Source organism: Clostridium neuense, from assembly GCF_045310695.1.
Lineage (GTDB): Bacteria > Bacillota > Clostridia > Clostridiales > Clostridiaceae > Clostridium_S > Clostridium_S neuense.
On record NZ_JBJIAA010000024.1, the window covers coordinates 1 to 57,671 of the forward strand.

The window sequence follows — 57,671 nt, forward strand, 5'->3', positions numbered from 1 at the left end:
CAACAATGTGAGGAGTTATCAAAAAAAATTGCATAAAAAGTTCGACCTTTTGTGTCTAAAATATTGACATTGATCCATACCTCTTTGAATGATCTAGCGCCATTATCAATAGCTTTCTTAATATATCCTCTTGTAACGTTTAAACAACCACATATAATTTCTTTCATATCTATTTTTATTCCTCCTAAGTAATTTTTTTTAGATTATAGAAATAATTATAACTTTAATTGTGAGGAATACTACCATGTGTACATTACTTTTTGTCAACTGTTAGTTGCACTTGATATAGAAAGTTGTATGAATAATTTTTCTCCACTTCTCTACGAAGAATGCACTTTAAACAATATAATTTAATATCCATGTATAGTACAAAATTCACACCTAAAATTCCGTAGGTACGGAGGGATTTTTTCCTTGCACTACCGTGAGAGCGAAGTAACAATACTGAAGGAACGATTTAAAAAAGTCCTAATAAATCTTGGCTCAAAAATTGTAAAATAATTAGATATTTCAATTGTCTGAGCATTTTTTCAGCGAGTTATTGAAATATCTTAGTATTTTACAATTTTTGAACCTTAGATTTATAGGACTTTTTTAACGTGACGAAGCATTGTTACTTCGCTAGCTGTTTAGTTTCTCCCATTCTTCATACAATTTATCAATATTACTTTGAGTTTCGGATATTTTATTATTTACCTCAATACTTTTTTCAGGGTTAGAGTAAACTTCCTCGAGACACAGCTCACTTTGAAGTTTTTCAAGCTCTTCTTCAAGAGAAGCAATTCTGTCTTCTATATTTTTTATCTTTAACTTTTTTTGTTTCTCAAGCTTTTCTTCTTCTCTTTTTTTCTTCTTTTCAGCATGTATTTGAGTTTTTGTTTTTCCATCAGAAACTTCATCTTCGTACTGAAATCTTGTTGGATTCTTTTTCTTTTCTATATAGTAAGTATAGTTTCCTAAATACTGCTTAACACCATTTTCTTCTAATTCATACATTTTAGAAACGACTTTGTTTAGGAAGTATCTATCATGTGAAATTACAAGAATTGTTCCATCGTAGCTTAAGAGAGCATCTTCCAGTGCCTCACGTGATACTATGTCAAGATGATTTGTAGGCTCATCTAAAAGCAAAAAGTTATTTTTAGAAAGCATTAATTTAAGAAGATTTATTCTGCACTTTTCTCCGCCGCTTAATTTAGATATAACTTTAAAAACATCATCGCCTGTAAATAAGAATGCAGCAAGAGCATTTCTAACTTCAGTAGTAGTAAGTTCAGGAAAATCGTCCCATACCTCATCGATTATAGTTTTATCATCATTCAAATTGGATTGCTCTTGGTCGTAGTAACCTATGAATACATTTTTACCTAAAACCTTAATACCAGAATCACTTTTGACTTTATCCATTAAAATTTTAAAAAATGTAGTTTTGCCTCTTCCGTTTTCACCTATTAATGCTGTTTTTTCTCCACTTTTTATATCCATACAAAGGTTTTGAAATAAGATATGATCGCCGAAACTTTTAGATAGATTTTCAACGTGTAAAACATCTTTACCGCTTTTTATTAAAGTTTCAAAGCTTATTCTAGTAACACCTGTTTCCTTATCAGGTGGTTTTATTCTTTCAATTTTATCAAGTGCTTTCTGACGGCTTTCGGCAGCTTTTATACTTTTTTCCCTATTAAAGGAACGATAACGTTCTATTATAGCTTCTTGCCTCTTTATTTCGGATTGCTGAATTTCAAAGGCTTTTAACTTGATCTCATAGTCCTTCTTTTTAAGTTCAAGTGCTTTAGTATAGTTTCCGTTATAGCAGTTTATGTGTCCATTAATAAGCTCAAAAGTTTTATCAGTTATAGCATCTAGAAAATATCTGTCATGAGATATTATTAGTATAGTCCCCTTATATGTATGAAGATAATCCTCAAGCCATTCTATTGCATCAAGGTCAAGATGATTGGTTGGCTCATCAAGGAATAGGATTTCTGGTTTTTTAAGAAGAAGTTTACATAAGGCTACTCTTGTTTTTTGTCCACCGCTTAGTATTGAGATTGGTTTTCTTGAATCCTCATCAGAAAAGCCAAGACCTTTTAGAACTTTTGATATTTCACCTTTATAAGAATATCCGCCTCTTGTATTGTAAAGTTCTGTATAGTTTGTGTAATCCTTTATGATTTTAGCATGATAATCTTCCTTTAAAGGGTCATATGGCTCACTCATTTTTTGCTCTAAGTCTTTTAGCTTGTTTTCTATAGAGATAAGCTCGCTAAAAACCGAACATAACTCTTCAAAAATTGTATTTGAAGCTTTAAGGTCTAGATGCTGAGACAGATATCCAAGCTGCTTATTTTTATCAATAAACAAATCTCCAGAATCGTATTCTAGACCGCTTGTAATTATTTTAAATAAGGTTGATTTTCCAGCACCATTAGGACCGATTATTCCAATTCTTTCACCTTCATTAATAGAGAAGGTTATATTTTCTAAAATAACATCTATTCCATAGCTTTTGTGAATATCTTTACAGCTTAATACTATCATAATTATCACCGCGCTTTATCTTTAATCCTTTACCAATAAATATTAAAGCATAAAAATATAAGTTGTCAAATAAATTTCCATATATGTTAGTGATGAATAAAGTAAATGGAAAAAATAAATAGTGTAAAATCCAAATTATGTGGTAGAATATATTGTGAGTATATCATTTTAGTAGTGATGTATTGCTTATATACCTTAATTAATTTAATGTATAGCTAAGGCTTTGGAGTAGTATGTCTAGGTGAGGGGTGCATTGCGTGGAAAAGAAAAAAAATATATCAATGGCTGTAATAAGGCGTCTTCCTAAATATCATAGGTATTTAAATGAACTTGTGAAGAATGATGTTGATAGGATTTCATCGAAGGAATTAAGTGAAAAAATAGGATTCACGGCTTCACAAATACGCCAAGACCTTAATTGTTTTGGAGACTTTGGACAACAAGGGTATGGCTATAATGTAAAAGAACTTTGCAAAGAGATAGATATAATTTTAGGTCTTACAAAGGAATATAATACTATAATTATAGGTGCAGGTAATATTGGTCAAGCAATTGCAAACTATATAAATTTTGAAAAATTAGGTTTTTCGCTAAAAGGAATTTTTGATATAAATCCTAAACTCTTAGGATTAAAAATACATGACATTGAAATACAAGATATAGATAATGTAGATGATTTTCTAAAAAATAACAATGTCAATATTGCAATTATTTGTGTGCCTAGAAAGAGTGCACAAAAGGTAGCTGAAATTATTATAAAAAATAATGTAAAAGGAATATGGAATTTTGCACCTGTAGATTTAGTTACTCCTGAGGACGTAATTGTGGAAAATGTTCATTTAAGTGATAGTTTGCTTACTTTGAGTTGCTTATTAAAGGATAAAATATGATATTTTTTTTAATTATTTCATATTTCAATATAAATATTATTGAAATATGAAATAATTAATTATATAATTAGAAATGAAGCTTAAGGCTTCTAAAATTTTGGATTCCTTTGTTAGAATATTAACAAAGAATAGAAAGATTTAGGGAGGATAAGTCATGGAATTAAAAAATATCATCCTTGAAAAGGAAGGTAAAATAGCTATAGTTACTATAAGCAGACCTAAAGCACTAAATGCACTTAACAGTGAAACTTTGACTGAACTTGATTACGTTTTAGATCAGATTGAAGATGACAATGAAGTGCTTGCAGTTATTTTAACAGGCGCAGGTGAAAAATCATTTGTAGCTGGAGCAGATATTTCCGAAATGAAAGACAAGAATGTAATAGAAGGAAGAAAATTTGGAATACTAGGAAATAAAGTATTTAGAAGATTAGAACTTTTAGAAAAACCTGTAATAGCAGCTGTTAATGGTTTTGCATTAGGCGGCGGCTGTGAAATTTCAATGGCTTGTGATATAAGAATTGCTTCAACTAAAGCTCTTTTTGGTCAACCAGAAGTTGGTCTTGGAATAACACCTGGATTTGGTGGAACTCAAAGACTTACAAGACTTGTAGGAATGGGAATGGCTAAACAACTTATATTTACTGCTAAAAATATAAAAGCAGATGAAGCTTTAAGAATTGGACTTGTAAATAAGGTAGTAGAACCTGAAGAATTAATGGATACAGCAAAAAAACTTGCAAATACAATTGCAAATAATGCTCCAATAGCTGTTAAGTTAAGTAAGCAGGCTATTAATAGAGGAATTCAATGTGACATCGATACTGCTTTGTCATTTGAATCAGAAGCATTTGGAGAATGTTTTTCAACAGAAGACCAAAAAGATGCAATGACTGCTTTTGTTGAGAAGAGAAAACCAGAAGGTTTCAAAAATAGATAGGAGGTAAGTTTATATGAATTTTGCATTGACAAAAGAACAAGAATTAGTAAAACAGATGGTTAGAGAATTTGCTAAAAATGATGTTGAACCAATAGCAGCAGAAATTGATGAGACAGAAAGATTCCCAATGGAAAATGTTAAGAAAATGGGTAAATATGGAATGATGGGAATCCCATTTAAAAAAGAATATGGTGGAGCAGGTGGGGATGTACTTTCATACATAATCGCTGTTGAAGAATTATCAAAGGTTTGTGGTACAACAGGAGTTATTCTTTCAGCACATACATCACTTTGTGCTTCATTAATAAATGAATATGGTACTGAAGAACAAAAACAAAAGTATTTAGTACCACTTGCAAAAGGTGAAAAAATAGGAGCTTATGGATTAACTGAACCTAACGCAGGAACTGATTCTGCAAGTCAACAAACTACAGCAGTTCTTGAAGGGGATCATTATGTATTAAATGGTTCAAAAATATTCATAACAAATGGTGGAGTTGCTGATGTATTCTGTGTATTTGCTATGACAGATAGAAGCAAAGGAGCCAAAGGAATATCTGGATTTATATTAGAAAAAGGATTCAAAGGTTTCTCAATAGGAAAAGTAGAAAATAAAATGGGTATTAGAGCATCTTCAACTACAGAACTTATATTTGAAGACTGCATAGTTCCAAAGGAAAACCTTATAGGAAAAGAAGGAAAAGGATTTGGAATTGCCATGAAGACTCTTGATGGAGGAAGAATTGGTATAGCAGCACAGGCTCTTGGAATTGCTGAAGGAGCATTTGAAGTAACAAGAGACTACATGAAAGAAAGAAAACAATTTGGAAGAAGCCTTGACAGATTCCAGGGATTAGCTTGGGCTATGGCTGATATTAAGACAAAAATTGAAGCAACTAAATTCTTAGTGTACAGAGCAGCTTGGTGTAAAGATCAAGGACTACCATATAATGAAGAAGCAGCTATGGCAAAACTTTATGCTGCTGATGTTGCTATGGAAGCAACTACAAAATGTGTTCAGCTCTTCGGTGGATATGGATACACTAAAGATTATCCAGTTGAAAGAATGATGAGAGATGCTAAGATAACAGAAATATATGAGGGAACAACTCAGGTTCAAAAATTAGTTATTTCAAATCATATTTTTAGATAAAAGGAGGAAATTCTAAATGAATATAGTTGTTTGTTTAAAACAAGTTCCAGATACAACTGAAGTTAAAATAGATCCAGTAAAAGGAACACTTATAAGAGAAGGAGTTCCATCAATCATAAATCCAGATGATAAAAATGCATTAGAAGAAGCATTAGCATTAAAAGAAAGCGTTGGTGCGCATGTAACTATAGTATCAATGGGACCACCACAAGCTAAAAATGCTTTAGTAGAAGCTTTAGCTATGGGTGCAGATGAAGCAATACTTGTATCAAGCAGAGCTTTTGGAGGAGCTGATACTCTTGCAACATCACATACTCTTGCAGCTGCTATTAAAAAATTAGATTATGATGTAGTATTTGCTGGAAGACAGGCAATAGATGGAGATACTGCACAGGTTGGACCAGAAATTGCAGAACATCTTGGAATACCTCAAGTAACTTATGTAGAAAAAGTTGAAGTTAGCGGAGATGCTTTAAAGGTAAGAAAAGCTTGGGAAGATGGATATGAAGATGTAGAAGTTAAAACTCCAGTTCTTTTAACTGCAATAAAAGAATTAAATGTACCAAGATATATGGATGTAAGAAATATATTTGGAGTATTTGATAAGGAAATAAAAGTTTGGGATGAAAATGCTATAGATATTGACCAAAGTCTTTTAGGACTTAAGGGTTCACCAACAAAGGTTAAAAAATCTGTAACTAAAGAAGCAAAAGGACAGGGAGAAATTGTTGATAAACCTGTTAAAGAAGCAGCATCATATGTAGTTTCAAAATTAAAAGAGAAGCACTATATTTAATGTGTAGGAGGGAAGCTTTATGAATATAGCAGATTATAAAGGCGTATGGGTCTTTGCTGAACAAAGAGACGGAAAATTACAGAAAGTATCTTTAGAATTACTGGGAAAAGGTAAAGAAATAGCTAAAAAACTTGGTGTTGAATTAACAGCAGTATTATTAGGATATAATACAGATAAAATGTCAGAAGAGCTTTTAGCTCACGGAGCAGATAAAGTTTTAGCTGCTGACAGCAAGCTTTTAGAGCATTTTACTACAGATGCATATGCAAAAGTTATATGTGATTTAGTAAATGAAAGAAAACCTGAAATATTATTTGTAGGTGCAACTTTCATAGGAAGAGATTTAGGACCTAGAATGGCAGCAAGACTTTCAACAGGATTAACTGCTGATTGTACTGCACTTGATACAGATTCTGAGACTAAAAACTTACTTGCAACAAGACCTGCTTTTGGTGGTAACCTTATGGCTACAATCGAATGTGCAGAGAGAAGACCACAAATGGCAACTGTAAGACCAGGAGTTTTTGAAAAATTGCCTGAAGATAAAGCAAATGTTTCTTCAAGCAAAATCGAAAAAATTTCTATTGATTTAAAAGAAGACGATATTAGGACAAAAGTTCTAAATGTTGTAAAACTTGCAAAAGATACTGTTGATATAGGAGAAGCTAAGGTGTTAGTAGCTGGAGGAAGAGGAGTTGGAAGCAAAGAAAACTTTGCAAAGCTTCAAGAACTTGCTGATGTACTTGGTGGAACTATAGCAGCTTCAAGAGCAGCAATTGAAAAAGAATGGGTAGATAAAGACCTTCAAGTTGGTCAGACAGGTAAGACAGTAAGACCACAACTTTATATTGCATGTGGTATATCAGGAGCTATTCAGCATTTAGCAGGAATGCAGGATTCAGATTACATAATTGCTATAAATAAAGATGCAGAAGCACCAATAATGAAAGTTGCAGATTTAGCAATTGTAGGAGACTTAAATAAAGTTATACCTGAATTAATTGCTCAAATTAAAGCAGCTAACAACTAATAGGGTGAAATTACCGCGAAACTTAAACTAGTTATGTTTCAAAATATTATTTTTAAGAAATTATGAGCATATATAGTTTGAAGTTGAGCTGGTTTCGCTACAATTTATTATCTGGCAATAAAATAGAATTAAACTTATGCATTTTGAAAATAATATATTTATTTAGTTATTTTTAAGGTGTATAAGTTAAATTATATTGAAATGAAATAGGAGGCTAGTGTAATGAAAAAAGTATGTGTTATAGGTGCAGGTACAATGGGAGCAGGAATTGCTCAAGCATTTGCAGCTAAAGGATTAGAAGTAGTTATAAGAGATATTAAAGATGAATTTGTTGAAAGAGGATTAGCTACTATAGATAAAAATCTTTCAAGATTAGTTAAAAAAGGAAAATTGGACGAAGCTGGTAAAGCTGAAATATTAAAGAGAGTTACAGGAACAGTTGACCTTAATATGGCAGCTGATTGTGATCTTGTAGTTGAAGCAGCAGTTGAAAGAATGGATATAAAGAAACAAATATTTGCTGACTTAGATAATATATGCAAACCAGAAACTATACTTGCATCAAATACATCATCTCTTTCTATAACAGAAGTAGCATCAGCAACTAAGAGACCTGATAAGGTTATAGGAATGCATTTCTTTAATCCAGCTCCTGTTATGAAGCTTGTTGAAGTAATAAGAGGAATTGCCACTTCACAGGAAACTTTTGATGCTGTAAAAGAATGTGCTGTTGCTATAGGAAAAGATCCTGTAGAAGTTGCAGAAGCACCAGGATTTGTTGTAAATAGAATATTAATTCCAATGATTAACGAAGCAGTTGGAATATATGCAGAAGGAATAGCTTCTGTAGAAGATATAGATAAAGCTATGAAGCTTGGAGCAAATCATCCAATGGGACCATTAGAATTAGGAGATTTTATAGGTCTTGACATATGTCTTGCTATAATGAATGTTTTATATTCAGAAACAGGAGATTCTAAATATAGACCACATACATTATTAAAGAAATATGTAAGAGCTGGATGGCTTGGAAGAAAAACTGGAAAAGGTTTTTACGATTATTCAAAATAATAACATCCAAAATCCTCATTTAAGTATGGGGATTTTTTTATATGATAAAATATATACATAGGAGGCGTTTATGAATGGATTACAGTAAAATTAAAAATATTGATGATGGAATTTTAATAACAAATGTAAAAAATTTTGAGCTTAGCCACATATTTGATTGCGGTCAGTGTTTTAGATGGAATAGGAGATCAAATGGTAATTATGTGGGTGTTGCTTTTGGAAAGGTTATAGAAGTAGAAAAAAGAGAAAATGATGTATTAATATATAATACAAATGAAGATGAATTTAGAAATGTATGGTGCGAATATTTTGATTTAAATAGGGATTATGGAGAAATAAAAGAAGAACTTAGCAAGGATACTTTATTAAAGAAATCTGTTGATTTTGGATATGGAATAAGAATTTTAAATCAAGAAAAGCTTGAAATGCTTATATCTTTTATAATTTCTGCTAATAATAGAATTCCTATGATTAAAAGGGCTATAGAAAATATAAGTAAAAAGTGGGGGGAAAAGATTATATATAAGGATGAAGTTTTCTATTCTTTTCCGACAGTTGAAAAACTTCATTCTGGAAGTGAGAAGGACTTTGAAGAATGTAGTACTGGATTTAGAGCAAAATATTTAAAAGATACTATTGATAAAGTATATAATGGTGAGGTTGACTTAAACTTTATAGCTTCTCTTGATGATGATGGATGCCATAAAGAACTTCAAAAACTAATGGGAGTAGGACCTAAAGTTGCAGACTGCATAATGTTATTTTCAATGAAAAAATATTCAGCTTTTCCAGTAGATGTTTGGGTTAAAAAAGCTATGATGAAATTTTATGTAGCTCCAGATGTATCACTTAAGAAGATACGAGATTTTGGAAGAAATAGGTTTGGAAATCTATCAGGTTTTGCACAGCAGTATTTATTTTATTATGCTAGGGAAAACAAAATACAGGTATAATATATAATTTTTTTAGTAAGTCACTATTTATTTCTATAAAATCTCGATACTTTTACGAATTTTATGAGAAATAAATAGATGATCTACTTAAAAATTTAAATAAATTTATGTTAACAATTGCCATTAGCATTTACGCTTTCACAAAACCTTTGATATAATAGTATCTGTTATTAAATATTAACCTTGGAAGTGAATTTAATGAGTTTAAAAGGCTTTTTTAATATCATATCTAATAAAATAAAGATTATATATCAAAAGATTATAAAATATAAAGTACAGATTGGTGGAATAATGCTTCTTGCTTTTTTTGCATACTGTGCTTACGTATATTACTCAAAATATTTTTATATGATGAAAGATACTGAAAAGGTAAAAAGATTCATATTGTCATATGGAAAGTACAGCATGCTTGCTTTTTTGGTTATGCAAATAGCACAGGTAATTGTCTTTTTTATACCAGGTGAAATAGTTCAAATTGCAGGCGGGTATGTTTTTGGTACATTTTATGGAAGCATGATATCTGTTGCTGGAATAACAATAGGAAGTGCTGGAGCTTTTTTTCTTTCAAATTTTTTGGGAAAACCTTTTATAGAAAAAATTACAGCTCAAAATAATGCATCTAAATTTAGAAAATTTTTAAAAAGTGATAATGCAGCAGCTGCAATATTTTTTATTTATCTTATACCAGGACTTCCGAAGGACATATTAGCATATTTGTGTGGAGCGTCTGGAGTTAGTGGGAAAAAATTTATGATATATTCAACTCTTGGAAGGCTCCCAGGTATATTTATTTCAGCTTATTTTGGGAATAAGCTGACTGAGGGTAACATTCTCCCTCTTGTAGTAATTGCTGCTATAATGACTATTTTATTTATAATAGGAACTATAAAGGGAGAAAAAATATTGAAAAATATTATAAAAAAAAGATCGCGAAAAGATAGTTGAAATGTTACTTCCCTTTTATATAAAATAATATACCTGCAAGCAATGAAAAAAATAAAATTACAGCAGCACAGTGCATAAAATAGTTTTCAGGAAGTATTAGTATAACGGGATCATATTGCGGATCAAAAATCCAATAATCATTTTTAAATATAATTTTGTGAAATGAATCAAATAATTCACTAAAACCAAAAAATGAAATAAATAATGAAAAAATAGATATTATAATAAGTTGTTTTCCACTGCTTTTTAGACAAAAAAGAACATAATTTTTTTTTGATATAAGGGAAACTAGTATGAATAATATTATAGAAGATATAAATATATATTCACTATATGTTATTGTATTTTTTACATCCTCGAAATGCCTTTTGCCATTTAAAGAAAAAGGTATAGTTGGAAGTTTAAATACTTCTTTTCTAGGATTTTGTATATAATTTATTATGTAATTGTAATTTGTTTTGAGAGAAATGGAATTTAAATATTCAGTGTCCGGGGTATATTTTTCAATATGTAGGTTATACTCTTCTATTATGTTTAAATTTAGTGCATCATAATAGTAAATTGGTTTTAAGTTCATTGTTATTTTTGTAAAAAACAAAATAGTTATGAAGGTCAATAATAGTGAAAAAAATGCTTTAGTTAAAGGCAATATTATTTTCAAATTATTCACCGCTTTCATAAGAGTTTGTATTAAAAATTATTGACAAATGGAAAAATTTTTATTCAATTTGCTATTGATAGCTAAAAAGAGAAAATTAACAAAAAAAAGATTTAATCAATGATAATTTGCTATAATGGCTAACATTAACCAAATAGCATGTCATACTGTATTTGCCAATATATCCACTATTAATTATTATAATAATTGTGTTAGCACTCAATATTAATGAGTGCTAATAAAAATTATAAAGTTAATAAAATTTTTAATATAATTTTTAAGGAGGGACTTAAAAATGAAAGTTAGACCACTTGGAGACAGAGTTGTAATTAAGAGATTAGAAGCAGAGGAGACTACTAAAAGCGGAATAGTATTACCTGGTGCAGCTAAGGAAAAGCCACAGCTTGCAGCAGTAATAGCAGTTGGTCCTGGCGGAATCGTTGAAGGAAAAGAAGTAAAAATGGATGTAAAAGTAGGAGATAAAGTATTTTTCTCAAAATACAGCGGTACTGAAGTAAAAATTGATGGTGAAGAATTATTAATTGTAAAACAAGACGATATTTTAGGAATAGTAGAAGACTAATTCAATTTAAACTATTTATAAATTCGGGAGGGATTTTAAAATGGCAAAGCAAATATTATACGGAGAAGACGCAAGAAGAGCTATGCAAAAAGGTGTAGATAAACTTGCTAATACAGTAAAAGTTACTCTTGGACCAAAAGGAAGAAATGTTGTTTTAGATAAAAAATTTGGAGCACCTCTTATAACAAATGATGGTGTAAGTATTGCAAGAGAAATAGAACTTGAAGATCCATATGAAAACATGGGAGCACAACTTGTAAAAGAAGTTGCTACTAAAACAAATGATGTAGCTGGAGATGGTACTACTACAGCAACACTTCTTGCACAAGCAATAATAAGAGAAGGTTTAAAGAATGTTACAGCTGGAGCTAATCCAATGCTTATAAGAAATGGAATTAGAAAAGCTGTTGCTTTAACAGTTGAAGAATTAAAGAAAATATCAAAACCTATAAATGGTAAAGAAGACATAGCAAGAGTTGCTTCAATATCAGCTGCTGATCCTGAAATAGGGAAATTAATTGCTGATGCAATGGAAAAGGTAGGCAACGAAGGTGTTATAACTGTTGAAGAATCAAAAACAATGGGAACTGAACTTGATGTTGTTGAAGGAATGCAGTTTGATAGAGGATATTTAAGTCCATACATGGTAACAGACAGCGAAAAAATGGAAGCTGCACTTGATGATCCATATATACTTATTACAGATAAGAAAATATCAAATATACAAGAAGTTCTTCCAATACTTGAGCAAATAGTTCAGCAAGGAAAGAAACTTTTAATAATTGCTGATGATGTTGAAGGAGAAGCTTTAGCAACATTAGTTGTTAATAAATTAAGAGGAACATTTACTTGCGTTGCTGTAAAAGCACCAGGCTTTGGTGATAGAAGAAAAGAAATGTTAAGAGATATAGCTATTCTTACAGGTGGAGAAGTAATATCAGAAGAACTTGGAAAAGATTTAAAAGATGTTACTCTTGATATGCTTGGTAGAGCTGAGAGTGTTAAGATAACAAAAGAAAACACTACAGTTGTAAACGGAAAAGGCGACAAGAATGAAATACATGATAGAGTTGCTCAAATAAGAGCTCAAATAGAAGAAACAACTTCAGATTTTGATAGAGAAAAACTTCAAGAAAGACTCGCAAAACTTGCTGGTGGAGTTGCAGTTATCAAAGTTGGAGCAGCTTCAGAAACTGAACTTAAAGAAAGAAAACTTAGAATCGAAGATGCTCTTGCAGCTACAAAGGCAGCTGTTGAAGAAGGCATAATCGCTGGTGGTGGTACTGCTTATATAGATGTGCTTCCAGAAGTAAAGAAATTGACTGATGAAGAACAAGATGCTCAACTTGGTATAAACATAGTAATTAGAGCTCTTGAAGAACCAGTAAGACAGATAGCTGCAAATGCAGGACTTGAAGGTTCAGTTATAATTGAAAAAATCATGAACAGTGAAAAGGGAATTGGTTTTGATGCTTTACGTGAAAAATATGTTGATATGATAAAGGTTGGAATTGTTGATCCTACAAAGGTTACAAGATCAGCACTTCAGAATGCAGCTTCAGTTGCTTCTACATTCCTTACAACTGAATGTGCAGTAGCTGATATTCCTGAAAAGGAGAAAGCAGCACCAGGAGTTCCAGGAGCACCTGGAATGGGAATGGACGGAATGTACTAAAATAAAAAATCAAGAGAGTTTTTAGCTCTCTTGATTTTTTTATTTTAATTTTTCAATTATAAAACTGCTCTTTTTTATAAGTTTATTTTTCTTTTTTATTTTTGATACATATAATGCAAGATTGCTAGTTGTTCCTAATTTTTTTATGTTGCCATAAACTCCAGCAATAGATATTGAGGTCAAATTAAAGATATCCTTATTTCCTTTCCTATCGAAAGCTATTATATATTTATTTTTTTTATCAACTTCATTAAAGAAGTTAATTACTTTTTCATCAAATTTGCTTATGATAAGCTTACTTAAGTTTTCACAATTATTATAGGAGGTTTCAATAACACATACAAAATCATCTCCTCCTATATGTCCTGTAAAGCTATTTATAGGGAACAAAGAATCAATAGTATCTTTTATAAGGTTTGCTGTAAATAAGAGTATTTTATCACCATTTTCAAAGCCGTAAGTATCATTATAAACTTTGAAATTATCTAAATCAAAATATAATATTCCATAATCACTATTTGATATTAATGTTTTACCTATAGTTCTTTCAATAACAGCATTACCAGGAAGACCAGTAAGAGGATTCATTTCCTTTGCACATTCCTTTTCTATAGCTATTGTAAACTCAAGTAATTTTTTTATTGTTACGATGCCGTAATACTTTCCTTCTTTAGTTACTATAACATAGTCGTATATTTTATCATCTGATCTTTCCATTGCTAGCTTTGCGGCTTTATTTACATCAGTATTGTAGTCAACTATAAGTGCATTTGTATCCATTATTAAGGAGACGGGTCGCTTTGAAAATATTACGATTCCATATTGCGTTGCAAGCATTGAATCTAGAGTGTGCTTCATAACAAGACCTACAGGAATATCATTTTTTACAATACAGGCACCGTTAACTTTATGAGTTGAAAAATAATTTTTTATGGTAGAACTTAAAACCTCACTTTTAAAACAAGTGTATTTTTGAGCAATATCACCTATTCTATTTATAGATGCATAAATGTAATTTGTTTTTAATTCATTGTATTTTGCGATAAGGTTTTTTACATCAAAGGGGATTTCTAAGAAATTGTTAGATGGCTTTTTTAGAAAGAAACCTTGACCTGCATCAACTCCTAAATCAATTAAGGCTTTTAATTCTTCCTTAGTCTCTATTCCTTCTACGATTAAGCTTATTTTTGTTGACTTTGCAAAGGAAACAAAAGCTTTTATTAAAGATTGCTTAAATGAATCTGAATCTATATTTCGTATAAGATCTATATCAAGTTTTATATAATTTGGTTTTGTTTCAGAGATCGTTTTTAACCCAGAATAACCTGAACCAGTGTCATCTATAGCTATCTTATATCCTTGGTTTGTGTAATTATTTAATATACTAGTGAAGTTTTTGTAATCAAGTATAGCTGTTTTTTCTGTTATTTCAAATATTATAGTTTCTGGTGATATGTTATTTTCTAATAGAAATTCTTTTGTTAATCCTTTTTTAAAATTTTTATCCTTAATTATTTTAGGATCTACATTTAAAAAAAGTAATTTACCATTGGGCATATTTTTAGAGCGTTCAATAGCTTTAATTCTACATGCAAGTTCAAGCTCCCAGGTTCTTTTGTAAATTTCTGCTGCTTCAAATAATTTTTCTGGCATATACAGGGGAGAGTCTTCTGGTCCCCTACTTAAGGCTTCATATCCTATTATATCTCCTGTGCTAAGTGATACAATAGGCTGAAATACGGTGTTTATACTTTGCGTTTTTATTATTTTTTCTAGTTCGCTTAGGGTGCTCATTTTCTCATCTCCAATTTTAATTAAATACTTTAAAATTACAACATTTTTATTGAGCACATATAAATTTTGAGTTAAATCTAAGTAAAATGTTTGAGTGGGAATTATAGTAAAAAGAAATTTTTTAATCAAAAATGTGTCGATAATGATTGACAAAATGCAAATTTATGAATAAAATAGAGAATAAAATATATTATAAAAATAGTTAATAAGACTCATATATACCCTGAATATGGCAGGGAGTATCTACCAGAAACCGTTAATTTCTGACTATGAGTGATTAGAGCGTGTTATTTTACATTAAAGCATGCTAATTTTCACTCCTAAAGAAAATTAGTATGCTTATCTTCTATATGAACAAACTAAATTTAGTTGAAAATTTTATTTTTGAAAGGAAGTTATATATAAATGGGAAGAATTATAAAACAAGCTTATACTTTTGACGACGTGTTACTAGTTCCAAACAAATCTGAAGTTTTACCAAAAGAAGTTGATTTAAGAACTAATTTAACTAAAAAAATAAAGCTCAATATCCCCCTAATGAGTGCTGGAATGGATACTGTTACAGAATCAAAAATGGCTATAGCAATGGCAAGAGAAGGTGGAATAGGAATAATTCATAAGAACATGACCATTGAAGAACAAGCAAGCGAAGTTGATAGAGTGAAGAGACAGGAAAATGGAGTTATAACAAATCCGTTTTCATTGGCAGCAGATAATTCTATTCAAGATGCACTTGATGTAATGAGCAAATATAGAATATCTGGAGTTCCTATAACAGATAAAGCAGGAAAACTTGTTGGAATCATAACAAACAGAGACATAGTATTTGAAGAAGATTTTACTAAAAAAATAAGCGAGCTTATGACAAGTGAAAATTTAATTACAGCTAAAGAAGGTACAACACTTGAAGAGGCAAAAAATCTTTTAAAAGAGCATAAAATAGAAAAACTTCCTTTGGTAGATGATGAATTTAAGTTAAAAGGACTTATCACAATAAAAGATATTGAAAAAGTCAGAATATTCCCTAATGCAGCAAAAGATGAACATGGAAGACTTTTATGTGGTGCGGCAGTTGGAGTAACAAATAATATGATGGATAGAGTTAAAGCTTTAGTTGAAGCAAGCGTTGATGTTATAGTACTTGATACAGCACATGGACATTCACAAGGAGTTTTAGAGGCTGTTAAAAAGATAAAAGCAGCATACCCAGACTTACAAGTTATTGCAGGAAATGTTGCAACAGGAGAAGCTGTAAAAGATCTTATAGAAGCAGGAGCAGATTGTGTTAAGGTTGGAATAGGACCTGGATCAATATGCACTACTAGAGTTGTAGCAGGTGTTGGAGTACCTCAGCTTACAGCAGTTATGGACGCTGTTGAAGTTGCTGATAAATACGGAATTCCAATAATTGCAGATGGTGGAATCAAATACTCTGGAGATATAGTAAAAGCTCTTGCAGCTGGTGCCAAAGTGACAATGATGGGTTCAATGTTTGCAGGCTGCGAAGAAGCTCCAGGAGAAATTGAAATATATCAAGGAAGAAGTTACAAGGTATACAGAGGAATGGGTTCTCTTGCAGCTATGAAATGCGGTAGTAAAGACAGGTACTTCCAGGAAGGAAACAAAAAGCTTGTTCCAGAAGGTGTTGAAGGAAGAGTCCCATTTAAAGGTTCTGTACTTGACACAGTGTTCCAGCTTTTAGGAGGAATAAGATCTGGAATGGGATACCTTGGTTCAAGAACTTTACCTGAACTTGCAGAAAAGGCTACTTTCGTAGTTCAAAGTTCAGCAGGACTTAGAGAAAGTCATCCACATGATATCTCTATAACTAAAGAAGCACCAAATTATAGCGTTAACCAATAATAAATTATTTTAAAATGTAGGAGGTAGCAAGGTGGAAAGACAGATGGTACTAGTTATTGACTTCGGAGGTCAATACAATCAGCTTATAGCAAGAAGAGTTAGAGAACACAATGTTTATTGTGAAATAGTTCCATATACTTATACTATTGATAAAATAAAAGCAAAAAATCCAAGTGCAATAATCTTTACAGGCGGACAAAACAGTGTTTATGGTGAAGATGCACCTGGAGTTGATAAGGAAATATTTAATTTAGGCGTTCCAGTACTTGGAATATGCTATGGACATCAACTTGTAACTTATACTCTTGGGGGAGAGGTTACAAGTTCTGAAGTTAGAGAATACGGAAAAGCTGGTGTAACACTTGACAATGCTTGTAAGCTTTTTGATGGCATAGATGTAGATAACACTTGCTGGATGAGTCATACAGATACAGTTGCAAAGGTGCCAGAAGGTTTTAAAGTTGTAGCTCATACAAAGGTTTGTCCTGTTGCAGCTATGATGAATGAAGAAAAAAATATATACGGAGTTCAATTTCACCCAGAAGTTTTACACACGCCTTTTGGAAAAGAATTTTTCTCAAACTTCTTATTTAAAATCTGTAAGCTTAAAGCTGATTGGTCAATGTCTTCTTTTGCAGAAGAAAAAATTCAGCAAATAAAGGATATTGTTGGAGATAAAAAAGTTTTGTGTGCACTTTCTGGTGGTGTAGATTCATCTGTTGCAGCAGTGCTTGTACACAAAGCTATAGGAAAACAGTTAACCTGTGTATTTGTTGACCACGGACTTCTTAGAAAAGATGAAGGAGATCAAGTTGAGTCTATATTTAGAAAACAGTTTGATATGAACCTTATAAGAGTTAATGCTAAAGATAGATTTCTTGGAAAGTTAAAAGGAGTTTCTGATCCTGAAAGAAAGAGAAAGATAATAGGAGAAGAGTTCATAAGAGTATTTGAAGAGGAAGCAAATAAGCTTGGACAAATAGACTTCTTAGTTCAAGGAACAATTTACCCAGATGTTGTTGAAAGCGGAACAACTACTTCAGCAACTATAAAGAGCCATCACAATGTCGGTGGACTTCCAGAAGATATGCAATTTAGCCTTATAGAACCTTTAAGAGAACTATTTAAAGATGAAGTAAGAGCTGTTGGAGAAGAACTTGGAATTCCTCATAAACTTGTATGGAGACAGCCATTTCCAGGGCCGGGACTTGGAATAAGAGTTCTTGGTGAAGTAACTGAAGAAAAGCTTGAAATAGTAAGAGAAGCAGATGCAATATTCAGAGAAGAAATTGCAAATGCAGGTCTTGAAGAAAAAATATGGCAGTACTTCGCTTGCCTTCCAAACATTCATTCTGTTGGAGTTATGGGTGATGGCAGAACTTACTGCGAAACTATAGCCTTAAGAGCTGTAACTTCTTCAGATGCTATGACTTCAGATTGGGCAAGAATACCATATGAAGTTTTGGATAAAGTGTCCAGGAGAATCGTTAATGAAGTTAAGGGAGTAAACAGAATTGTTTATGATGTTACTTCTAAGCCACCTGCAACTATCGAATGGGAATAGGCCTAAGGTAAGTAACACCAATAATTATATGTAGCTAACACAATGATTTATATATAAAAAAGTGTCTATGATTTACTTTTGAATGAAAGTATTTCATAGGCACTTTTTTTATAAACTGGCTAAAAGTTAGAAATAATACACATATATAAAAAAATGATACTATAATAAAAATTTCATATTTTAGTGCTTTTGATTTATATTAACTAACTTTGATTAAGGTTTTGATATTTTTCATAGGTATATATAAAACGCTTCAACTGCTAAAATCCATCTGTAAGTTTAATGAAAGATTTAATTATATTAATACAAATTTGAAAAAAGATTCTATGAGTAATATAATTATAGTAGTGTAGTATACAAATTACAGTTTTAGTAATGAGTTACTAGCTTGTTTAATATATATTTTAATTTATATATTAAAAGATAGTATAATTGAAGGGGACGTAGAATTTGTCTAGAATTGAAATTGATATTAGCAGCATTAGAAGAAGTGATGAAGAGTTAAGGCAAAACAATTTTAAATTGTCAAGCATTTCTTGTGACATATTTCAATCTATGTGTAATGTTGATGCAAGCATACAAGCTAGAAGAAATATAGGACAAAGATTAAAAAATGCATATGATGAATCCATTAAAATAGGAAAGAAATTAGTTCAGTTAGAGAAATTCATAAGTAGTTCGATGGATAGATATGAAAAAGCCGAAAGAAACGTAAAAGAACAGGCCAATACATTAAGAATATTAATGGATTTAAGAATGAGAACTGGCATGGAATTTGACATTATATCTCAAATGTCTGGGACAAGTTCTGCCTATGCATCTGAAAATGCTAAAATGTTTTATGATGGTGAAAAAGTTGGTGATGATGAGGATGAAGATACAGAGGAAATATTAAAAGAGGACGATAAGGTATTAAAAGAAACAGATAAAATACTAAAAGAAGTAAATGAAGAATATGATGATAATGACTGGAGCAGTAAGCCTGCGAAAGAAGATATCTTTGACAAATTTGCAGATTGGCTTACGGAGAAAGTTACAGGAGAAAAGGCAAGTCCTAAAACGCAGGGAGAGGAAGTAATAGAGGCACAGTTAACAACAATGTCTCTAGATGAACAAAATATTTTAGCAGATATTGCAAATGATTATCAAACAGCGTTTAGAGGATTAGGTAGTGCAGATAGAATAAATGAGGCATTAGAAAATTTTGAAGAAGAGCCTGTGATTAGTGGTGGAAATAATACTAATTGGGTAAGGCAACCTGTTTCAGTAAATGCAAATAAAATCAGATTTAGCCAAAGTTCAGTTAATGGTGCAGATGAAATAATTAGTAGTATGGAAGCAAATGGTTGGAGAGGGGCGCCGATTGATGTTGTTAAAATGAGGGATGGTAATCTAACTACAATAGATAATACAAGAGTAATTGCAGCAAGAGAGGCAGGAATAGATGTACAAGCAATTCTTCATGATGCTAATGAACTTCTACCAGAAAACCTAATTGATAGGTTTACAACTAAAAAGGGTGTTCCCAAGACATGGGGGGAGGCAATTGAATTAAGGATAGGGAAGCAAAAAGCATCATTTAGAAATAATAATCCACTTGGAGCAGATACTATGGAAAGGATGGGCAAATAATTATGAATATAGAAACTTTAGAAAATAAATTAGGGATTAATGGATTTCAATATCCAGATTCATTTATTAAAGCAGTAGAATTAAATTTAGTAGACTTTGATTTATGGTATATAATGGATGAAAAAAGAGTACTAAATAGGTTGCAAGGAATTAAAGAAAGGTATCCGAGTAGAAATTTAATACCTTTTGCAAGAAGAGATGATAATGATGATATAGCGTGCTTTGAAGTAGGTAAAGGTGATAAAGTTCAAATAATACATGATTTTGCATCAGAAGGCTATGAGCAAAGAAAAGAGTATAATGATTTTTGGGATTGGTTAAAAGATGCCATTAATGAAATGATTGAATTCAATAGAGAATAGAAAAGGAGATGAGTCCTATTAATTATTTACAATTGAGTAAGGAGATATCATATGCCCTTAGGCATGCTCCTTGGGAGTATGAATTAGAGCTAGATGAGAATGGATGGGTTAGTGTAGAACAATTATTGAACTCTTTAAAAGAAAATAGTAAATGGAAGAATGTAACTGTAGTAGATTTAGAGCATATAATTGAGAATTCTGATAAGAAAAGACATGAATTAGTTGATGGGAAAATTAGAGCTTTATATGGACATTCTATACCGATGAAGATAGTAAAAGAAAGTGCAGAACCACCAGCAATGCTATTCCATGGAACTGCAAGACGTTTTTTACAATCAATAGGAAATAAAGGATTATTACCAAAGGGTAGGCAATATGTTCACTTATCGAATGATATTGAAATTGCACTTCAGGTTGGTAAAAGACATGATGATAATCCAGTTATTCTTGAAATTGATGCTAAGAAGGCTTGGAATGAAGGAATTAAATTTTATTTAGGTAATGATAAAGTATGGTTAGCTGACAATATCCCAAGCAAATATATAAAAGTTATGTCATAATTAGATTTAATGTAAGGATAAAACAGCCCACACCTTTAAAGTAAGATGCGGGCTGTTTTACCCTTATACATATAGATGAGAAAGCTGAAGATTTACTTGATACGATTCTCAATAAACTAGATAGGGTTTGGAATGATGTAAAGTATGTATTTAAGAGTGTTTGCGATAATCCACTTGATTTTATGGTTGGAGCGGGCGTTTCAATACCAGATAATTTAACTTACAAGGGTGTATTTGGATTAGATAGTAAACTAGAAACCATGGAATTTAATTTAGAAAGTAATAAGGATTATGAAGGATTAACATCTATAAAAGCAGGCGAATCAGGTGGAGATATATTAACTGCACTGTTAGGAGGAACAATAACATCAGCAAGGTTTACAACTGATGCTGAAGGAGTAGTTCTCGCGGTACCAACAGCTGGAACAGTAACGGTGCCATTAGAAGAAGTAGGGGCAACAGAGGTAGCAGTAGGTGGAGAAATAACGACTAGGTCATTAGCAGGACTTGGTGATGACTTGGATAGTACATTTCAGTATGCGGATAAGGGTGAAGGGACAAGTGGAAAATGGAATCAAGGAAGTTTTGATTCTGGAAAAAATTCACTTGAGTATCATTTTAATAAACATGGAAAAGAGGTAGGTGCAAAAGATGCAGACCAATATCTTAGAAAAGCAGAAGAATTTGCTAGAAACTTGAGGGGAGCTAAAAGATATAGGGTACAAGGTGAAGTAGATGGAGTAACGCGATATGTAAAAAATGGGAAATATATTGATTTGGCACCTGATGGAACAATAATATCATTTGGAAAGAGGTAATATAATGGAAAGATGGCAAGATATTAAGATTAAAGGAATTGCAAGAATAGAAAAAGTTGTAGCAGAATTTGATGTTATAGAGCTACAAAAGACACCTTATGGAAAGTTTAAAGTGAAAATTTATGAAAGCCCAGATGGAGGTTTTACAGGATATACTAATTTACGAGTTAAGGATGAAACTGGAGATGCTTGCGGGGGTGTAGGACATGGAATTACTATAGAAGAGGCTTTGAGAGATACAATTGAGTATTTTTTAAAAGTTCTTAATGAGAAAGATTTTTGGGAAGAAGATGAATTTGAGTGTAGCGATACATTTGATTTTTAGCTATAATAATTAGAAATTGTGTATTGAAAAAGTGTTTATAAGGATATAGTGTAATGTTAATTTATTGAATTATATCCTTTTTTTATATTTTTTAACTTTTAGGTATTGAAAATCTAAAACTATTAGTGATATTATGTAATAAATTTAAGAAATATATCCAAGATACATTTTTGGAAATATTTAAGGTAATTAAAATATGTAATTGAGTCTAAAACCATTTTAGATAAAGTGTCTAGAAGAATTGTTAATGAAGTTAAGGGAGTAAATAGAATTGTTTATGATGTGACAAGTAAACCTCTTGCAACAATAGAATGGGAATAGGAAAAAAGCGTTTTAACTATCAATAATTTTAAAGTAGAGTATGATTTCTGACTGAAAGGTTAGTTGTCATGCACTACTTTATTTTTATTTATGGTAAAATTATATATTATTACATATTGATTTAAAGTGAAAGTTAGGAGAAATTTTATGGGATATAATTTGCATATAGTTCGCCAGAATAAAACAGATGACGATATAACTTATGACGAAGTAATTAAATTAGTAAATGAAAGTAAAGAATTAGAATTAAAATATGAAATGAAAATTAAAACACCAAATGGAGATGAAATAGTAATTCCAGGAAATTATATAGTTTGGAGGAAAAAGGAATTTAATGTTTGGTGGAATTACAATTGTGGAAAAATAAGTTCAAGTTACATAAAGGATGAGGGTATAGATAAATTAAAAAAAGTTGCACATGCATTAAATGCTAAAGTCATAGGAGATGAAGGTGAAGAATATTAATTTGTAAAAGGTTCCATCATTTTTGCGAGATGCTTATGAAATAAAAACAGACAATTATATTTGAAATCAATTTCGGCAGTACATGTCTATATACTTTAGAAACAATGGTCAATACATACGTATATAAAGTTATGCCAGTTTTGTTTGACGACTAAGCTGAAGTGATTCATAAACGCTTTGTAGAAAGCGATGTTACAGAAGAAAGATATCCTGAATTAGTAGATAATGGACTCTATAATGATTTTGAATTTTTTACTTGTACTACCGTGGGAGCGAAGTAACAATGCTGAAGGAACGATTTAAAAAAGTCCTAGTAAACCTTAGATTTATAGGATTTTTTTGATGCACGAAGTATTGTTACTTCGCATTTTTTTAAATTTTAATGAATATCTGCTGTGTTGCTTCATTATATATATTAGTATACAAATGAGAGCATACATAGTTAAATAATTATGTCAAAATTATGAATTAAAGAGTAAAGTTCTGTAAGTGATTGTATTGCTTCAAATAGTGTGGTAAAATTAACTAAATTGGTAAGACCATTGTACCATGAAAATATATTATTATAGAAATTAATTAAAGCAAGTTTTAAAAAATAGTACTTTATAAAAATTTAAATACACTATGGTTCTATCAAAAAATAGTTTAGTAATTGAAAAGCGTAAAGGAGAGGGAAAATATGAATATTCTGTTGTGTGTAAAACAGGTTCCAGATGATTCTATTGAAATTCATTTGGATAATAAGACGAAAAAACCTAATTTAAATGGAGTTAGTTTAGTAGCAAATGCGTTTGACACATATGCATTAGAGTTGGCAGTTCGTTTTACGGAAACTCATGGAGGAAATGTTAGTGTACTAACTATTGGAGCAGAGGATTCTTTAAATACATTAAAAAATTGTCTTGCTGTAGGAGCTAAAGAAGCATTTTTTGCAAAAGATGATTTATATGCAGATTTAGATGCTATTGGAACAGCTAATGTTTTGGCAGATGCTATTTATAAAATTGAAAAAGACAAAGGTGAAAAATTTGATTTAATTCTTTGCGGAATGGAATCTACAGATGAGATTACTGGTCAAGTAGGAGCAATGCTTGCTGAGAAATTAAAGACAAGCTTTGTTAGTAGGGCAGTTGTAATCGATTTGAAAGATGATGGTCTAGAAGTTCATCAAGAAATTGAAGAAGGATATAATTTAGTTTCTATAAAAACTCCAGCCGTAGTAACAGTAAGTAAACCAAATTATGATCCACGTTATCCTACAATTAAAACTAAGATGGCAAGCCGTAGGGCAGTAATTCCAACTTATTCAGCAGCAGAAATTGGAGATGTAAAACAAGCAAAAGTACGATGCATTGAATATGTTGAACCTCCTAAGAGAGAGGTTGGTATAAAAATTCAAGAGAAAGATCCGATCCTCGCAGTAAGTGCTGCTATGGAGCAAATGAAAAAAGATAAAGCAATCTAATTAAAGATAAACCAACTTAAATTTTATTTGTAGCAAAATGCCGTTTTTGGACATTATGATGCACATCAATTTCAATAGTTAAAGTGGTTTATTTATAAGGAGGAAAATGAAAGTATGAAAGCATTATTGTTTATTGAAACAGATGGAGAAAAAGCAATAGGCGGAAGCCTTGAACTCATTAGTACAGTAAAATCATTAGATGCAGAAGGAATAGCTATTGTGGTTGGCAAAAGGTCTGTAGCAGATACTGTAGCTGCTTTTGGAATTCCAGTTATTTTTACAGATGCTGCCGAAGATTGTGATACTCTAACGGAAGTATTATCACAAATTATTAAAGAAGAAAATCCAGATATTGTTTTATTAGCAAATACAGCACTTACTAAGGATATTGCACCACGTGTTGCAGGACGTATGTGTTTAGGCTGTGTAAGTGACGTAATAGGAATGAGCAAAGCTGATGGCAAAGTTATCTATACTAGACCAGCTTATGGGGGTACAATTTTAGAACATATTGAAGTAGAAGGCACAGCAGTAGTTACAGTTAGAAGTGGAAGCTTTCCAAAGCCAGAGGCTAGTTCAAATGCAGGTGTTACAGAGAAAAAAATGGAAATTCCAGATAGTGCTGTTAAGGCAAAAATTGTTGATACAGTAAAAGAAATTTCTGAGGCTGTTAATTTAGAAGAGGCACAAGTTATTGTTTCTGGTGGACGTGGAATGGGAAGTGCAGAAAATTTCAAACTTGTTGAGGAATTAGCACAGGTACTTGGTGGTGTAGTAGGTGCAACAAGACCACCAATTGAAGATGGATGGATTTCTCGTGCACATCAAGTTGGACAATCAGGAAAGATTGTAGCACCAAAACTTTATATTGCATGTGGTATTTCTGGAGCTACACAACATACGTCTGGAATGTCAGGTTCCGATTATATAGTAGCAATTAATAAAGATGAGGAAGCTCCAATTTTTGAAATTGCTGATGTAGGCATTGTTGGAAATGTAACTGAGATTCTTCCAGCTATGATTGAAGAAATGAAGAATGCAAAGGAAAAAGCAAAATAAAGTTTTTAGGCCACTTAAGTTATGAACTAAAGCAAAATTATGAATAGGGATTCTAAAGTTAAACAGTATCTAAAGATAAACCATCTTGAAACTTGAAATTTATTTGTACCAAAATGCCATCTTGTAGGTATTATGGTGCACATGAATTTCAATAGTTGAAGCGGTTTATCTATTTAAATATGGGAAAGTTGTATGATCAAAATATAAATGTTAGTACCATAAAAATTGAATGAGGGGATAAAAAATGTTATTTTTAAAATTTTTAATAGCAATGTTACCAATTATTTGCCTCATAATTGCATTAAGTGGTTTAAAAATGCCGGCGCATAAAGCTACTTCTATTGCACTTGTTATTACAATGTTCTTAGGTATTGTTTTCTGGAAACTTAATTCAGTTTATGCTGTATCAGCTGTATTTGAGGGGGTACTCAATGCCCTGTGGCCAATTTGTTTAGTTATTGTTGCAGCTTTGTTTACGTATAACTTAACTTTACGTACAGGTGCAATGGAAACAATAAAAAGAATGCTGGCTGGAGTATCTTCTGATAAAAGAGTTTTAACATTAATTATTGGATGGGGCTTCGGCAGCTTCATGGAAGGAATGGCGGGCTTTGGCACAGCTGTTGCAATACCAGCATCTATGCTTGCGGGTATTGGATTAAATCCATTTGCAGCAGTTTTATCGTGCTTGGTTGCTAATAGTACACCAACTGCATTTGGTTCAGTTGGAATACCTCTGGTAACACTTTCATCAGTAACTGGGGTTTCATCTCATACATTAGCAGCAAGTACAGCAATGATTGAAGTGATTATTACTTTTATCAGTCCGTTTATTATGGTATGCATTGTAGGTGGTGGAATAAAAGCATTAAAGGGAGCTTTTACTATTACATTAGTTGCTGCATTATCATTTATAATACCTTGGTATATTACAGCAGTGGTAGTTGGAGCAGAACTGCCAAATATAGTAGGTTCTATTTGTTGTATGGCATGTACAGTTATTGCAGCAAAAATCTTTAATAGCAAACCTGAAGCTGAGTATTCAATTGAAAATTTAGATAAGAGTAAAGAATCAGCTTTATTAGTAACTAAAGAACAAATATCAGCATCAGTAAATCAGGATAAAGAGGAAGCTATATCCTTTGAAAAGGCATTACAAGCATGGTGTCCATTTATTTTAATATTCGTGATGCTACTATTTACATCAACTTTATTTCCAGCAATTAATCGCTTGATTGCACCAATTAAAAGTGTTGTAGTTGTGTATGCTGGAAAAGGCGGAAGTAAATTAGCTTTTAGTTGGATTAATACACCTGGAATTATAATTTTTGTTGCTGCAATTATTGGGGGCTTTGTTCAAGGTGCAAAAGTTTCAACGATGCTAGAGGTACTTCTTACTACGTTGAAAGGAAACTGGAAAACAATTGTTACAATTTGCTGCGTTATGGCAGTAGCAAAGGTAATGGGTTATAGTGGAATGATTGCAGATATTGCAAGCTTTTTGGTCGTAGCTACAGGAAGAGCATATCCGCTTATTTCTCCATTAATTGGAGCAGTTGGAGGCTTTGTTACAGGTTCAGGTACATCAACCTGTGTTTTATTTGGAGGCTTACAAGCAAAAACTGCCCAAAATCTTGGGATATCTCCAGCATGGATGGCAGCAGCAAATGTTCTTGGAGGCGGTCTAGGCAAAATGATTTGTCCTCAAAGTATTGCAATTGGTGCAAGCTCAATTAATAAGTCTGGTTCGGAAAGTAAGATTTTAGGAAGCGTGTTTAAATATTTCTTATGCTATGTAGTTATCGCTGGTATTATATGTTTCTTAGGAACACTATTTATAAAATAAAAAAGATACATTTAGAAAGGAAGTATTAATATGGCTCAGTATAATCAATTGACAGAAGAAATAATCTCAAAATTACAGGAGGTAGCTCCAGGGCATATTTTAACGGGTGATGATATCAATGTAGATTACTGCCATGATGAAATGCCTATTTATGGGAAAAAGGCCCCTCAAGTTGTATTAATGGCACACTCAACAGAGGAAGTTGCTGCAGTAGTAAAAATATGCAATGAAAATAAGATACCAGTAACTCCAAGAGGAGCAGGAACAGGACTTGTAGGAGGAGCAGTTCCAGTTTTAGGAGGAGTTTTAATTGATATTACAAAGATGAATAAAATACTTTCTTATGATATGGAAAATTTTGTTGTTCACGTGCAGGCTGGTGTTTTGCTAAAAGATCTTGCAGAGGATTGCACGAAACAAGGATTATTATATGCCCCAGACCCTGGTGAAAAGTCCGCTTGCGTAGGTGGAAATGTTTCAACAAATGCTGGTGGAATGAGAGCTGTTAAGTATGGTGCAACGCGTGATTATGTACGTGCAATGACAGTTGTTTTACCGACAGGAGAAATTACTCATTTTGGAGCTACAGTATCAAAAACAAGTTCGGGTTACAGTTTACTAAATTTAATGATTGGTTCAGAAGGTACTCTTGGAATTATTACAGAGCTTACTTTGAAAACTATGCCAGCACCAAAGGTAGTTGCAAGTTTAATTATTCCTTTTGAAAATTTGGATGATTGCATTTCTACTGTTCCTAAATTTAAAATGGAACACATGAATCCAGAAGCATTAGAATTTATGGAAAGAGAAATTGTTTTGGCTAGTGAAAGATATATTGGAAAGAGTGTATTCCCACAAGTAGTTGGTGGAGTAACTGCAAATGCTTATTTACTTGTTACTATAGATGCAAGTAATGAAGATGAATTGAATGACCTTATTGAGCAAGCAAGTGAAATGGTGTTAGAAGCAGGAGCAATTGATGTTCTTGTAGCTGATACACCTGCAAAAATGAAAGATGCATGGGCTGCACGTTCTAGTTTCTTAGATGCAATTATGGCAGAAACAAAACTATTAGATGAATGCGATGTGGTAGTTCCAGTAAATAAGATTCCTTCTTATCTTGCTTTTGTAAATAAAACTGGTGAAGAGTGTGGAATAACCATTAAGAGTTTTGGACACGCAGGCGATGGAAATCTTCACATATACGAATGTAGTAATGATTTAGAAGAAGCAGAATTTAAAGTAAGAGTTAATAAATTTTTTGATATTATTTACAAAGAAGCAACAGAATGTGGTGGACTTGTTTCAGGAGAACATGGAATTGGTAGTGGAAAGATGAGCCATTTAGCAGATAGCGTTGGAGAAACAAATATGGAATTAATGAGAGGAATTAAAAAAGTGTTTGATCCAAACTGTATTATGAATCCAGGTAAAGTATGCTTACCATTAGATGGTGCTAACTATAGATAAAGATAAACCACCTTGAAACTTGAAATTTATGTGTACCAAAATGCCGTCTTCTGGGCATTATGGTGCACATGAATTTCAATAGTTGAACTGGTTTATCTATAATTAAAAAAGAAAGGTGGAAATTAATATGGATTTTAAACAAGATGAAAACCATGAACAATTACAAGAAATGTATCGTGAGTTTGCAGAAAATGAGGTAAAAAAAATTGCAAAGGAAATTGATGAAAGCATGCGTTTTCCAAAAGAAAATGTAGAAAAAATGGCTGGAATGGGCCTACTTGGAATACCATTCCCAGAAGAATACGGTGGAGCTGGAATGGATACCTTAAGTTATGTACAATGTGTAGAAGAATTATCTAAATGTTGTGCAACAACGGGTGTTATAGTATCAGCACATACAAGCCTTTGTGCAACACCAATTTATAAATATGGTACAGAAGCACAAAAAGAGAAGTATTTAAAACCACTTGCTTCAGGTGAGAAATTAGGTGCTTTTGCATTAACAGAACCTTCTGCTGGAACTGATTCAGCTATGCAAAAAACAACAGCAGTACTCGAAGGAGACCATTATGTATTAAATGGCAGCAAAATATTTATTACCAATGCGGGATATGCAGATATATATATTATTTTTGCTATGACAGATAAGAGCAAGGGAACAAAGGGTATTTCAGGATTTATAGTTGAAAAAGATTTCCCTGGTTTTTCTGTTGGAAATCATGAATTAAAAATGGGGATTCGTGCATCTTCTACATGTGAATTATTCTTTGATAATTGTATAGTTCCAAAGGAAAATCTTTTAGGAGAAGAAGGCAGAGGATTTAAAATTGCAATGGCAACGCTTGATGGAGGGCGTGTAGGTATTGCTGCGCAAGCTCTTGGTATTGCAGAAGGTGCAATAGATGAAACTGTTAAATATGTTAAAGAACGTGTTCAATTTGGAAGACCTATTTCAAAATTCCAAAATACACAATTCGAACTTGCAAAGATGCGTGCAAATACAGAAGCAGCAAAACTTTTAGTATATCAAGCTGCATGTGCAGAGGATGATAATGAAAGATTTTCGCATTATGCCGCTATGGCCAAATTGGTTTCTTCTACAAATGCCAGCGATGTAACAAGACGTTGCTTACAATTATTTGGTGGTTATGGATATACAGGTGATTATCCAATTGAGAGAATGATGCGTGATGCAAAAATAACAGAAATCTATGAAGGAACATCAGAAGTTCAAATGATGGTTATTTCTGGATGGATGGGTCTTAAATAATATATCATATATTAGATTTACTCCATGACTTAATTAAAAAAGAACTTAGAAATTTCTAAGTTCTTTTTTAATTGGTGATTTTAAGGACGCAGTAGCATCAAAAATGTCTTTACGAATTCATCGATTGGCATTGATTTAATATTATTTGTAGTGATATATAGAAAGCATGTGCTGATAATTAGTAAATAGAGTATATTATAAAAATTAGATGATGATAAGTTATGGAGAATTTTAACACAAAGTATGGAAAAGTAAGGTTTTATCGCTCTGATGAAACACCATTTGAAATTTATAATATTTTTGACTTAAATTTAGCTTCAATGTAGTAGCTAGATAGCTTATGTATAACTTTATTTATGTATAAAATACTCTTCATTGAAGAATATAATATAAAAAGGAGAGTATTTATAATGAGTAAAAAGTTAAGTGTAACTAAGTTGAAAATGGCTGCGATAGCTAATCATATGATGGAAGCTGGAGCAGAGCTTTATAGTAATCCTGAAGTAAAAAGTAAGATTAAAAAGAAAATTGAAGATAAAAAGGAACTTAAATAGAAATAGCAAGTATACATGCATATAAATTTTAAAAATGTGCATAATAGATTACATGATGATGTTCCACGATATGGGAGCAATTTAGTGCTTGCTGTTGACCTATAGGTTAGAGGTTCAAGTCCTCTTCGTGGAGCCATTTTTTATATTTTGATGAGACAGTAGCATATGGTTAGGCTACTATTTTTTTGTAATTAGCTTGTACCGAAAGTATAATGAAAGGAGAAAAATACTATGCTATTAATCAAAAATGGAAAGATATTAACTATGGCAGGGGCAAATTATAATAATGGAAGTGTTTTGATACAAAATGGCAAAATAATAAAGGTGGGGGAAAATATTAATATAAGTGATGGTGATGTTTCTGAGGTAATTAATGCGGAGAATTGTTTAGTTATGCCGGGAATTATAGAAGCACATTGTCATATAGGAATTAAGGAAGAAAGAAAAGGCTTTGAGGGTGATGATTGCAATGAAATAAATGATCCAGTAACACCATATCTCAGGGCTTTAGATGGAATTAATCCTATGGATTCAGCTTTTCATAATGCATTGAGTGCTGGTATTACTGGAGTAATGGTAGGTCCAGGAAGTTCAAATGTAGTTGGTGGTCAGTTTGTATTTATTAAACCTTACGGAAGAGTAATAGATAAGATGGTAGTCCTTGAGCCAGCAGCAATGAAGGTCGCTTTTGGAGAAAATATAAAGACAAATTATAATCAGAAAAATATGGTGCCATCAACTCGTATGTCAATTGCAGCATTTTTACGTGAACAATTATTTGAGGCACAGCAGTATAATGAAAAAAAGAAAAATGCCGAAAAGTCTGGTGATGCTTTTCAAAATGACTTTAGAAAAGAATGTTGGCTGCCAGTAATTAATAAAGAAATTCCATTAAAAGCCCACGTACATAGGGCAGATGATATATTAACTGCAATTCGAATAGCTAAAGAGTTTGATTTAAGATTGACATTAGATCACTGTACTGAAGGACATTTAATTGCAGAGGAAATAAAGGAAGCTGGATTTCCAGCAATTATTGGACCAACTATGTCCTCAAGAAATAAAATAGAAACACAAAATGCAGATTTTAAAACGCCAGGTATATTACATAAAGCAGGAGTAAAGGTAGCAATTACAACAGACCATCCAGTTACTAGAATACAGGATTTACCTATTTGCGCTGGATTTGCAGCAAGGGAAGGACTAGGTATAGAAGAAGGACTAAAAGCTATTACAATAAATGCAGCAGAAATATGCAATGTATCTAATAGAGTAGGAAGTATTGAAGTGGGAAAAGATGCTGATATTGCAATTTTTAATGGTAATCCAATGGAGGTATTTACAAAGACTTTATATACTATAATTAATGGAAAAGTGGTTTATAAAGCAAAAGATATATAGAATTAAAATACATGTAATTAACCTGTATATATTAATATAAAAATGACGGCAAGTTCAGATTGATACTGATCTTGCCGCCATTTTATAATTGTTAGAAGCAGATTTCTTTCTGCTTCTGTAAGGTACTTTTGCAACAAACTATTTGTTATTGTTTTTATTGTTGTTTCTGTTGTTATTATTATTGTTGTTATTTTTGTTGTTATTATTGTTGTTTTTGTTGTTATTGTTATTTTGTTGATTGTTATTATTTGCCATAGTTATCGCCTCCTTACCTATTTATTGTTAACCAAATAAACGTGAAGTATGCATTATTGAACTAAAAAAATTATATATATGACTATTTGATAACAATCAAAGTAAATTACAAGTTTAAGAAATTTTCTATATACCTATAATATTTTAATGTGTTACTATATATAAAGATACTTATTGAGAGGAAGGTTATATAATATGAATGCTAGAAAGAAAGGCATAATTATTTCAATAATGGTTGCCATGTTTTTGGGAGCTGTTGAAGGAACCGTTGTTACAACGGCTATGCCTACTATTGTTAAAGATTTAAATGGATTTGATAAGATTAGTTTGGTCTTTTCTATATACTTACTTACATCAGCTATATCAACTCCTATTTATGGGAAAATTGCTGATTTGTATGGAAGAAAGAGAGCTTTATCTACAGGAATTGTAATATTTTTAGTAGGAAGTGCTTTGTGTGGTATTTCTTTAAATATGTATGAGCTTATCATCTTTAGAGCCCTTCAAGGTATTGGTGCAGGGGCTATTTTTACTGTGGCATATACTATAGTAGGAGATGTATTTTCTGTAGAAGAGAGGGGTAAGGTTCAAGGATGGATAAGTTCTGTATGGGGTATAGCAAGTTTGCTTGGACCATTTATAGGAGGTTTTTTTATTGATAAGTTATCGTGGCATTGGATATTTTATATAAATATTCCTTTTGGTGTATTTTCGCTTGTACTTCTTGAAAAAAATTTGGACGAGAAGGTTCAGAAAAAAGAAAGTCCTATGGATTACTTAGGGATAATAACACTTACAATAGCTATAATCATATTTTTGCTTACTATTTTGGGGATAAATGAAAATACTAAGATTTACTCTTTTAAAATACTATTACCTATAGTATTTACGATTATTTTACTAGCACTATTTTATTTTATAGAAAATAAAGTTGAGGAACCTTTAGTACCTTTTGATATATTTTCAAGTCAAATGAATATTGTAAATATAATAAGCTTTCTTGTATCAGGTATTTTAATAGGAACGGATGTTTATTTGCCTGTATATATACAGAGTGTTTTAGGTTTTAATGCAACCATATCTGGACTTTCTTTGGCATCTATGTCAATATCGTGGATTTTATCATCTTTTGTACTTTCAAAGACTATGCAAAAGTATGGAGAGAGAATTGTAATATTTATTTCTACCTCCATTATTCTAATAAGTGCTGTGCTATTTTACACTTTAAATATTAATTCTTCACTTATTTTTGTTATTATATATGCTTTTGTAATAGGCTTTGGTTATGGTGGAACCTTAACAACTCTTACAATAGTAATTCAGGAAGCAGTTTCTCATGATAAAAGGGGAGCAGCTACAGGAGCAAATTCTCTTTTAAGAACAATGGGTCAAACTATAGGAGTAGCTATTTTTGGGGTTATATTTAATTTAAATATTTCAAAGTATTTATATAAGCTTGGAATAAAAGGAGTAAATGTAAACAATCTATATGGTTCAAAAAATGTAAATGCTAATATTGCCATAGATAAAGTAAGAGAATCACTTAATTTTGGTATTCACAGTTTATTTTTAGTACTCATAGCTATATCAGTTATATGTGTTTTAATGTCAATAATGATGAAAAATTCACTTAAAAAATAAATTATATTTCAATAAATGCTTAATAACATATGAATATTAAGATAGAGGATTCTAAGTATTCTTGTATTAAGGAGAAGAAAAATTATGTTTTATGATAAACGACGGAGAAAATGAAAAAAAGCAATAGCTTAAGATTATTTTAGCATTAGTTATAATTTAGCATAATATAATAACTAGTAAAGAAATCTATAGAAAGAGGTTTTTATGGGATATTACGTTAAATTACAATCGGGTGTAAAAATTTATGTAGAGGATATTAATCAAGAAGGAAAGAAAACAATATTATTTTTACATGGCTGGCCTGGAGATCATAATTTGTTTGAATATCAATTTAATGTGCTGCCTAAAGAAGGATATAGGTGTATTGGAATTGATCAAAGAGGATTTGGGGAGTCAGATAAGCCGTTTTCAGGATATGACTATGATACATTATCAGATGATGTTTTTGGTGTGGTTGAAGCACTTAAATTAAAGAATTTTATGTTAGCTGGACATTCTACTGGTGGAGCAATTGCAATTAGATATATGGCAAGACATAATGGGGATGGAGTTTCTAAATTGGCACTTTTTGCAGCAGCAGCTCCTAGTTTAATTAAGCGTTCATATTTTCCATATGGAATAACAAGAGAGGCTGTAGAGGATATTATTAAAGGTACTTATAGCGACCGTCCTAAAATGCTTAGACAATTTGGTGATACATTTTTCTTTCAACATATATCTGAGCCATTTTCAGATTGGTTTTTTAGTCTTGGGCTTCGGGCAGCAAGCTGGGCTACTGCAGCTGTTGCAAACACTTGGCTAGATGAGGAGAAATTATTCTCTGATATGAAAAAAATAACTATTCCAACTTTAATTCTTCATGGAATACACGACCAGGTTTGTCTTTTTCAATTAGCTGAGGCACAAAATAAGGGAATTAAAAATTCTAAACTTGTACCATTCCAATATAGTGGTCATGGATTATTTTATGATGAGAAAGATAAATTTAATGAGGAATTGATGAAATTTATAGAAAATAAAAGTTTATAATTGCTATGAAAATAGAAAGATAAAGAAATCTTTCTATTTTTTATATATAAAATTTTATAAATACTGAATATGATGATATAATACGGTTAAGATAATAATTGAAAATGGAGGAAATATTTATGAAGTATTCAAAAATGATAGATCATACACTTTTAAAGGCTGATGCAACAGAGGAACAAATAAATAAAATAATTGAGGAAGCAATAAAATATGAATTCGCATCTGTATGTGTAAATCCAACTTGGGTTAAATTTGCTGCAGATAAATTGAAAAATTCAGAAGTTGCGGTTTGTACTGTTATAGGTTTTCCTTTAGGGGCTGGTACCACAAATACAAAGGTTTTTGAAGCAAAGGATGCGATTGAAAATGGTGCAAATGAAATAGATATGGTAATCAATATTGGAGCATTAAAAGATAAGAAAGATGATTTTGTTGAAGAAGAAATAAATAGGCTTGTAAAAGCAGCTGATGGAAAGGCACTTGTGAAAGTAATTATTGAAACATGTCTTCTTAATGATGAAGAAAAAATACGTGCCTGCAAACTTGCCGTAAAGGCTGGTGCAGATTTTGTTAAGACTTCTACAGGGTTTTCTAGCGGTGGGGCAACAGCAGAGGATGTTGAACTTATGCACAAAACTGTAGGTGAAAATGCTAAAGTTAAGGCATCTGGAGGTATTCATTCTAAAGCTGATATGGACAGCATGATTAAGGCTGGTGCTAGTAGAATTGGTGCTAGCGCTGGAGTTAAAATTATGGAAGATTACATAAAAGAAAATAAGGATATATAGGGAGAACTAGAAAAATGAGAATGGTTGATTTAATCGAAAAAAAGCGTGATGGTGGAGAGCTATCAAAAGAAGAAATTGACTTCATAATTCAAGGTTATACAAAAGGAACAATTCCCGATTATCAAATGAGTGCATTTGCAATGGCAGTATTTTTTAGGGATATGACAGCTGATGAACGTGCTAATTTAACAATGGCTATGGTGAATTCTGGAGAAACTATTGATTTGTCAGCTATTGAAGGCATAAAAGTTGATAAGCACTCTACTGGAGGTGTTGGAGATACTACTACGCTTGTCTTAGCACCATTAGTTGCAGCTTTAGATATACCGGTAGCTAAAATGTCAGGCAGAGGGCTTGGGCATACTGGTGGTACTATAGATAAATTAGAGTCTATAAAAGGGTTTAATGTAGAAGTTACTAAAGATAAGTTTATTGACCTTGTAAATAGGGATAAAATTGCTGTTATTGGGCAGACTGGTAATTTAACCCCAGCAGATAAAAAGTTGTATGCTTTAAGAGATGTTACAGGAACAGTAAATTCTATTCCTTTAATTGCTAGCTCTATAATGAGTAAAAAGATTGCAGCAGGAGCAGATGCAATTGTTTTAGATGTAAAAACAGGCTCAGGTGCTTTTATGAAGACAGAAGAGGATGCATATAAGCTTGCACATACAATGGTTAGCATAGGAAATAGTGTTGGACGAAAAACCATTGCAGTTATATCAGACATGAGTCAGCCTCTTGGCTTTGCTGTTGGAAATGCTATTGAGGTAAAGGAAGCTATTGATACTCTTAAAGGAGTTGGACCGAAGGATTTGACGGAGCTTGTACTTACACTGGGCAGTCACATGGTTTGTCTTGCAGGGAAGGCAGAATCAGAAGAGGAAGCACGTAAAAAACTTCTTGAGGTTATAAAAAGCGGAAAGGCAATTGAGAAGCTTAAATTATTTATTAAAAATCAAGGTGGGGATGCATCTGTAGTAGATAACCCAGATAAGCTTCCTCAAGCTAATTATAAAATAGATGTTCCAGCTAAAAAATCTGGATTTGTATCTGAAATTGTTGCAGATGAGATAGGTACAGCTGCAATGCTTCTTGGAGCAGGACGTGCAACAAAGGAAGATACTATTGACCTAGCAGTTGGAATTATGCTTCGTAAAAAGGTTGGAGATAAAATTAAAAAAGGGGAACCGCTTGTAACTCTTCATTCAAATAGAGAAGAGGTAGAAGAAGTTATTTCGAAAATTTACAATAATATTATCATATCAGATAAGGCAGAAACTCCTAAATTAATTCATGGGGTAGTTGTAAAGTAAAAACATTGCGAAACTTAAAGCAAAGTAACAATGCTAAAGGAACAGTTTAAAAAATCTTAGTAAATCTTTGTGAAAAAATCGTAAAATACTTAGATATTTCAATTGCCTGAGCATTGTTACTTTGCATTTTCTTTAACTTACGTTTTTATTCAATTGACATTTACAAATTGCAGCCTTTATTGCCATGTAGTCCACATCTTCTGGAAGAGCTTCTTTTATAGGTCTTAATTTAGCAGTACCTAAAGTTCGTATTTTTTCATATATAAGTTCAGAGTATTCCTCTGGAATAAATGAATCTAAATCTACACCTAAACCTTCTTCAGCGCATTTTAGAAGATGGTCTTGAATTGTTTTAGGTGATAATTTTCTATTTTCAGCAATTTTACTAACAGATAAACCGCTTTTATAGAGCTCAAAGGTGACCATATGTGTTTTTGATTTAGATGATACCTCATGATGTGTGGTAAGCGGTATGCTATTAGCAACTATATTGTTTTCTGCAACATAAGCTTTTATTAAAGCTTCAAATTTGTCTCCATATTTTTCGTACTTTTTTTCACCTATACCTTTTAGATTAAGCATAACCTCTTTGTTTGTAGGATAATATTTGCACATTTCAGTGAGTACTGCATCAGAAAATATTATGTATGGAGGTACCTTTTCACTATAAGCAAGTTCTTTTCTAAGTTCTTTTAATTGTTCAAATAGAGTTTTGTCTTCTGTTATAGATTGCTCTTTTACGATAATTATTTTTCTCATTACTTTTTTTGTGCCTTTTAAAACGTCATAGCTTTTCTCAGTAAGCTTTACCACAGGATACTCTGTTTCAGTGAGAGTTAAATATTGCTCTGCGATAAGTGCATTTATTAAATCAACAATGTCTTTAATTTTGTATTCACTCATTATTCCATAAGTGGATAAAGTATTGAATCTAAAACTTAGTACTCTCTGATTTTTAGACCCCTTTAAAACTTCAGAAATTAAGGTTATTCCATAGTTTTGATTCATTCTATATACACAAGATAATATTTTTTGAGCTTCTACTGTTATGTCCACAAGTTCTGAATCATTTATACAATTACTACAATTGCTGCAATTTTCAAGTTTATATTCTTCGCCAAAGTAATTTAATATGTATTTTCTAAGGCATGAAGTAGTTCTGCAATACTCAATCATTGAATTTAACTTTTGAAGTTCAATTCTCTGCCTTTCATATGAAGGAATGCTTTGTTGTATAAGGAACTTTTGAATGTGAATATCTTGTCCGCCAAAAAGAAGTATGCATTCACTATTTTCTCCATCTCTGCCAGCACGACCAGCTTCTTGATAATAGGATTCCATATTCTTTGGCATATTATGATGAATAACAAATCTTACATTCGATTTATCTATGCCCATTCCAAACGCATTAGTGGCTATTATTATTTTTATGTCATCATAAACAAAAGCTTCTTGATTTTTAGTTCTTTCATCATCAGATAAACCTGCATGGTATCTTCCAACGGAATATCCTTTTCTAAGCAGCTTTTCATATATGCTATCTACTTCTTTTCTTGTGGCGGCATAAATAATTCCGGAATTGTTCTTGTTTTTTGAAATATATCTAAGTATAAAATCAAGCTTATTTTCATTTCTAATTACAGAAAAGAATAAGTTTTCTCTATCAAAACCTGTTGTAAAGCATTCAGGGTTTTTAAGATTTAAAAGTTCTATAATATCATTCTTTACTTTAGGTGTTGCAGTAGCAGTAAATGCGCATACTACAGGCCTCTTGCTAAGACTTTCAATGAAGGGAGCAATTCTTTTATAACTTACCCTAAAATCATGACCCCATTGAGATACACAATGCGCTTCATCTACAGCCACCATAGATATATTTAAACTTTTTACTGTATTTTTAAAATAATCCTGTTCTAATCTTTCAGGAGCAACATATAAAATTTTGCAGTGGCCCGAAACAGCACCTAAAATAACTTCATTTACCTCCCTTGAAGATAAAGAACTATTTATGAAGGATGCGTTTACTCCGTTTTCTCTAAGAGTGTCTACCTGATCCTTCATGAGCGAGATTAGGGGAGAAATTACAATAGTTATTCCTTCCATTGAAAGAGCAGGAATTTGATAGCATATGGATTTTCCTCCGCCAGTTGGCATTATGGCAAAAGTATCTTTATTATTAAGTATGCTTTGTATTATTTTTTCTTGACCTTTTCTAAATGAAGAATATCCAAAATATTTTTTTAGCATATCAATTGGTTGTAGATTCATATAAAATTGCTCCTTTAAATTTAAGTTACATATTTAATTATAGTCAAAAATAGATATAAATAAACTATTATTTTTCTAATTTCAATATTCTTGCTTGATTTTTAGAGAGAGGTAAAATTGCAGCGTTATTTTTTATATCAAATGTTTCTTTAGTTATTAAATCTAAAAGCTTTGTGCTCTCCAGGGAAAACTTTATTTCTGTATTTTCTTTGGAGCAATTAACAGCAACTATTATATTTTCATCTTCGAAGTTTCTTAAAAATGCATATTGTTTATTAGAAATAAATAGTTGATTGTAGGAGCCTTTTTTTATGGCATTATGCGTTGCCCTTATTTTAGAAACACATTGTATGAACTTTAAAAGTTTTTGACTGTCCTTTAAGTCATGAAAATCCTCTAAATTAATTTCAGGACGAAGTTTGGAATCAGAACCGTTCTCCTTTGTTCCTTTTATTCCAAATTCACTTCCATAATATATAGATGGTATTCCAGGCATAGTAAAGAGCAGCGTGTATAGTGGGTAAATATTGTCTAAGTCTGTTAAAGTACTTGCTATTCTATTAACATCATGATTATCAACAAAATTGTATAGAGGAAGGTCTTTATATATGCCTCCATTTCCAAATTGTCTGTTTAAGGAATAGGCAATTTCAAAATAATTGAGAGAATTATGGCTTGAATAAAGTCCTTTGTAACATTCATAGTTAGTCACTGTATCTAGGATGTCATTATTTGCCCATATATTATAATCTCCATGTATGATTTCTCCAAGAAGAAGTATATCTGGTCTTAAACTTCTAGCATAATGTGAAAGTTCTTTTAGAAAATTTAACTCTAAACAGTCTGCTGCATCGAGTCTTATGCCATCTATATCAAACTCCTGAATCCAGAATTTAATTATTTCAAATATATAATTTTTAACTTCACTATTATAGGTATTTAGCTTGACGAGATTGTAATAACCGTTCCATGAATCATATGAGAAACCATCATTGTATGATGTATTGCCATTAAAATTTACTCCTGAAAACCAAGATATATATTTAGAATTTTGTTTGTTTGAAATTAAATCCTTAAACTTTGGAAAATCTCTTCCAACATGATTAAATACTCCATCCACAATTAATTTTATATCATTTTCATGGAAGAGTTTTGAGATTTTTTTAAGTGTATCATTTGTTCCAAGTCTTCTATCTACTTTGAAATAGTCTATAGTATCATATCCATGGGAAGTTGATTCAAAAACAGGTCCCATATATACTGCATTTATTTCAAGAGCTTTTAAGTGTGGTATCCATTTTTCTATTTTATCTAGGCGTGATACTGGTGAAGAGATTAAGTCATTATTTTCAGGAGCCCCGCAAAAGCCTAAAGGATAAATATGATAGAAAATAGATTCTTTAATCCAAGAGTTCATAGTACATACCTCCAATAAATATTATCTATAAGATTATTATATAACTTTATTTTGTAAAGTGGGCATAATTATAAATATTTATGAGGTATGCTAATATATTTTAATTTTATAAAGAATGCTTTGAAATAATGGAATATAACAACATTATGGTGTGATTTTATAAAAACGACCTTCTGACTTGTACTAACGTTTATGGAAGCATTCATAATTGCGTTTTTTATATACAAGTCAACTAGTAGAAGATGTAATAGATGTAGATAGTAAAACAAGGGCAAGAATTTTAAAAACTATACCTAAACTTGTGCAGTCCTAGATCTTACTATATACTTGGGAATGAGTATTCCAGCATTTGTATTAGCTAAAATGATTTTTTTTCAAGCTTTTTAATAGTAATTTTATGTATCATTATATATATTTCACAGTGTACAAAACGAATAAAAGTAATAATGCCAGATATAAGAAAAAAAGAATTTATAACGACTGCTTATGCATATGGATTTAGTAGGAAAACAGTAGAGTACAAGTATCTTTTGAAAAATACTTTGAATCCCATAATAACATTTATAGGAAGCTCATTTTCGACGATGTTTTTAGAGTTAATAGTAGTACAGACTGCCCTGGATTCCAATGGATTAGGGTGTTTTTTCTATCCATGGTACATGAGAGACAGTATGATGCTGTATTTGCATGTGTTGTTTTTATGATAGCAATAGCAGCAATTTTCAATTATTTGGTGGATATACTGTATTTTGTTATAGATCCTAGAATTAAATTGCGTCAAAGTAAATGCGAATTAACAATTCTTCGTCACATTAAAAAAATCCTATAGATCTAATGCAAAAAATCGTTCCTTGAACCTACGGTTGAGGTGAAGTAATAATGTTGCAGGACAGTTTAAATAAAGGTCAATAAATCTTGGAGGCTAATTGTTAAAAGACTTAGAAGTTTCAATTTGTCTGAGCGTTTAGCGAGTTGTTGAAACTTCTTAGTATTTTAATAATTAGCCTCTTAGATTTATGGCCTTTATTTAATGCCCTGAAATATTATTATTTCACCTTTAGCGTAGTTCCTGTGCCATTGAATTTGCAGAATCTTTTGCCTTTGTTACATCAGCATCAGGAGCATCTTTTGTAGCATACCAGCCTTTTTGTTTCATTGAATCAAAGATTTTATATTGAGTTTCTTCACAAGTTCTAAAGTTATTTAGTAGTGTTTTTCTTAAATTTTCGCAGGAAGTTTCGGTAATTCCTGTACTGTAGGCTGAAATTGCTTGCTTTTCAGTTGCAAGTAAATCGTGCATCATATCTTTTTCGGACATGTTCATTGTACCGTTCATATAAAAATCCCTCCTAAAAATTAATTACATATAAACGCATTTATTTAGTGAAATTCTTGTATAATTTAATACTAAGAAAACTACATTTTATACAAATAAATTTCGAGTTCATATAAAGTTTGATTCTATTGATGCGAATCAAGATAAGATTTCAACGAATTAAAGTTATCTTTGTGAGTTTGGCAAGCTTCATTGCAAAGGTTCTTTAGCTGACTATCAGTACACATTTGACTATATTGACTGAATTTTTTATTTAATAAAGCTTCATATCCAAGTTGATCCTCAATAACCTTTAAATTATTTGCTTCTATTTGCATATTACTAGTAGCAACCATAGTCTTACCTCCTAAGATTATATTTTGAAATTATTACGATAATATAGTTAGCTTTATGGCACTAAAATATGTATAGTAAAATTTTCAATAAAGCTTTAATTTAAGGCATAAAAAAATTCCTTAATAGGGTTTTATTAAGGAAGCGTTTTAAGGTTATTAAGATAAATTTCATATAAATACGTCTGTATTAAAGTGGGTTAGACGCTGTTTTTAATTTAAATTATGAAACGAGGCTTGCTGTTCCATAAACTACTTTATTATAATCATCAATGTTAGGTAAGTTTTCTACTTTAATATGATTTAGGATATCTTTTCTATCATTGATATATAACAGTTCGGAGAATAAATTATAAAAGAAGGTTGTAGGAACATAGTCTATTCCAGAAAAATCTAGAATTACATTGTTGTTTAAGTTAGCTAGAAGCTCCGATTTTAACAGTATTGCATCCTGACATTGAAATTTATTTCCTATAAGGTTTTTGATGATAATTTTTTTCTCCATAATGAAAATCCCTCCTAAAAATTATATTTTCTATGATTCTATTATATAACAGTTCTGAACGATTGTCAAACTTTTAACAATTAAAATCTTGATTTATTTAAAATAATAGTCTAAAATTGCTATAGATATAAAAATAAAAAATTTGGAGGGGACTTTGTAATGGCTAAAAACTTAAGTCTTGATTTAAAGAATACTAAACCTTACCTTAATGATGAGGAATTAGAGAACCTAAAGCCAATGGTAAAAACTGCTCATGAAATGATTAACAGTAAAACAGGAGCAGGAAATGATTTTTTAGGATGGGTAGATCTTCCTATTAATTATTGTAAAGAAGAATTTAGTAGAATAAAAAAGTCAGCAGAAAAAATAAAAAGTGATTCTGATGTTCTTGTAGTTATAGGAATTGGTGGATCATATCTTGGAGCAAGAGCTGCTATAGAAATGCTTTCTCATACATTCAGTGCAAATATTTCAAAAGAAAATAGAAAAGCACCACAAATACTATTCTGCGGAAATAATATAAGTTCCACTTATCTTGCAGATATGTTAGAGGCTATAGAAGGAAAAGATATATCTGTTAATGTAATATCAAAGTCTGGTACAACAACAGAGCCAGCTATTGCTTTTAGAATATTTAGAGAGCTTCTTGAGAAAAAATACGGTGTTGAAGAAGCTAGAAAGAGAATATATGCAACAACAGATGCTAAAAAAGGAGCACTTAAAACTTTAGCTGATGCTGAAGGATATGAGTCTTTTGTTGTTCCTGATGATATTGGAGGAAGATATTCCGTTTTAACAGCAGTTGGTTTACTTCCTATAGCAGCAGCTGGAATAGACATAGATGAAATGATGAAGGGTGCAGCAGATGCAAGAGAAGCATATAAAGATGAAGATCTTGATAAAAATGATGCTTACAAATATGCAGCAGCTAGAAATGCATTATACAGACAGGGAAAATCAATAGAGATGATAACTAACTTTGAACCTTCACTTCATTACTTTGGAGAATGGTGGAAACAATTATTTGGAGAAAGTGAAGGAAAGGATAACAAAGGATTATTCCCAGCAGCAGGGGATTTCTCTACTGATTTACATTCTATGGGTCAATACATACAGCAAGGAAGAAGAGATCTTATAGAAACATTTATAAATGTTGAAAATCCTAGAAAAGAAATAACTATAGGCGAGGATAAAGAAAATCTTGATGGTCTTAATTTTGTAGCTGGTAAGACTATTGATTTTGTTAATAAACAAGCTTTTAGAGGAACTGTTCTTGCACATAATGATGGTGGAGTTCCAGTTATGGTTGTAAATGTTCCAGAACTTACTGCTTATAATTTTGGATACATGGTATATTTCTTTGAAAAAGCATGTGCTATAAGTGGATATTTATTAGGAGTTAACCCATTTAATCAACCAGGAGTTGAAGCTTACAAGAAAAATATGTTTGCTCTTCTTGGAAAACCAGGTTACGAGGATATGGCAGAAGAATTAAAGAAAAAGCTTTTATAATATGGAGAATTTTACAGTTAAGGGGTTTCACTTAAAAGAAAGGTGAAACCCCTTAACTATTAATTGTATAATATGTTTATGCTCAGGCCTTCAACTTTATAATTGTTTGATATATTTTTTATAGTTGATTTTCCTACAGAATGTTTGTCTACGCATACATTCCAGCTTCCCCATGGTATTGGAGTATTAACAGAGTAGTTATTAGCATTATATATTATAATTAAATTATTCCAGATGTCGCCGTTAGGTTTATTTTTTAATATGAAGCCAACAGAATTTTTTGGCATATTGCTTATAAATTCAAGATTACACTTTAGATTATCTGGATTTGTAAACCTAAAGGCAGAATGATTTTTTCGCAGATTAATGAGTTCTTTAATATAGTTTACATAATCTATATGCTTATCTTTTAGTTCCCAATCTATCCAATTTATATTGTCTGGAGAGTTGTAGGTATTGTCTATACCGTTTTTTGTCCTTCCAAATTCTGATCCACAGTTAAGAAAAGGTATACCTTGGCAGGTTAATATTATACCTAGGGAAAGTTTTACCCTTTCCATTAAAGTTTCATCACTGTCATTTGGATTGGAAGCTTTGAGTTTATCGTATAAAGCTGCATTATCATGGCAGGAAACATAGTTTATAGATTGTTCTGGAGAATTAAACGGACCTTTAAGCCAATCAGCATAATTTATGCAGCCAGTAAAGCATAGCTTTATTGAATTTTCAAGATTTTCACCATTAGAAGCAAAACCTTTTGAATTTATGTCAAAAACCGAGCCTTTAATTGAATCTCGTATGATTTCGTTAAAATATCCTATGCATGGAGTTTTAAAAGAATTCTGTATGATGGATCTTTGCTCGTAGGGTAGGTTAGTATTCAGATTCCAGCCTTCGCCGTAAAGCATTATTGGCCTTTTAAATTTGTAAAGTATTTCACGTATTTTGTTCATAGTATCTATATCATGAATTCCCATAAGATCAAATCTGAAACCGTCTATATGGTATTCTTCTACTAAATAAACTACTGAATCAATTATAAATTTTCTCATCATTAGATTTTCTGAAGCTGTGTCATTGCCGCAGCCACTGCCGTTTGAAAATGTACCATCTTCATTTCTTCTTAAATAGTATTCGGGAAATATTTTTTCAAAATTGTTTTCTTTTTCATTCCAAAGATGATTAAAAACTACATCCATATTAACAGATATATTATTTTGGTGCAGAGCATTTATTAGAGCTTTTAATTCTTTTATTCTACATTTAGGGTCATATGGATTTGTGGAATATGAGCCTTCTGGAACATTGTAATTTTGAGGATCATAGCCCCAGTTGTATTCAGAAGGTGCTTCTTCATTTATGCTTTTGTAAGAAAAGTCAAATATGGGCATTATTTGAACATGAGTTATTCCTAATTCTTTTAAATAATCAAGACCTGTAGGAAGATTATTTTTCGTTTTTGTATTTTTTTCGGCTAGGCCTAAATATTTTTTGGAATTTTCTATATTACTGTTTGGATTTGCAGAAATATCTCTTATGCTAATTTCATAAATTATAGAATCCGTAAAGCTATTTATTGAATTTGGAGAGATGTCTTTATCCCAATTTTCAGGATTTGTTTCGGAAATATCTATTATAGCTCCTCTATGACCGTTTATACCCGTTGCTTTTGCGTATGGATCAGTAACTTCATTTGCTTTATTATATAAAACAACATTGTAGGTATAGTAGTAATTTTTCAAGTCGCCTTCTATAGATATACTCCATAAGCCATTTTCTTCATTTAGGTGTATGGAGTGTGATGGTCCATCGTTTAAGGTTATATCTCCATTTTTATATAAAAGAAGTTTTACATTTAAAGCATTTGGAGCCCACAGCTTAAAAGTTGATTTTTGTGGCGTATAGTCAACTCCAAGCTTACCATCATAATAGTATCTTGTGTTAAATTCTTTAGATGAAAATAGTTTAAAATAGCAGCATTTTATATTTATTATGTTATTATAGATAATTAAGCAATCCGCCTTTATATTTATTTCATTTTCTAGAGTTATAAAAACCCTATTGTCAGATATGGAGTGCTCGGCTATTTTTATATAATTTATGCCATTAACTATATTAAGCATACAGAAATTTAATTCATCTGGATTGTCTATTTTAAATTCGATCTTGTTAAAATTTGTAACTACTGGGCTGAAGATTTTCATTGTTTCCCTCCTAAGCTAAATGAGCTTGTCATTTTTAAAAATTTATTTTGTATATGCAGGGGTAACTTTATTTATATAATATAAAAAATCAAAAAAAATGTAAACAACAATCTTGTTACAAAATATGGTAATATAGTATAATAAAGTTAATAAGTTCTTAGGAGATGAAAAAATATGGAGGAATTTGAAATAGTGTTTGATAAAGAAAGCCCGCAGCAAAAAAATGAAAAGATAAATATAAGTATAGGAAATTGTATAAATAAAAATTTATTATATAAATTCTTGGTAGGACATAACGGAAAGTGGAATATACTTAAAGATTTTTCGGATGAACTATTTGCAGTATGGTCTCCGAAGAAAGAAGGCATTTACACTATAATGATTCAAGCATTAGAAGAAAATGACACGAAACCGTTTAGCTATGTGAATAAAGCAGATTATGTAATAGGAAGTTCTAAAAATGAAAAAGTAGAAATTAAAAATTTCAAATGTCTTACCACTGAACTTTACACGGGTAATGAGATTATTTTTAAAGTAGATGCAGTTAATAGTGATAATAAGACGCTATTATACAAGTTTGTTAAAATAGATTCTAAAGGGAAAAGTGAGTGTATTCAGGATTATTCAAGTAAACGAATTGTAAGTTATATAGAAAAAGGATATGGAGATTTTAAGCTTTTATGCATGGTTAAGGATATGTATTCTAAAAATGAATTTGATGATAGAGCGGTGATTTTGTATAATGTAAAAAAATATAGAGAAATAAAAATAATTGATTTTACTGCTGATGTTACTTCACCTCAGCTTGTTGGCAGTATTATTAATTTGAAAGCTGTAGTTACTGGAGGGAAAAATATACTTTATAGATATGTAATCGATGGTAATTTAAGTGAGGATAGTGGTTATAGTGAAAACAAAAGTTACGTATGGAAACCTAAAAGGACAGGTATATACAATGTAAAGCTTATGGTAAAAGATAAAAGCTTTGAAGGAATTTTTGAGACTTTAAAAGAGTTTAAATTTGCTATAGAAGAGGTTAAGAAAAAGCCGGTTAAGATAGTTAAAATAGATAAGAACAAAGAAGGAATATTGCTTAAAGGTGAAACTATTAATATCAAAGTTGAGGCTAAAGGAGGAATAGATTTAAGATATAGTTTTACAGTTAAAAAAGAGAACCAAATAATAGAATCAATAGATTATGGTATTTGTAACTGGACTAATTTTACACCTACAGCTTCAGGAAAATATAAGATTGAAATTAAAGTTAAGGATAAATATTGTGATAAAGATTTTGAATGCTTTTCAGAGGTAGATATAGAAGTTATGGATTATATACCGGCTAAAATTGAGTGTATAATTCCTCCTCGTAAAGACTACTATGTTGTTGGAGAAAAAATTCAATTGGAAGTAGTAACTTTAAATACAAAAGAAAATTTAGTTAAGTTTGTTATTAGTAAGAACGAGACTAAATTAGAAGAAACAAATTTTGAGTTTTCTAAAAAATATGAAATAGTGCCAAAGTGTGAGGGAAACTATAAAGTTCAAATATATGCTGTAAATAAAAATAGTTCTAAGAAATTTGATTGCTGTGAATCTATTGATTTTAATGTGGTAGATGCACAACCGGTAAATGGACTTATGGTAAAATGTGATAGAGAATTTCCTGTAATAAATGAGGCAGTTACATTAAATGCTAGCTGCAGAAGTGGAAAAGAAATTGTATATCAATTTTATATTATGAAGGATGGAGAATGGAATATAGTTCAAAAGTACAGTAAAAAAAGCTTTTATTCATTTATACCAAGTGAAAAAGGCATTTATAGGGCTCTTATTCTATGCAAAAACCAGTTCAATCGTGAAAAACAATATGAAGATTATTCTGTTTTTGAGATAAACGTATAAAGTTTTGTTTGACTGTTGGCGAAAATAAAGATATAGTTTATTTGAGAAATTAATGTGAGGTAGGTGAATAATGTGCCTGTAAGTGATAGCTCTAATTTGAGTAGTATACAAAAATATATTGAATTTAATATGATGCAGCAAATGCTTAAATCTGGAATGTCTGATGATGATTCATCTTCATCACAGGGATTTGAGATGGCACTTGAAAGTTTACTTAATGCATCAGCTGAAGGAAATGGTTCTTTTGATTTAAGCAATCTTTTTGGAACTAGTGATTTAAGTAAACTTGGATATGGACAAGGCATGCTGATGAATAATACTTTAGATTATATACAAAATGAAGTTAAATCTGGTAATACTTCTATAGATAAAGCTGTAGAAGATGCAGCAAAAAAATATGGCGTTGATAAAAAACTTATAATGTCTGTTATAAAGCAAGAATCGGATTTTGATCCAAATTCAACTTCAGGCGTTGGAGCAGAAGGGCTTATGCAGCTTATGCCATCTACTGCGAGAGAACTTGGTGTGACTAATGCTTATGATATTGAGCAAAATGTAGATGGAGGAACAAAGTATCTAAAGGAACTTCTTGATATGTTTGGAAATACTAAACTTGCTGTTGCAGCATATAATGCTGGTCCCAATGCTGTTAAAAACAGCGGCGGAAATATAAACGGTCTTCCAAGTGAAACAAGAAATTATGTTACTAAGGTGCTTGGATACTATAATACATAAATAATGCGAAGTAATAATATTTTGTCGCATTGTGCACTATGAATTGATTTGGTTTTTATTTTTTTAAGTTATGAAGTTAGATTTAAGTATAATAATTAGTATCCTGTAAAATATAAATAGTGTGTATTTTACAGGATGTTTTTATGTTGAAAGGAAATAAAGTATGGAAAGATTGGATAAGGTTTTAGCTAACTCAGGTTATGGGTCAAGGAAAGATGTTAAAAAGATAATAAAAGGCGGAAAGGTTGAAATTGATGGTAAGGTTGTAAAGGACAGTAATTACCAGCTTGATCCTATTAAAAGTGCAATAAAAGTTAGTGGTGAGGAAATAATATACAAGAAGTATATATATTTAATGATGAATAAGCCAGATGGTGTAATATCGGCAACCTTTGATGATTATGATAAGACAGTTATTGATATTCTTGAAGATAACCATAAGGTTTTTGAACCATTTCCTGTTGGAAGATTGGATAAGGATACAGTTGGATTGCTTCTGCTTACAAATGATGGAGAATTAAATCATAGGTTAATATCACCTAAATGGCATGTAGATAAAATTTATTATGCTAAAATAAATTCTAATATAGATAAAGATGATGTTGAAGAGTTTAAGGATGGAATTATTCTTGATGATGGTTATAAATGTATGCCAGCTAAATTAGAAATATTAGAAGCTGGCGAAAATGAATCAAAAGTTAAAGTTACAATACAAGAAGGAAAATATCATCAAGTTAAAAGGATGTTTGAAAGTCTCGGTAAAAAGGTGATTTACCTTAAAAGATTGAGTTTTGGTGGACTTGATTTAGACAAAAATCTTGGAGAAGGGGAATATAGGGAGCTTACAGCTTCTGAACTTGAACGACTAAGAGGCCTTTGCAAAATATGTTAATGAATTATGAAGGAATTGTATTCATATTAATAAAATATTTACAATAAAATTTTCATACTACTATTGCTTTTTGTTTATTTGTTTACTATAATATTAGACGAAAGATAAATAACAAGGAATGAATAGCCCCCTTTTTATTTATTATGAACAGCCCCGCCCCAAGGGCTGTTTTTATTTTTTGTATAATAAAATATGAAAAAGTTTACATAAGATGGATATAGAATTTGTTATGAATATAAAAAATTATCAGAAAATAAAAATGCAATATTTATTTCATTAGCATGGATAAATATTTTGTGGAAATATGAGTTGTAAAATGGTAAAATATTATCTATAGGTTGAAAGAGGTGGTTTTTATGGCTGATTACAATTCAAGATTGAAAAGTGAATCTATGGATTTTTTATGTGATGCAATACTAATTCTTCAAAATAGGGATGAGTGCTATAGATTTTTTGAAGATATTTTTACAATAAATGAGATAAAGACAATCGAGCAAAGACTTCAAGTTGCAAAAATGCTTAAAGAGAAAAAAACTTATACAGACATTGCTTCAATTACAGGGGCGAGTACTGCCACTATAAGTAGAGTTAATAGATGCATTAATTATGGAGCTGATGGGTATAATATAATTTTAGATAGGCTTAATGAAAAGTAAAATATTAAACTAAATGCTTTGTAAAATTACTGCTTATGGTTTATAATAGTTTAAGTAAAAATTGTCAGTATAAGAAATTAAACTTATGCTGATTTTTTTGTTTTGAATGATTAAATTTGGAGATAAAATGTTATAATATTTAATAGTTTATAGATATTTAATTAGGTTGAGCTGTTAAGCCTTAAAACTCAAGGAGTGAAATTTTATGGATTTAAAAAAATTGCTTAATAAGGAACAATATGAAGCAGCTACTACAATAGATGGACCTCTTCTTATACTTGCAGGAGCGGGAAGTGGAAAAACTAGAGTACTTACATATAGAATTGCATATATGCTTGATGAGCTTGATATTTATTCTTCGCAAATTCTTGCTATAACCTTTACAAACAAAGCAGCTGCTGAAATGAAGGAAAGGGTAAAGGCCCTAATCGGAAGTGAAAAGGTAAGTAATATGTGGATAGCAACCTTTCATTCATGCTGTGTAAGAATTTTGAGAAGAGAAATTGATAAGATAGGATATAGCAGAAATTTTACAATATATGATAGTGATGATCAAAAAGTGCTAATAAGGCAGTGTATAAAAGAAATAGGTATAAATGAAAAAGATATAACAGACAAAGAAATAATATCAAAAATAAGTTCTGCTAAAGATAAACTTATAAATCCTCAGCAATATAAAAATGAAAACAGTGGTAATTATAAGCTCAATAAAATAGCAGATGTATATATTTTGTACCAGAAAAAATTAAAAGAAAATAATGCTCTTGACTTTGATGATCTTATTTTTAAAACTGTAGAGTTATTTAAAAGAGAACCAGAGGTGCTTAAGTTCTATCAGAGAAAATTCAAGTATATAATGATAGATGAATATCAAGATACAAATAAGTGCCAATATGAATTTGCAAGACTGCTTGCCTCAGAAAGCAAAAATATATGTGTAGTTGGAGATGATGACCAATGCATATATGGCTGGAGAGGAGCAGATATAAGAAATATACTCGATTTTGAAAGAGAATATAAAAATGCAAAGGTTGTAAAGCTTGAAGAAAATTATAGATCAAAGGGAAATATACTAAAAGCTGCTAATGAGATAATTCAAAATAATCCTCATGAACATATGAAAATGCTTAGGACAAGAAGTGACGATGGCGGCAAAATAAAGGTTTTGAGAGCAGACTCGGATATTGCAGAAGCAGAATTTGTAGCAAGTGAAATATCTAAGACTAAGGATGATGAAAAAAGAAAATATAAGGACTTTGCTATTTTGTATAGAACTAATGCACAATCACGTTTGTTTGAAGATGTATTCATAAAAAGAAATATACCATATAGAATTATAGGAGGGCTAAAGTTTTATGATAGAAAAGAAATAAGAGATATAATGGCATATCTTAAGATAATAAATAATCCTCTAGATAACATAAGTCTTAAAAGAATAATAAATGTTCCTAAAAGAAGTATAGGGGCAACAACGGTAGCGAAAGTTGAAAATTTTGCTGCTGAAATTGAGGAGTGCTTATATAATGCTATATTAGATGTAAATAATATTCCTGGTTTGTCATCTAGAACAGCAACTTCAATAAGTAAATTTGTTAGCATATTAAATAGCTTTATAAGACGAAAAGATGAAATTTCAATATCCATTTTGATAAAGGAAATACTTGAACAAACAGGCTATATGGATGAGCTTAAAAAGTCAGATGATGTTCAGGATAGAGCTAGAATAGAAAATCTTCAAGAGTTAGTTAACGCCGCAGTTGACTTTGAAAATACATCAGATGATAAAACTCTTTCAGCTTTTCTTGAAAAGACTTCTTTAGTAGCAGATGTAGATAATTATGATGAGGATGCGGATACAGTTGTTCTTATGACAGTTCATAGTGCAAAGGGACTTGAATTTCCTGTTGTATTTATGGTCGGAATGGAAAATGGTATATTTCCTGGAGGTCCAGCGTTTACTAATTCCTATGAGATGGAAGAGTCAAGAAGACTTGCTTATGTTGGCGTCACAAGGGCGAAAGAAAAGCTCTATATGACTTCGGCAAGAATAAGAAGAGTATTTGGAAGAACAGAAGCCTTTACGGAATCAGATTTTTTAAATGAAATAGATGACAATCTAAAAGAAACCTTTAATTTAAGGAATGACTTTAGCAGAGATACAAAGCAGGGCTTTACTAAAAGCAGCAGCTGGAATTTGAACTCTGTCCCAAAGGAAGTTCCACCAAAAAACATTCAATTTAATAGCTCAAGGAGTGAAAGAGGATTAGAAAATATAAAAGACAATGAACCTGCAATTTTACTTGAAAAAGATATATCAAAGGGTACTAAAGTAAAACACTCCAAATTTGGGAAAGGTACTATAATAACTATAAATAAAATAGATGGTCATGTAAATTTAACAATTGCTTTTGAAAATATGGGAATTAAAAATTTAAGACTTGATATGGCACCACTTGAACTTTTATAAAATGAGGTGTAGTTATGGACAAAAAAGAGGATAAAATTTTGAAAATGGAGAAGCTTATTGAGGAGCTAAATAAATATTCATACAGCTATTATGTGCTTGATAATCCTGTGGTTTCAGATAAAGAATATGATATAAAGTATGATGAACTTAAAAAATTAGAGGCAGAAACAGGAATTGTATATCCATATTCTCCGACAATGAGGGTTGGAGATGTGGTTCTTCCTCAGTTTGAAAAGTATACACATAGAGCAAAGCTTTTTAGTCTTGATAAAGCTCAAAGCTTTGAAGAACTTATTGAATGGCATAATAGGAATGTAAAAGCTGTAAATGAGTATAACTTAAATCATGCAGATAAGCTTCCACCACTTAAATATGTGCTTACAAAAAAATTTGATGGACTTACTATAAATTGTACATATGATGAAAATGGAATACTTATAAAAGCTGCAACTAGAGGTACTGGAGTTACAGGAGAGGATATAACATCTCAAGCGAAAACAATAAAAACTATTCCTTTAAAGATAGATAATGATGCTGTAATAGAAGTACATGGTGAAGCCATAATGACTAAAGAAGCTTTTGAAGCTTATAATAGTAAATCAGAAATTCCGCTGAAAAACCTCAGAAATGGCGCTGCAGGAGCTCTTAGAAATTTAAATGTTAAAGAAACTGCAAAAAGAAATTTATCTGCATTTTTTTATGATGTTGGATATAATGAAGGAACTCAGTTTAAAACTTATATTGAAATGATGAATTTTATAAAAGAAAAAGGTTTTCCTGTTGATGAATATATAAAGAGTTGTACAAACATTGATGAAATAAAAAAAGAAATAGAATATGTAGGAAATATAAGAAAAACGTTAAATTATGATATTGATGGTGTTGTAATAGTAATAGATGACTTTAAAACAAGAGAATATCTTGGATATACAATAAAATTTCCGAAGTGGGCAATAGCATATAAATTTGAGGCAGAAGAAGCTACAACAAAGCTTATAGATGTTGAGTGGAATGTTGGAAGAAGTGGAAGAGTTACTCCAACCGCTTTGCTGGAGCCAGTTGATATTGCTGGAGTAGTTGTAAAAAGGGCTACTTTAAATAATATGGATGATATAAAGAGAAAGGGCGTTAAAATTGGTTCAAGGGTTTTTATAAGAAGATCCAATGATGTTATACCGGAAATAATGGGCACTTCAGATGATGAAAATGTTAAAACTGTTGAAATAGAGCCACCAATAGTATGCCCCTCTTGTGGAAGTGAACTTGTAAGGGAAGGCGTTCATTTTTTCTGTGAAAATACATTGTCCTGTAAACCTCAAATGGTAAAAAGTATAGTTCACTTTGGCAGTAGAGAAGCTATGAATATTGAAGGATTTAGTGAAAAAACGGCAGAGCAGCTATTTGAAAAGCTTGATATTAAAAGTATTTCTGATTTATTTAGAATAAAAAAAGAAGATTTGCTCAAACTAGATAAGTTCGCTGAGAAAAAAGCTGCAAATTTAATTGAAGCTATTGAAAAAAGTAAAAATTGTGATTTATCATCTTTTATTTATTCGCTTAGTATACCTAATGTTGGCAAAAAAACTGCAAATGATCTTGTTAAAAAATTTAAAAATTTCGATAACATACAAAAAGCAACTTATGATGAATTAATTTCTGTTCAAGATATAGGTGATATTGTTGCAAAAAGTATAGTGGAATTTTTTAAACAGGAGAAAATAGTAAAAAGTATAGAAGAACTTTTTTCATTAGGCGTATGTCCAACATACCAAGAGAGTGAAGTCACGAACAATCCTCTTACAGGTAAAACTGTAGTTGCAACAGGAACACTTAAAAACTATTCCAGAACTGAAATAAAGGAAAAGCTTGAAAGTTTTGGTGCAAATGTTGCGGGAAGTGTCAGTAAAAAAACAGATTATGTCATTGCAGGTGAAAATGCTGGCTCTAAATATGATAAGGCTTTAAAACTAGGCATAAAAATACTTAATGAAGATGAATTTGAAGAATTAGTAAAAAGTTTACAAAATTAAAGTTGAAGAGGTTATTTACAAAGGTGAAAAAATAATATATTATATTTAATAGGAATTTTTAGGGAGGAAGTATTATGTTAAAAAAGACTGTAGGGTTTTTAAGCTGGACTTTAGTCGTAGTTACAACAGCTTGTCTTATATTTACTTTGCTTACTACATATCAATTTATTTCAATACAATACTTCGGTAACTACAAAATATTTGATATATTTATGACTTTTACTATGATTGTTTGGGCAGTTAATTTTTTTGATAATAGTGACAAATCTAGAAGCCTTTTTTATTCTGGTGGATGTGCATTTATAGCACTTGGCACTATGTTTTTCATGTATATGGGAGTATTTTGAAAAAGAGCTTTTTAAAAGCTCTTTTAATTTTTAAATCTTGCTAGATTTTATAAAATAATATATGGTCGTAGATATATGAATATTGATTATATAATCGATGTTTGCGTAAAATATAGAAGAGAAATAGTATCAAGACCTGACATTAGAAGATTATAAGAAATTAATATGGTTCCTCTAAAGGAACCATATTAAGCATTTAAATTATCTTCATCTTTTGCAAACATTTTAGAAACATTATTATTTTTAATTGGCTCAGTGGAATCATAAGTGTCATTACTATTTATGTTTTCATCTGAGTCATTACTTTTTTTTGAGTTATAGGATATGATTTGTATTAATTTTTCCATTAAATAATTTTTGTATCTGAACTGACCAAGTAGTTGATTTAGTATAATGAAACTCCATATGCCTATAAAACAAAAAATAAGCATGGTTAAAAGGCCAACTATTTCCACACAAATAGTCATTGGTTATTACCTCCGTTTTAGTTCAAGCTTTATGGATTAAATTTATTTAATATAAAATAAAAAATTCATATTATATAAGCTTAAGGCTTAAATAGCATTATTAGTATTATTATATCATAAATTGCATCACAATATTATAGTTTAAAATAAATAACACAAAAATGTTTATTTCATGATATTGTTGTAAATAATAAACAAATAAGGATATTATACTAAATTTTTAGAAAGAGTTTTGAGATATGAATAAATTATATAAAGTTATTATTAATACAATAATTATATGTCTGATGTTTACAGGATGTGTTGAAAAGAAAACCAAAGAGTTTCAAACTTCAGTTAAAAATAATTCCATTACTTATGCTATTGGAACAGTTCCAGAAAGTCTTACTGCTTCTCAAGATAGGAATGTTAAGACAAATGAATTTCTTAAAGCTCTTTTTTCGGGGCTTGTATATGAGGATGATAAGACAATGGAAATTAAGCCAGGGCTTGCTGAAAGGTGGGAAGTGTCTAAGGACAAAATGCAGTATACCTTTCACATAAGAGATAATGCAATGTGGAGTGATGGACAAAAGATAACTGCACAGGACTTTTATGTCTTTTTCAAAGAAATGCTATCACCACAAACTAATAATGTTAATGTATATGATCTTAGATATATATACGGGGAAGAAGCTTATAATTCGGGTAAAACCTCATTTGATAAAGTTGCTATTAATGCAATAGATGATAATACTTTGATAATAAGACTTAATAGCCCATGTGATTATTTTTTAAGCATTTTATCTGAACCCCAATTTTTTCTTAGAGAAATTAATAGAAATACGGATAAATGGCAGGAGAATTATTTAAAAATAAAATATAGTGGCCCATTTAGAATTACATATGTTTCTCAGGGATTAATAACACTTAAAAAGAATAGTAACTATTTTATGAAGGACAGTGTTAAGAGTAATGAGTTAAAGCTTAAATTTTATAATGATGGTGAAAATGCAAGTGCATATTCCGTTACGGATTTTGATTCAAACAGCATAGATATATTTTCTAATCCTCCAACTACTGAAATAAATAGATTAAAACAGAGCAATCATGTTAAAAACTTTAGTACTTTAAGCATATATGCACTTTCTTTTAACATGAATAAGGTATCTGATATTAATTTTAGGAAGGCAATAAATTTATTAACTAGCAGAAACAAACTAGTTCAAAATATGCCAAAAGAAACTATTTCTCCAATATATAATTTTGTTCCTTCAAGTATAAGGCAAAATTATATAGGAGCAAATATGTTTAAGGATGCGGTTCCGTTAGAAGGGTTTGAGGACCTTAAAAAGAGTGGATATGACAGCGATAATAAGATTTTACTTGTATACGAAGAAGGAACCTTTAACAGAAAAATTTGTGAAAACTATATTGATTCTATAAACAAAAATATTCAAACTGTAGATAAGAACAAAAAAATAAACTTTGAATTAAAAGGATATAATAAAAGCAATCTTTGTAAGATTTTAAAAAATGGAGATTACGATATGTTTTTAGGAGAATACAATATTTCTTTTAATAATCCA

Annotated in this window: 49 protein-coding genes, 2 pseudogenes and 1 riboswitch (1 of these 52 running past the window's edge); of the genes and pseudogenes, 40 read left to right on the plus strand and 11 right to left on the minus strand. The window is 31.0% G+C overall.

Going from position 1 to position 57,671, the window contains the following annotated elements; all coding sequences use genetic code 11:
• The coding region (locus tag ACJDT4_RS21575) for a (2Fe-2S)-binding protein (RefSeq protein WP_406789730.1) at window positions 1-167 on the minus strand (167 nt) is incomplete at its 3' end.
• 454 nt (window positions 168-621) lie between these two features.
• On the minus strand, window positions 622-2,541 hold the full coding sequence (locus ACJDT4_RS21580) for an ABC-F family ATP-binding cassette domain-containing protein (RefSeq protein ID WP_406789676.1): 1,920 nt from the start codon (window positions 2,539-2,541) through the stop codon (window positions 622-624).
• Between the two features lie 257 nt (window positions 2,542-2,798).
• Here ACJDT4_RS21580 and ACJDT4_RS21585 point away from each other — a divergent pair, with 257 nt between their 5' ends.
• The 8 genes from ACJDT4_RS21585 to ACJDT4_RS21620 all read left to right on the plus strand — a co-directional run bounded on the left by ACJDT4_RS21585 (window position 2,799) and on the right by ACJDT4_RS21620 (window position 10,319).
• Window positions 2,799-3,431 carry a redox-sensing transcriptional repressor Rex gene (locus tag ACJDT4_RS21585; RefSeq protein ID WP_406789677.1) on the plus strand — a complete coding sequence of 211 codons (633 nt, stop codon included), beginning with the start codon at window positions 2,799-2,801 and terminating at the stop codon, window positions 3,429-3,431.
• 154 nt (window positions 3,432-3,585) lie between these two features.
• A complete protein-coding gene (locus tag ACJDT4_RS21590; protein ID WP_406789678.1) occupies window positions 3,586-4,371 on the plus strand; it encodes a short-chain-enoyl-CoA hydratase in 786 nt (261 codons plus the stop codon).
• Between the two features lie 13 nt (window positions 4,372-4,384).
• Complete coding sequence (locus tag ACJDT4_RS21595) at window positions 4,385-5,524, plus strand: acyl-CoA dehydrogenase (protein WP_406789679.1); 1,140 nt, start codon at window positions 4,385-4,387, stop codon at window positions 5,522-5,524.
• Between the two features lie 16 nt (window positions 5,525-5,540).
• On the plus strand, window positions 5,541-6,320 hold the full coding sequence (locus ACJDT4_RS21600) for an electron transfer flavoprotein subunit beta (RefSeq protein WP_406789680.1): 780 nt from the start codon (window positions 5,541-5,543) through the stop codon (window positions 6,318-6,320).
• A 19-nt stretch (window positions 6,321-6,339) separates the two neighbouring features.
• On the plus strand, window positions 6,340-7,350 hold the full coding sequence (locus ACJDT4_RS21605; RefSeq protein WP_406789681.1) for an electron transfer flavoprotein subunit alpha/FixB family protein: 1,011 nt from the start codon (window positions 6,340-6,342) through the stop codon (window positions 7,348-7,350).
• Window positions 7,351-7,572: 222 nt separating this feature from the next.
• On the plus strand, window positions 7,573-8,421 hold the full coding sequence (locus ACJDT4_RS21610; RefSeq protein WP_406789683.1) for a 3-hydroxybutyryl-CoA dehydrogenase: 849 nt from the start codon (window positions 7,573-7,575) through the stop codon (window positions 8,419-8,421).
• A 74-nt stretch (window positions 8,422-8,495) separates the two neighbouring features.
• Window positions 8,496-9,374 (plus strand): DNA-3-methyladenine glycosylase family protein, encoded by an 879-nt coding sequence (locus ACJDT4_RS21615; protein WP_406789684.1) that lies wholly within the window; start codon window positions 8,496-8,498, stop codon window positions 9,372-9,374.
• A 198-nt stretch (window positions 9,375-9,572) separates the two neighbouring features.
• Window positions 9,573-10,319: a TVP38/TMEM64 family protein gene (locus tag ACJDT4_RS21620; protein ID WP_406789685.1), complete on the plus strand. Its 747-nt coding sequence runs from the start codon at window positions 9,573-9,575 to the stop codon at window positions 10,317-10,319.
• 4 nt (window positions 10,320-10,323) lie between these two features.
• Here the strand turns inward: ACJDT4_RS21620 and ACJDT4_RS21625 are convergent, their stop codons facing one another.
• The gene (locus tag ACJDT4_RS21625; RefSeq protein WP_406789686.1) at window positions 10,324-10,980 is read right to left on the minus strand and encodes a TIGR01906 family membrane protein; all 657 of its coding nucleotides are present in this window, start codon (window positions 10,978-10,980) and stop codon (window positions 10,324-10,326) included.
• A 292-nt stretch (window positions 10,981-11,272) separates the two neighbouring features.
• Here ACJDT4_RS21625 and ACJDT4_RS21630 point away from each other — a divergent pair, with 292 nt between their 5' ends.
• Together ACJDT4_RS21630 and groL are read left to right on the plus strand one after the other, a co-directional pair.
• Entirely contained in the window at window positions 11,273-11,560 is a 288-nt protein-coding gene (locus ACJDT4_RS21630) for a co-chaperone GroES (protein WP_406789687.1), read from the plus strand.
• A gap of 40 nt (window positions 11,561-11,600) precedes the next feature.
• On the plus strand, window positions 11,601-13,235 hold the full coding sequence (gene groL, locus ACJDT4_RS21635; RefSeq protein WP_406789688.1) for a chaperonin GroEL: 1,635 nt from the start codon (window positions 11,601-11,603) through the stop codon (window positions 13,233-13,235).
• 39 nt (window positions 13,236-13,274) lie between these two features.
• On the opposite strand, the gene ACJDT4_RS21640 is transcribed toward groL, so the two are convergent.
• The gene (locus ACJDT4_RS21640; protein WP_406789689.1) at window positions 13,275-15,029 is read right to left on the minus strand and encodes a GGDEF domain-containing protein; all 1,755 of its coding nucleotides are present in this window, start codon (window positions 15,027-15,029) and stop codon (window positions 13,275-13,277) included.
• Between the two features lie 192 nt (window positions 15,030-15,221).
• Window positions 15,222-15,319: riboswitch (purine riboswitch) on the plus strand.
• Window positions 15,320-15,434: 115 nt separating this feature from the next.
• Here ACJDT4_RS21640 and guaB point away from each other — a divergent pair.
• The 20 genes and pseudogenes from guaB to ACJDT4_RS21740 all read left to right on the plus strand — a co-directional run bounded on the left by guaB (window position 15,435) and on the right by ACJDT4_RS21740 (window position 37,033).
• Window positions 15,435-16,892, plus strand: a complete 1,458-nt coding sequence (gene guaB, locus ACJDT4_RS21645) for an IMP dehydrogenase (protein ID WP_406789690.1) — start codon at window positions 15,435-15,437, stop codon at window positions 16,890-16,892.
• Window positions 16,893-16,923: 31 nt separating this feature from the next.
• A complete protein-coding gene (guaA, locus tag ACJDT4_RS21650) occupies window positions 16,924-18,456 on the plus strand; it encodes a glutamine-hydrolyzing GMP synthase (protein ID WP_406789691.1) in 1,533 nt (510 codons plus the stop codon).
• A 450-nt stretch (window positions 18,457-18,906) separates the two neighbouring features.
• Entirely contained in the window at window positions 18,907-20,088 is a 1,182-nt protein-coding gene (locus ACJDT4_RS21655; RefSeq protein WP_406789692.1) for a hypothetical protein, read from the plus strand.
• Window positions 20,089-20,090: 2 nt separating this feature from the next.
• A complete protein-coding gene (locus ACJDT4_RS21660) occupies window positions 20,091-20,450 on the plus strand; it encodes an SMI1/KNR4 family protein (RefSeq protein WP_406789693.1) in 360 nt (119 codons plus the stop codon).
• Window positions 20,451-20,458: 8 nt separating this feature from the next.
• Window positions 20,459-21,010, plus strand: a complete 552-nt coding sequence (locus ACJDT4_RS21665) for an RNA 2'-phosphotransferase (RefSeq protein ID WP_406789694.1) — start codon at window positions 20,459-20,461, stop codon at window positions 21,008-21,010.
• A 182-nt stretch (window positions 21,011-21,192) separates the two neighbouring features.
• Window positions 21,193-21,828, plus strand: coding sequence for a hypothetical protein (locus ACJDT4_RS21670; RefSeq protein ID WP_406789695.1), 636 nt, complete (start codon window positions 21,193-21,195; stop codon window positions 21,826-21,828).
• Window positions 21,829-21,832: 4 nt separating this feature from the next.
• Entirely contained in the window at window positions 21,833-22,153 is a 321-nt protein-coding gene (locus ACJDT4_RS21675; RefSeq protein WP_406789696.1) for a hypothetical protein, read from the plus strand.
• Window positions 22,154-22,369: 216 nt separating this feature from the next.
• Window positions 22,370-22,474: pseudogene (locus tag ACJDT4_RS21680) on the plus strand (GMP synthase (glutamine-hydrolyzing)); the annotation flags it as partial.
• A 147-nt stretch (window positions 22,475-22,621) separates the two neighbouring features.
• On the plus strand, window positions 22,622-22,939 hold the full coding sequence (locus ACJDT4_RS21685; protein ID WP_406789697.1) for a hypothetical protein: 318 nt from the start codon (window positions 22,622-22,624) through the stop codon (window positions 22,937-22,939).
• Between the two features lie 679 nt (window positions 22,940-23,618).
• Window positions 23,619-24,404, plus strand: a complete 786-nt coding sequence (locus tag ACJDT4_RS21690) for an electron transfer flavoprotein subunit beta/FixA family protein (RefSeq protein ID WP_406789698.1) — start codon at window positions 23,619-23,621, stop codon at window positions 24,402-24,404.
• A 114-nt stretch (window positions 24,405-24,518) separates the two neighbouring features.
• On the plus strand, window positions 24,519-25,463 hold the full coding sequence (locus ACJDT4_RS21695; RefSeq protein ID WP_406789699.1) for an electron transfer flavoprotein subunit alpha/FixB family protein: 945 nt from the start codon (window positions 24,519-24,521) through the stop codon (window positions 25,461-25,463).
• A 244-nt stretch (window positions 25,464-25,707) separates the two neighbouring features.
• Entirely contained in the window at window positions 25,708-27,309 is a 1,602-nt protein-coding gene (locus ACJDT4_RS21700) for an L-lactate permease (RefSeq protein WP_406789700.1), read from the plus strand.
• A gap of 30 nt (window positions 27,310-27,339) precedes the next feature.
• Window positions 27,340-28,779: an FAD-binding oxidoreductase gene (locus ACJDT4_RS21705; RefSeq protein ID WP_406789701.1), complete on the plus strand. Its 1,440-nt coding sequence runs from the start codon at window positions 27,340-27,342 to the stop codon at window positions 28,777-28,779.
• A 127-nt stretch (window positions 28,780-28,906) separates the two neighbouring features.
• Window positions 28,907-30,049 carry an acyl-CoA dehydrogenase gene (locus tag ACJDT4_RS21710; protein WP_406789702.1) on the plus strand — a complete coding sequence of 381 codons (1,143 nt, stop codon included), beginning with the start codon at window positions 28,907-28,909 and terminating at the stop codon, window positions 30,047-30,049.
• 410 nt (window positions 30,050-30,459) lie between these two features.
• The gene (locus tag ACJDT4_RS21715; protein WP_406789703.1) at window positions 30,460-30,603 is read left to right on the plus strand and encodes a hypothetical protein; all 144 of its coding nucleotides are present in this window, start codon (window positions 30,460-30,462) and stop codon (window positions 30,601-30,603) included.
• A 231-nt stretch (window positions 30,604-30,834) separates the two neighbouring features.
• A complete protein-coding gene (locus tag ACJDT4_RS21720) occupies window positions 30,835-32,004 on the plus strand; it encodes an amidohydrolase (RefSeq protein ID WP_406789704.1) in 1,170 nt (389 codons plus the stop codon).
• Window positions 32,005-32,454: 450 nt separating this feature from the next.
• The gene (locus ACJDT4_RS21725) at window positions 32,455-33,900 is read left to right on the plus strand and encodes an MDR family MFS transporter (protein ID WP_406789705.1); all 1,446 of its coding nucleotides are present in this window, start codon (window positions 32,455-32,457) and stop codon (window positions 33,898-33,900) included.
• Between the two features lie 204 nt (window positions 33,901-34,104).
• A complete protein-coding gene (locus tag ACJDT4_RS21730; RefSeq protein ID WP_406789706.1) occupies window positions 34,105-34,929 on the plus strand; it encodes an alpha/beta fold hydrolase in 825 nt (274 codons plus the stop codon).
• 119 nt (window positions 34,930-35,048) lie between these two features.
• Window positions 35,049-35,717, plus strand: coding sequence for a deoxyribose-phosphate aldolase (gene deoC, locus ACJDT4_RS21735; protein WP_406789707.1), 669 nt, complete (start codon window positions 35,049-35,051; stop codon window positions 35,715-35,717).
• A 14-nt stretch (window positions 35,718-35,731) separates the two neighbouring features.
• Window positions 35,732-37,033 (plus strand): pyrimidine-nucleoside phosphorylase, encoded by a 1,302-nt coding sequence (locus ACJDT4_RS21740; protein WP_406789708.1) that lies wholly within the window; start codon window positions 35,732-35,734, stop codon window positions 37,031-37,033.
• 132 nt (window positions 37,034-37,165) lie between these two features.
• Here ACJDT4_RS21740 and recQ read toward each other — a convergent pair whose 3' ends face one another.
• Window positions 37,166-39,301, minus strand: a complete 2,136-nt coding sequence (recQ, locus tag ACJDT4_RS21745) for a DNA helicase RecQ (RefSeq protein WP_406789709.1) — start codon at window positions 39,299-39,301, stop codon at window positions 37,166-37,168.
• A gap of 67 nt (window positions 39,302-39,368) precedes the next feature.
• Window positions 39,369-40,718, minus strand: a complete 1,350-nt coding sequence (locus ACJDT4_RS21750) for an alpha-amylase family glycosyl hydrolase (RefSeq protein WP_406789710.1) — start codon at window positions 40,716-40,718, stop codon at window positions 39,369-39,371.
• A 380-nt stretch (window positions 40,719-41,098) separates the two neighbouring features.
• On the opposite strand from ACJDT4_RS21750, the pseudogene ACJDT4_RS21755 reads away from it, so the two are divergent.
• Window positions 41,099-41,422, plus strand: a pseudogene (locus ACJDT4_RS21755) (ABC transporter permease subunit); the annotation flags it as partial.
• A gap of 353 nt (window positions 41,423-41,775) precedes the next feature.
• Here ACJDT4_RS21755 and ACJDT4_RS21760 read toward each other — a convergent pair.
• The 3 genes from ACJDT4_RS21760 to ACJDT4_RS21770 all read right to left on the minus strand — a co-directional run bounded on the left by ACJDT4_RS21760 (window position 41,776) and on the right by ACJDT4_RS21770 (window position 42,891).
• A complete protein-coding gene (locus ACJDT4_RS21760; protein WP_406789711.1) occupies window positions 41,776-42,054 on the minus strand; it encodes a spore coat protein in 279 nt (92 codons plus the stop codon).
• Between the two features lie 125 nt (window positions 42,055-42,179).
• The gene (locus ACJDT4_RS21765) at window positions 42,180-42,389 is read right to left on the minus strand and encodes a hypothetical protein (protein WP_406789712.1); all 210 of its coding nucleotides are present in this window, start codon (window positions 42,387-42,389) and stop codon (window positions 42,180-42,182) included.
• 220 nt (window positions 42,390-42,609) lie between these two features.
• Window positions 42,610-42,891 carry an STAS-like domain-containing protein gene (locus ACJDT4_RS21770; RefSeq protein WP_406789713.1) on the minus strand — a complete coding sequence of 94 codons (282 nt, stop codon included), beginning with the start codon at window positions 42,889-42,891 and terminating at the stop codon, window positions 42,610-42,612.
• Window positions 42,892-43,050: 159 nt separating this feature from the next.
• Between ACJDT4_RS21770 and ACJDT4_RS21775 the strand changes: the two genes are divergently transcribed.
• Complete coding sequence (locus tag ACJDT4_RS21775; protein WP_406789714.1) at window positions 43,051-44,403, plus strand: glucose-6-phosphate isomerase; 1,353 nt, start codon at window positions 43,051-43,053, stop codon at window positions 44,401-44,403.
• Between the two features lie 59 nt (window positions 44,404-44,462).
• On the opposite strand, the gene pulA is transcribed toward ACJDT4_RS21775, so the two are convergent.
• Window positions 44,463-46,607 (minus strand): type I pullulanase, encoded by a 2,145-nt coding sequence (gene pulA, locus ACJDT4_RS21780; RefSeq protein WP_406789715.1) that lies wholly within the window; start codon window positions 46,605-46,607, stop codon window positions 44,463-44,465.
• Between the two features lie 174 nt (window positions 46,608-46,781).
• Here pulA and ACJDT4_RS21785 point away from each other — a divergent pair, with 174 nt between their 5' ends.
• The 7 genes from ACJDT4_RS21785 (at window position 46,782) to ACJDT4_RS21815 (ending at window position 55,636) form a co-directional block, all read left to right on the plus strand.
• Complete coding sequence (locus ACJDT4_RS21785) at window positions 46,782-48,509, plus strand: triple tyrosine motif-containing protein (protein WP_406789716.1); 1,728 nt, start codon at window positions 46,782-46,784, stop codon at window positions 48,507-48,509.
• 72 nt (window positions 48,510-48,581) lie between these two features.
• A complete protein-coding gene (locus tag ACJDT4_RS21790; protein ID WP_406789717.1) occupies window positions 48,582-49,244 on the plus strand; it encodes a lytic transglycosylase domain-containing protein in 663 nt (220 codons plus the stop codon).
• Window positions 49,245-49,407: 163 nt separating this feature from the next.
• The gene (locus tag ACJDT4_RS21795; protein ID WP_406789718.1) at window positions 49,408-50,136 is read left to right on the plus strand and encodes a pseudouridine synthase; all 729 of its coding nucleotides are present in this window, start codon (window positions 49,408-49,410) and stop codon (window positions 50,134-50,136) included.
• A 356-nt stretch (window positions 50,137-50,492) separates the two neighbouring features.
• Complete coding sequence (locus ACJDT4_RS21800) at window positions 50,493-50,792, plus strand: YerC/YecD family TrpR-related protein (protein ID WP_406789719.1); 300 nt, start codon at window positions 50,493-50,495, stop codon at window positions 50,790-50,792.
• Window positions 50,793-50,997: 205 nt separating this feature from the next.
• Entirely contained in the window at window positions 50,998-53,259 is a 2,262-nt protein-coding gene (gene pcrA, locus ACJDT4_RS21805) for a DNA helicase PcrA (protein ID WP_406789721.1), read from the plus strand.
• Between the two features lie 14 nt (window positions 53,260-53,273).
• Window positions 53,274-55,289 carry an NAD-dependent DNA ligase LigA gene (gene ligA / locus ACJDT4_RS21810; RefSeq protein ID WP_406789722.1) on the plus strand — a complete coding sequence of 672 codons (2,016 nt, stop codon included), beginning with the start codon at window positions 53,274-53,276 and terminating at the stop codon, window positions 55,287-55,289.
• A 74-nt stretch (window positions 55,290-55,363) separates the two neighbouring features.
• The gene (locus tag ACJDT4_RS21815; RefSeq protein ID WP_406789723.1) at window positions 55,364-55,636 is read left to right on the plus strand and encodes a hypothetical protein; all 273 of its coding nucleotides are present in this window, start codon (window positions 55,364-55,366) and stop codon (window positions 55,634-55,636) included.
• A 188-nt stretch (window positions 55,637-55,824) separates the two neighbouring features.
• On the opposite strand, the gene ACJDT4_RS21820 is transcribed toward ACJDT4_RS21815, so the two are convergent.
• Window positions 55,825-56,103, minus strand: a complete 279-nt coding sequence (locus ACJDT4_RS21820) for a hypothetical protein (RefSeq protein WP_406789724.1) — start codon at window positions 56,101-56,103, stop codon at window positions 55,825-55,827.
• A 239-nt stretch (window positions 56,104-56,342) separates the two neighbouring features.
• Between ACJDT4_RS21820 and ACJDT4_RS21825 the strand changes: the two genes are divergently transcribed.
• Window positions 56,343-57,671: the 5' portion of a peptide ABC transporter substrate-binding protein gene (locus ACJDT4_RS21825; protein ID WP_406789725.1), read on the plus strand. The gene runs 270 nt beyond the window's last position; only the first 1,329 of its 1,599 coding nucleotides appear in the window; its start codon is at window positions 56,343-56,345; its stop codon lies beyond the right edge, outside the window.

Bases quoted from the DNA above. Each gene is read 5' to 3' on its own strand.
- ACJDT4_RS21580 (WP_406789676.1), bottom strand. From the start codon at position 2,541: ATGATAGTATTAAGCTGTAAAGATATTCACAAAAGCTATGGAATAGAT.
- ACJDT4_RS21590 (WP_406789678.1), top strand. From the start codon at position 3,586: ATGGAATTAAAAAATATCATCCTTGAAAAGGAAGGTAAAATAGCTATA.
- ACJDT4_RS21595 (WP_406789679.1), top strand. From the start codon at position 4,385: ATGAATTTTGCATTGACAAAAGAACAAGAATTAGTAAAACAGATGGTT.
- ACJDT4_RS21600 (WP_406789680.1), top strand. From the start codon at position 5,541: ATGAATATAGTTGTTTGTTTAAAACAAGTTCCAGATACAACTGAAGTT.
- ACJDT4_RS21605 (WP_406789681.1), top strand. From the start codon at position 6,340: ATGAATATAGCAGATTATAAAGGCGTATGGGTCTTTGCTGAACAAAGA.
- ACJDT4_RS21610 (WP_406789683.1), top strand. From the start codon at position 7,573: ATGAAAAAAGTATGTGTTATAGGTGCAGGTACAATGGGAGCAGGAATT.
- ACJDT4_RS21615 (WP_406789684.1), top strand. From the start codon at position 8,496: ATGGATTACAGTAAAATTAAAAATATTGATGATGGAATTTTAATAACA.
- ACJDT4_RS21620 (WP_406789685.1), top strand. From the start codon at position 9,573: ATGAGTTTAAAAGGCTTTTTTAATATCATATCTAATAAAATAAAGATT.
- ACJDT4_RS21630 (WP_406789687.1), top strand. From the start codon at position 11,273: ATGAAAGTTAGACCACTTGGAGACAGAGTTGTAATTAAGAGATTAGAA.
- groL (WP_406789688.1), top strand. From the start codon at position 11,601: ATGGCAAAGCAAATATTATACGGAGAAGACGCAAGAAGAGCTATGCAA.
- ACJDT4_RS21640 (WP_406789689.1), bottom strand. From the start codon at position 15,029: ATGAGCACCCTAAGCGAACTAGAAAAAATAATAAAAACGCAAAGTATA.
- guaB (WP_406789690.1), top strand. From the start codon at position 15,435: ATGGGAAGAATTATAAAACAAGCTTATACTTTTGACGACGTGTTACTA.
- ACJDT4_RS21660 (WP_406789693.1), top strand. From the start codon at position 20,091: ATGAATATAGAAACTTTAGAAAATAAATTAGGGATTAATGGATTTCAA.
- ACJDT4_RS21665 (WP_406789694.1), top strand. From the start codon at position 20,459: ATGAGTCCTATTAATTATTTACAATTGAGTAAGGAGATATCATATGCC.
- ACJDT4_RS21670 (WP_406789695.1), top strand. From the start codon at position 21,193: ATGGTTGGAGCGGGCGTTTCAATACCAGATAATTTAACTTACAAGGGT.
- ACJDT4_RS21675 (WP_406789696.1), top strand. From the start codon at position 21,833: ATGGAAAGATGGCAAGATATTAAGATTAAAGGAATTGCAAGAATAGAA.
- ACJDT4_RS21685 (WP_406789697.1), top strand. From the start codon at position 22,622: ATGGGATATAATTTGCATATAGTTCGCCAGAATAAAACAGATGACGAT.
- ACJDT4_RS21690 (WP_406789698.1), top strand. From the start codon at position 23,619: ATGAATATTCTGTTGTGTGTAAAACAGGTTCCAGATGATTCTATTGAA.
- ACJDT4_RS21695 (WP_406789699.1), top strand. From the start codon at position 24,519: ATGAAAGCATTATTGTTTATTGAAACAGATGGAGAAAAAGCAATAGGC.
- ACJDT4_RS21700 (WP_406789700.1), top strand. From the start codon at position 25,708: ATGTTATTTTTAAAATTTTTAATAGCAATGTTACCAATTATTTGCCTC.
- ACJDT4_RS21705 (WP_406789701.1), top strand. From the start codon at position 27,340: ATGGCTCAGTATAATCAATTGACAGAAGAAATAATCTCAAAATTACAG.
- ACJDT4_RS21710 (WP_406789702.1), top strand. From the start codon at position 28,907: ATGGATTTTAAACAAGATGAAAACCATGAACAATTACAAGAAATGTAT.
- ACJDT4_RS21715 (WP_406789703.1), top strand. From the start codon at position 30,460: ATGAGTAAAAAGTTAAGTGTAACTAAGTTGAAAATGGCTGCGATAGCT.
- ACJDT4_RS21720 (WP_406789704.1), top strand. From the start codon at position 30,835: ATGCTATTAATCAAAAATGGAAAGATATTAACTATGGCAGGGGCAAAT.
- ACJDT4_RS21725 (WP_406789705.1), top strand. From the start codon at position 32,455: ATGAATGCTAGAAAGAAAGGCATAATTATTTCAATAATGGTTGCCATG.
- ACJDT4_RS21730 (WP_406789706.1), top strand. From the start codon at position 34,105: ATGGGATATTACGTTAAATTACAATCGGGTGTAAAAATTTATGTAGAG.
- deoC (WP_406789707.1), top strand. From the start codon at position 35,049: ATGAAGTATTCAAAAATGATAGATCATACACTTTTAAAGGCTGATGCA.
- ACJDT4_RS21740 (WP_406789708.1), top strand. From the start codon at position 35,732: ATGAGAATGGTTGATTTAATCGAAAAAAAGCGTGATGGTGGAGAGCTA.
- recQ (WP_406789709.1), bottom strand. From the start codon at position 39,301: ATGAATCTACAACCAATTGATATGCTAAAAAAATATTTTGGATATTCT.
- ACJDT4_RS21750 (WP_406789710.1), bottom strand. From the start codon at position 40,718: ATGAACTCTTGGATTAAAGAATCTATTTTCTATCATATTTATCCTTTA.
- ACJDT4_RS21760 (WP_406789711.1), bottom strand. From the start codon at position 42,054: ATGAACGGTACAATGAACATGTCCGAAAAAGATATGATGCACGATTTA.
- ACJDT4_RS21765 (WP_406789712.1), bottom strand. From the start codon at position 42,389: ATGGTTGCTACTAGTAATATGCAAATAGAAGCAAATAATTTAAAGGTT.
- ACJDT4_RS21770 (WP_406789713.1), bottom strand. From the start codon at position 42,891: ATGGAGAAAAAAATTATCATCAAAAACCTTATAGGAAATAAATTTCAA.
- ACJDT4_RS21775 (WP_406789714.1), top strand. From the start codon at position 43,051: ATGGCTAAAAACTTAAGTCTTGATTTAAAGAATACTAAACCTTACCTT.
- pulA (WP_406789715.1), bottom strand. From the start codon at position 46,607: ATGAAAATCTTCAGCCCAGTAGTTACAAATTTTAACAAGATCGAATTT.
- ACJDT4_RS21785 (WP_406789716.1), top strand. From the start codon at position 46,782: ATGGAGGAATTTGAAATAGTGTTTGATAAAGAAAGCCCGCAGCAAAAA.
- ACJDT4_RS21795 (WP_406789718.1), top strand. From the start codon at position 49,408: ATGGAAAGATTGGATAAGGTTTTAGCTAACTCAGGTTATGGGTCAAGG.
- ACJDT4_RS21800 (WP_406789719.1), top strand. From the start codon at position 50,493: ATGGCTGATTACAATTCAAGATTGAAAAGTGAATCTATGGATTTTTTA.
- pcrA (WP_406789721.1), top strand. From the start codon at position 50,998: ATGGATTTAAAAAAATTGCTTAATAAGGAACAATATGAAGCAGCTACT.
- ligA (WP_406789722.1), top strand. From the start codon at position 53,274: ATGGACAAAAAAGAGGATAAAATTTTGAAAATGGAGAAGCTTATTGAG.
- ACJDT4_RS21815 (WP_406789723.1), top strand. From the start codon at position 55,364: ATGTTAAAAAAGACTGTAGGGTTTTTAAGCTGGACTTTAGTCGTAGTT.
- ACJDT4_RS21820 (WP_406789724.1), bottom strand. From the start codon at position 56,103: ATGACTATTTGTGTGGAAATAGTTGGCCTTTTAACCATGCTTATTTTT.